General features: G+C 59.6%; 57 protein-coding genes, 2 tRNA genes and 2 pseudogenes (1 of these 61 only partly in view). 36 read left to right on the forward strand and 25 right to left on the reverse strand.

Annotated features, from left to right (window positions below):
• Window positions 1-462, reverse strand: partial view of a translational GTPase TypA gene (typA, locus tag GN234_RS16360; RefSeq protein WP_053117555.1) — the start only. It extends 1,359 nt beyond the left edge of the window; 462 of the gene's 1,821 nt are visible here — the first part of the coding sequence; the start codon lies at window positions 460-462; its stop codon lies beyond the left edge, outside the window.
• Between the two features lie 138 nt (window positions 463-600).
• The gene (gene thiI / locus GN234_RS16365; RefSeq protein WP_163855697.1) at window positions 601-2,055 is read right to left on the reverse strand and encodes a tRNA uracil 4-sulfurtransferase ThiI; all 1,455 of its coding nucleotides are present in this window, start codon (window positions 2,053-2,055) and stop codon (window positions 601-603) included.
• 328 nt (window positions 2,056-2,383) lie between these two features.
• Between thiI and glnA the strand changes: the two genes are divergently transcribed.
• From glnA to ntrC, 6 genes are all read left to right on the forward strand, one after another.
• Window positions 2,384-3,790, forward strand: a complete 1,407-nt coding sequence (gene glnA / locus GN234_RS16370) for a type I glutamate--ammonia ligase (protein ID WP_003196860.1) — start codon at window positions 2,384-2,386, stop codon at window positions 3,788-3,790.
• A 123-nt stretch (window positions 3,791-3,913) separates the two neighbouring features.
• A complete protein-coding gene (locus GN234_RS16375; RefSeq protein WP_176688774.1) occupies window positions 3,914-4,477 on the forward strand; it encodes a chorismate mutase in 564 nt (187 codons plus the stop codon).
• A gap of 319 nt (window positions 4,478-4,796) precedes the next feature.
• Window positions 4,797-5,312 (forward strand): DUF4124 domain-containing protein, encoded by a 516-nt coding sequence (locus GN234_RS16380; RefSeq protein ID WP_109752355.1) that lies wholly within the window; start codon window positions 4,797-4,799, stop codon window positions 5,310-5,312.
• A complete protein-coding gene (locus GN234_RS16385; RefSeq protein WP_116833964.1) occupies window positions 5,309-5,932 on the forward strand; it encodes a DUF4124 domain-containing protein in 624 nt (207 codons plus the stop codon). Before GN234_RS16380 ends, GN234_RS16385 begins: the two co-directional genes overlap by 4 nt.
• A gap of 253 nt (window positions 5,933-6,185) precedes the next feature.
• The gene (glnL, locus tag GN234_RS16390) at window positions 6,186-7,271 is read left to right on the forward strand and encodes a nitrogen regulation protein NR(II) (protein ID WP_053117539.1); all 1,086 of its coding nucleotides are present in this window, start codon (window positions 6,186-6,188) and stop codon (window positions 7,269-7,271) included.
• Window positions 7,268-8,704 (forward strand): nitrogen regulation protein NR(I), encoded by a 1,437-nt coding sequence (gene ntrC / locus GN234_RS16395; RefSeq protein WP_109751990.1) that lies wholly within the window; start codon window positions 7,268-7,270, stop codon window positions 8,702-8,704. Before glnL ends, ntrC begins: the two co-directional genes overlap by 4 nt.
• A 527-nt stretch (window positions 8,705-9,231) precedes the next feature.
• On the opposite strand, the gene GN234_RS16400 is transcribed toward ntrC, so the two are convergent.
• Window positions 9,232-9,672, reverse strand: coding sequence for a hypothetical protein (locus tag GN234_RS16400; protein ID WP_176688775.1), 441 nt, complete (start codon window positions 9,670-9,672; stop codon window positions 9,232-9,234).
• On the opposite strand from GN234_RS16400, the gene trmL reads away from it, so the two are divergent.
• Window positions 9,671-10,126, forward strand: a complete 456-nt coding sequence (trmL, locus tag GN234_RS16405) for a tRNA (uridine(34)/cytosine(34)/5-carboxymethylaminomethyluridine(34)-2'-O)-methyltransferase TrmL (RefSeq protein ID WP_058546236.1) — start codon at window positions 9,671-9,673, stop codon at window positions 10,124-10,126. The genes GN234_RS16400 and trmL overlap by 2 nt on opposite strands.
• Before the next feature lie 185 nt (window positions 10,127-10,311).
• Here the strand turns inward: trmL and secB are convergent, their stop codons facing one another.
• From secB to GN234_RS16420, 3 genes are read right to left on the reverse strand one after another with little or no spacing between them, the layout of a single operon-like run.
• The gene (gene secB, locus GN234_RS16410; RefSeq protein ID WP_109751988.1) at window positions 10,312-10,794 is read right to left on the reverse strand and encodes a protein-export chaperone SecB; all 483 of its coding nucleotides are present in this window, start codon (window positions 10,792-10,794) and stop codon (window positions 10,312-10,314) included.
• 39 nt (window positions 10,795-10,833) lie between these two features.
• The gene (grxC, locus tag GN234_RS16415) at window positions 10,834-11,088 is read right to left on the reverse strand and encodes a glutaredoxin 3 (RefSeq protein WP_109751987.1); all 255 of its coding nucleotides are present in this window, start codon (window positions 11,086-11,088) and stop codon (window positions 10,834-10,836) included.
• A gap of 1 nt (window position 11,089) precedes the next feature.
• Window positions 11,090-11,503, reverse strand: coding sequence for a rhodanese-like domain-containing protein (locus GN234_RS16420; RefSeq protein ID WP_109751986.1), 414 nt, complete (start codon window positions 11,501-11,503; stop codon window positions 11,090-11,092).
• Between the two features lie 152 nt (window positions 11,504-11,655).
• Between GN234_RS16420 and gpmI the strand changes: the two genes are divergently transcribed.
• From gpmI to GN234_RS16440, 4 genes are all read left to right on the forward strand, one after another.
• Window positions 11,656-13,185 carry a 2,3-bisphosphoglycerate-independent phosphoglycerate mutase gene (gene gpmI, locus GN234_RS16425; protein ID WP_176688776.1) on the forward strand — a complete coding sequence of 510 codons (1,530 nt, stop codon included), beginning with the start codon at window positions 11,656-11,658 and terminating at the stop codon, window positions 13,183-13,185.
• Between the two features lie 218 nt (window positions 13,186-13,403).
• Window positions 13,404-14,696 carry a murein hydrolase activator EnvC family protein gene (locus tag GN234_RS16430; RefSeq protein WP_109751984.1) on the forward strand — a complete coding sequence of 431 codons (1,293 nt, stop codon included), beginning with the start codon at window positions 13,404-13,406 and terminating at the stop codon, window positions 14,694-14,696.
• 32 nt (window positions 14,697-14,728) lie between these two features.
• On the forward strand, window positions 14,729-16,045 hold the full coding sequence (locus GN234_RS16435) for a S41 family peptidase (RefSeq protein WP_109751983.1): 1,317 nt from the start codon (window positions 14,729-14,731) through the stop codon (window positions 16,043-16,045).
• A 1-nt stretch (window position 16,046) separates the two neighbouring features.
• A complete protein-coding gene (locus GN234_RS16440) occupies window positions 16,047-16,826 on the forward strand; it encodes a divergent polysaccharide deacetylase family protein (protein WP_116833962.1) in 780 nt (259 codons plus the stop codon).
• A gap of 147 nt (window positions 16,827-16,973) precedes the next feature.
• On the opposite strand, the gene GN234_RS16445 is transcribed toward GN234_RS16440, so the two are convergent.
• The 7 genes from GN234_RS16445 to GN234_RS16475 form a co-directional block, all read right to left on the reverse strand.
• On the reverse strand, window positions 16,974-17,720 hold the full coding sequence (locus GN234_RS16445; RefSeq protein WP_163855703.1) for a substrate-binding periplasmic protein: 747 nt from the start codon (window positions 17,718-17,720) through the stop codon (window positions 16,974-16,976).
• Window positions 17,721-17,783: 63 nt separating this feature from the next.
• Window positions 17,784-18,554 (reverse strand): imidazole glycerol phosphate synthase subunit HisF, encoded by a 771-nt coding sequence (hisF, locus tag GN234_RS16450; protein ID WP_003196830.1) that lies wholly within the window; start codon window positions 18,552-18,554, stop codon window positions 17,784-17,786.
• A gap of 9 nt (window positions 18,555-18,563) precedes the next feature.
• Entirely contained in the window at window positions 18,564-19,301 is a 738-nt protein-coding gene (gene hisA / locus GN234_RS16455; protein WP_060739613.1) for a 1-(5-phosphoribosyl)-5-[(5-phosphoribosylamino)methylideneamino]imidazole-4-carboxamide isomerase, read from the reverse strand.
• A gap of 42 nt (window positions 19,302-19,343) precedes the next feature.
• Window positions 19,344-19,598, reverse strand: coding sequence for a DUF2164 domain-containing protein (locus GN234_RS16460; protein WP_109751980.1), 255 nt, complete (start codon window positions 19,596-19,598; stop codon window positions 19,344-19,346).
• Window positions 19,598-20,236 (reverse strand): imidazole glycerol phosphate synthase subunit HisH, encoded by a 639-nt coding sequence (gene hisH, locus GN234_RS16465; RefSeq protein ID WP_109751979.1) that lies wholly within the window; start codon window positions 20,234-20,236, stop codon window positions 19,598-19,600. Before hisH ends, GN234_RS16460 begins: the two co-directional genes overlap by 1 nt.
• Complete coding sequence (gene hisB / locus GN234_RS16470; RefSeq protein WP_003186751.1) at window positions 20,236-20,829, reverse strand: imidazoleglycerol-phosphate dehydratase HisB; 594 nt, start codon at window positions 20,827-20,829, stop codon at window positions 20,236-20,238. The genes hisH and hisB overlap by 1 nt, the downstream gene beginning before the upstream one ends.
• A 269-nt stretch (window positions 20,830-21,098) precedes the next feature.
• A complete protein-coding gene (locus GN234_RS16475; RefSeq protein ID WP_176688777.1) occupies window positions 21,099-22,760 on the reverse strand; it encodes an OFA family MFS transporter in 1,662 nt (553 codons plus the stop codon).
• Between the two features lie 528 nt (window positions 22,761-23,288).
• Between GN234_RS16475 and GN234_RS16480 the strand changes: the two genes are divergently transcribed.
• The 15 genes and pseudogenes from GN234_RS16480 to GN234_RS16545 all read left to right on the forward strand — a co-directional run bounded on the left by GN234_RS16480 (window position 23,289) and on the right by GN234_RS16545 (window position 37,206).
• Entirely contained in the window at window positions 23,289-25,520 is a 2,232-nt protein-coding gene (locus GN234_RS16480; RefSeq protein WP_176688778.1) for an AsmA family protein, read from the forward strand.
• Window positions 25,517-26,584 carry an A/G-specific adenine glycosylase gene (gene mutY, locus GN234_RS16485; RefSeq protein WP_176688779.1) on the forward strand — a complete coding sequence of 356 codons (1,068 nt, stop codon included), beginning with the start codon at window positions 25,517-25,519 and terminating at the stop codon, window positions 26,582-26,584. The genes GN234_RS16480 and mutY overlap by 4 nt, the downstream gene beginning before the upstream one ends.
• Entirely contained in the window at window positions 26,581-26,853 is a 273-nt protein-coding gene (locus tag GN234_RS16490) for an oxidative damage protection protein (RefSeq protein WP_109751975.1), read from the forward strand. The genes mutY and GN234_RS16490 overlap by 4 nt, the downstream gene beginning before the upstream one ends.
• 102 nt (window positions 26,854-26,955) lie before the next feature.
• Window positions 26,956-27,031 (forward strand) — tRNA-Phe (locus GN234_RS16495).
• A gap of 235 nt (window positions 27,032-27,266) precedes the next feature.
• A pseudogene (locus tag GN234_RS30045) lies at window positions 27,267-27,745 on the forward strand (tyrosine-type recombinase/integrase); the annotation flags it as partial.
• A 193-nt stretch (window positions 27,746-27,938) separates the two neighbouring features.
• A complete protein-coding gene (locus tag GN234_RS16500; RefSeq protein WP_176688780.1) occupies window positions 27,939-28,934 on the forward strand; it encodes a hypothetical protein in 996 nt (331 codons plus the stop codon).
• A 404-nt stretch (window positions 28,935-29,338) separates the two neighbouring features.
• Window positions 29,339-29,812: a Rha family transcriptional regulator gene (locus GN234_RS16505; protein ID WP_176688781.1), complete on the forward strand. Its 474-nt coding sequence runs from the start codon at window positions 29,339-29,341 to the stop codon at window positions 29,810-29,812.
• 712 nt (window positions 29,813-30,524) lie between these two features.
• Window positions 30,525-31,082, forward strand: a complete 558-nt coding sequence (locus GN234_RS16510) for a Panacea domain-containing protein (protein WP_233459473.1) — start codon at window positions 30,525-30,527, stop codon at window positions 31,080-31,082.
• A 71-nt stretch (window positions 31,083-31,153) separates the two neighbouring features.
• Window positions 31,154-31,480: a hypothetical protein gene (locus GN234_RS16515; protein WP_176688782.1), complete on the forward strand. Its 327-nt coding sequence runs from the start codon at window positions 31,154-31,156 to the stop codon at window positions 31,478-31,480.
• 253 nt (window positions 31,481-31,733) lie between these two features.
• Window positions 31,734-32,063, forward strand: a complete 330-nt coding sequence (locus GN234_RS16520; RefSeq protein ID WP_176688783.1) for a DHCW motif cupin fold protein — start codon at window positions 31,734-31,736, stop codon at window positions 32,061-32,063.
• Window positions 32,064-32,124: 61 nt separating this feature from the next.
• On the forward strand, window positions 32,125-32,532 hold the full coding sequence (locus GN234_RS16525; RefSeq protein WP_176688784.1) for a hypothetical protein: 408 nt from the start codon (window positions 32,125-32,127) through the stop codon (window positions 32,530-32,532).
• Between the two features lie 200 nt (window positions 32,533-32,732).
• The gene (locus GN234_RS16530) at window positions 32,733-33,782 is read left to right on the forward strand and encodes a PDDEXK nuclease domain-containing protein (RefSeq protein WP_176688785.1); all 1,050 of its coding nucleotides are present in this window, start codon (window positions 32,733-32,735) and stop codon (window positions 33,780-33,782) included.
• Between the two features lie 100 nt (window positions 33,783-33,882).
• Complete coding sequence (locus tag GN234_RS16535; RefSeq protein ID WP_109751971.1) at window positions 33,883-34,488, forward strand: biliverdin-producing heme oxygenase; 606 nt, start codon at window positions 33,883-33,885, stop codon at window positions 34,486-34,488.
• A complete protein-coding gene (locus GN234_RS16540) occupies window positions 34,485-36,719 on the forward strand; it encodes an ATP-binding protein (protein WP_176688786.1) in 2,235 nt (744 codons plus the stop codon). The genes GN234_RS16535 and GN234_RS16540 overlap by 4 nt, the downstream gene beginning before the upstream one ends.
• Before the next feature lie 40 nt (window positions 36,720-36,759).
• Window positions 36,760-37,206 carry a hypothetical protein gene (locus GN234_RS16545; protein ID WP_109751969.1) on the forward strand — a complete coding sequence of 149 codons (447 nt, stop codon included), beginning with the start codon at window positions 36,760-36,762 and terminating at the stop codon, window positions 37,204-37,206.
• 9 nt (window positions 37,207-37,215) lie between these two features.
• Here the strand turns inward: GN234_RS16545 and GN234_RS16550 are convergent, their stop codons facing one another.
• Window positions 37,216-37,653: a carboxypeptidase regulatory-like domain-containing protein gene (locus tag GN234_RS16550; RefSeq protein ID WP_109751968.1), complete on the reverse strand. Its 438-nt coding sequence runs from the start codon at window positions 37,651-37,653 to the stop codon at window positions 37,216-37,218.
• A 379-nt stretch (window positions 37,654-38,032) separates the two neighbouring features.
• Between GN234_RS16550 and GN234_RS16555 the strand changes: the two genes are divergently transcribed.
• The 7 genes from GN234_RS16555 to GN234_RS16585 all read left to right on the forward strand — a co-directional run bounded on the left by GN234_RS16555 (window position 38,033) and on the right by GN234_RS16585 (window position 43,549).
• A complete protein-coding gene (locus GN234_RS16555; RefSeq protein WP_116833958.1) occupies window positions 38,033-38,806 on the forward strand; it encodes an ABC transporter ATP-binding protein in 774 nt (257 codons plus the stop codon).
• Window positions 38,807-38,819: 13 nt separating this feature from the next.
• Window positions 38,820-39,569, forward strand: coding sequence for an ABC transporter substrate-binding protein (locus tag GN234_RS16560; protein WP_109751967.1), 750 nt, complete (start codon window positions 38,820-38,822; stop codon window positions 39,567-39,569).
• Between the two features lie 78 nt (window positions 39,570-39,647).
• Window positions 39,648-40,343 (forward strand): ABC transporter permease, encoded by a 696-nt coding sequence (locus GN234_RS16565; protein WP_109751966.1) that lies wholly within the window; start codon window positions 39,648-39,650, stop codon window positions 40,341-40,343.
• The gene (locus GN234_RS16570; RefSeq protein ID WP_109751965.1) at window positions 40,340-41,029 is read left to right on the forward strand and encodes an ABC transporter permease; all 690 of its coding nucleotides are present in this window, start codon (window positions 40,340-40,342) and stop codon (window positions 41,027-41,029) included. The genes GN234_RS16565 and GN234_RS16570 overlap by 4 nt, the downstream gene beginning before the upstream one ends.
• Window positions 41,010-42,263 carry a methyltransferase gene (locus tag GN234_RS16575; RefSeq protein WP_176688787.1) on the forward strand — a complete coding sequence of 418 codons (1,254 nt, stop codon included), beginning with the start codon at window positions 41,010-41,012 and terminating at the stop codon, window positions 42,261-42,263. Before GN234_RS16570 ends, GN234_RS16575 begins: the two co-directional genes overlap by 20 nt.
• Window positions 42,264-42,573: 310 nt before the next feature.
• Window positions 42,574-43,419, forward strand: a complete 846-nt coding sequence (locus GN234_RS16580) for an FkbM family methyltransferase (RefSeq protein ID WP_176688788.1) — start codon at window positions 42,574-42,576, stop codon at window positions 43,417-43,419.
• A 54-nt stretch (window positions 43,420-43,473) separates the two neighbouring features.
• Window positions 43,474-43,549: transfer RNA gene (locus tag GN234_RS16585), tRNA-Thr, on the forward strand.
• Between the two features lie 179 nt (window positions 43,550-43,728).
• On the opposite strand, the pseudogene GN234_RS16590 reads toward GN234_RS16585, so the two are convergent.
• Window positions 43,729-44,055 (reverse strand): annotated as a pseudogene (locus GN234_RS16590) (BRCT domain-containing protein); the annotation flags it as partial.
• 479 nt (window positions 44,056-44,534) lie between these two features.
• On the opposite strand from GN234_RS16590, the gene GN234_RS16595 reads away from it, so the two are divergent.
• Together GN234_RS16595 and GN234_RS16600 are read left to right on the forward strand one after the other, a co-directional pair.
• On the forward strand, window positions 44,535-44,813 hold the full coding sequence (locus GN234_RS16595; protein ID WP_163855718.1) for a DUF3077 domain-containing protein: 279 nt from the start codon (window positions 44,535-44,537) through the stop codon (window positions 44,811-44,813).
• A gap of 283 nt (window positions 44,814-45,096) precedes the next feature.
• The gene (locus GN234_RS16600) at window positions 45,097-46,704 is read left to right on the forward strand and encodes a methyl-accepting chemotaxis protein (RefSeq protein WP_116833954.1); all 1,608 of its coding nucleotides are present in this window, start codon (window positions 45,097-45,099) and stop codon (window positions 46,702-46,704) included.
• A 138-nt stretch (window positions 46,705-46,842) separates the two neighbouring features.
• Here GN234_RS16600 and GN234_RS16605 read toward each other — a convergent pair whose 3' ends face one another.
• Window positions 46,843-47,520: an RES family NAD+ phosphorylase gene (locus tag GN234_RS16605; RefSeq protein WP_109751958.1), complete on the reverse strand. Its 678-nt coding sequence runs from the start codon at window positions 47,518-47,520 to the stop codon at window positions 46,843-46,845.
• Complete coding sequence (locus GN234_RS16610) at window positions 47,520-47,930, reverse strand: MbcA/ParS/Xre antitoxin family protein (protein ID WP_109751957.1); 411 nt, start codon at window positions 47,928-47,930, stop codon at window positions 47,520-47,522. Before GN234_RS16610 ends, GN234_RS16605 begins: the two co-directional genes overlap by 1 nt.
• 292 nt (window positions 47,931-48,222) lie before the next feature.
• Between GN234_RS16610 and GN234_RS16615 the strand changes: the two genes are divergently transcribed.
• The gene (locus GN234_RS16615) at window positions 48,223-49,149 is read left to right on the forward strand and encodes a LysR family transcriptional regulator (protein WP_109751956.1); all 927 of its coding nucleotides are present in this window, start codon (window positions 48,223-48,225) and stop codon (window positions 49,147-49,149) included.
• Here GN234_RS16615 and GN234_RS16620 read toward each other — a convergent pair.
• The 8 genes from GN234_RS16620 to aguA form a co-directional block, all read right to left on the reverse strand.
• Window positions 49,066-49,383, reverse strand: a complete 318-nt coding sequence (locus tag GN234_RS16620) for an AzlD domain-containing protein (RefSeq protein ID WP_109751955.1) — start codon at window positions 49,381-49,383, stop codon at window positions 49,066-49,068. The two genes, GN234_RS16615 and GN234_RS16620, sit on opposite strands and share 84 nt — an antisense overlap.
• Entirely contained in the window at window positions 49,362-50,075 is a 714-nt protein-coding gene (locus GN234_RS16625; RefSeq protein WP_109751954.1) for an AzlC family ABC transporter permease, read from the reverse strand. The genes GN234_RS16620 and GN234_RS16625 overlap by 22 nt, the downstream gene beginning before the upstream one ends.
• Complete coding sequence (locus GN234_RS16630; RefSeq protein WP_176688789.1) at window positions 50,072-50,509, reverse strand: GNAT family N-acetyltransferase; 438 nt, start codon at window positions 50,507-50,509, stop codon at window positions 50,072-50,074. Before GN234_RS16630 ends, GN234_RS16625 begins: the two co-directional genes overlap by 4 nt.
• Before the next feature lie 13 nt (window positions 50,510-50,522).
• On the reverse strand, window positions 50,523-51,269 hold the full coding sequence (locus tag GN234_RS16635) for a 2OG-Fe dioxygenase family protein (protein WP_109751953.1): 747 nt from the start codon (window positions 51,267-51,269) through the stop codon (window positions 50,523-50,525).
• A 235-nt stretch (window positions 51,270-51,504) separates the two neighbouring features.
• Entirely contained in the window at window positions 51,505-52,791 is a 1,287-nt protein-coding gene (locus GN234_RS16640) for an OprD family porin (RefSeq protein ID WP_109751952.1), read from the reverse strand.
• A gap of 248 nt (window positions 52,792-53,039) precedes the next feature.
• The gene (locus GN234_RS16645) at window positions 53,040-53,711 is read right to left on the reverse strand and encodes a DsbA family protein (RefSeq protein ID WP_176688790.1); all 672 of its coding nucleotides are present in this window, start codon (window positions 53,709-53,711) and stop codon (window positions 53,040-53,042) included.
• A gap of 217 nt (window positions 53,712-53,928) precedes the next feature.
• Complete coding sequence (locus GN234_RS16650; protein ID WP_109751950.1) at window positions 53,929-54,129, reverse strand: hypothetical protein; 201 nt, start codon at window positions 54,127-54,129, stop codon at window positions 53,929-53,931.
• A 244-nt stretch (window positions 54,130-54,373) separates the two neighbouring features.
• Window positions 54,374-55,480: an agmatine deiminase gene (gene aguA / locus GN234_RS16655; RefSeq protein ID WP_109751949.1), complete on the reverse strand. Its 1,107-nt coding sequence runs from the start codon at window positions 55,478-55,480 to the stop codon at window positions 54,374-54,376.
• Window positions 55,481-55,710 lie beyond the last annotated feature (230 nt).

The raw sequence follows: 55,710 nt of genomic DNA on the forward strand, positions 1-55,710 counted from the left end.
GGTGGCGCCCAGGTTGTCGAACAGGTCGAAGATCTGGTCCAGGACCCAGTCCGGACGCGCGCCTGGACGGTCAACCTTGTTGATGCACACGATCGGACGCAGGCCGGCCTCGAAAGCCTTCTTGGTCACGAAACGGGTTTGCGGCATAGGGCCGTCCTGGGCGTCGACCAGCAGCAGCACGGAGTCGACCATCGACATCACGCGCTCTACTTCACCACCGAAGTCGGCGTGGCCCGGGGTGTCCACGATGTTGATGTGGTAGCCATTCCAGTTGATGGCGGTGTTTTTCGCCAGGATGGTAATACCGCGCTCTTTTTCCTGGTCGTTGGAGTCCATCACGCGCTCGTCGTTGAGCTCGTTGCGCTCCAGGGTGCCGGATTGACGCAAGAGTTTGTCTACCAGGGTGGTCTTACCATGGTCAACGTGAGCAATGATGGCGATGTTGCGTAGATTTTCGATCACTTGTGTATCTCGATCAGAGGATTCGGTGTGCTGACAGGTCGTGGCAGCGATTTACGTTGAGTCCGACAAAGCCGTTACAGCCTGTCGGCGGCGTCGGGGGGCCGGTGACGCAGGCCACAGGCAAACAGCCCCGGGCACTTAGCTCGGTCGATAAACGCGCACATTGGCATGCCCCTCACTGAGCAAATGGTGGGCATGCAGGCGACTCATCACGCCTTTGTCGCAATACAACAGGTACTGGCGAGTAGGGTCCAGTTCCTTGAAACGCGCGTTCACTGCATAGAACGGCATCGTTTTTACCTCGATGCCGGCGACACTCAGCGGGTCGTCTTCAGCGTCGTCCGGATGACGGATGTCGATGATGATCTGACCGGCCAGCGCTTCGCCGACTTCTTCAATCTGTATGTCCTGGCCCAATTCGTCGATGACGCGATCGATCGGTACCAGCCTGGCGTTTTCGAGCGCCCGCTCGAGTATCGCCATGTCGAATTCTTTCTCTTCGTGCTCGACCCGCCCGCGCTTGGCCGCCGTCTTCGGGTTGACCGAGATGACGCCGCAGTACTCCGGCATGTGTCGGGCAAACTCGGCGGTGCCAATGGCATTGGCCTGGTCGATGATGTCCTGCTTGTGGCTGGCAATCAGCGGCCGCAGGACCAGCTTCTCGGTCACGCAGTCGATCACCGACAGGTTCGGCAACGTCTGGCTCGACACCTGGGAGATCGCCTCGCCGGTCACCAGCGCGTCGATTTGCAGGCGGTCGGCAATTCGTGAAGCGGCGCGCAACATCATACGCTTCAAAATGACGCCCATATGACTGTTATCGACTTTGCCGAGAATCTCGCCCAGGACTTCCTCGAACGGCACACTCACAAATAACACGCGCTGGGAGCTGCCGTACTTCTTCCAGATGAAGTGCGCCACTTCCATCACGCCCAGTTCATGGGCACGCCCGCCGAGGTTGAAGAAGCAGAAATGGCTCATCAGGCCGCGACGCATGATCTGGTAGGCCGCCACCGTGGAATCGAAACCGCCGGACATCAGCACCAGGGTCTGCTCCAGCGAGCCCAGCGGATAACCGCCGATGCTGTTGTGCTGGCTGTGGATCACGAACAGCCGCTGGTCGCGAATTTCGATGCGCACTTCGATCTGTGGGTCTTTCAACGAAATACCGGCCGCACCGCACTGTCGGCGCAACTGGCTGCCGACGTACTTTTCCACATCCATCGAACTGAATGGGTGCTTGCCGGCACGCTTGCAACGCACCGAAAAGATCTTGCCGGCCAGGGCATCACCATAATGAAGCATGCACTTGGCAAGGATGTCGTCGAAATCCCCCAGCGGGTACTCATCGACTTGCAGGAAATGCGCGATGCCCGGCATGCAGCTCAGGCGCTCGGTCATTTCCTTCAGGACCTTGGGTTCGCTGACACGGGTTTCCAGCTCGAGGTTGTCCCACACGCCGTTCACCACCACGGCCGGGTCCAGGTCTCGGAGCACGGCGCGGATGTTCTTGGCCAACTGGCGGATGAAACGCATCCGTACCGGGCGGCTCTTGATGGTGATCTCGGGGAAGACTTTTACGATTAGTTTCATGAAAACAGCGCGCGAACGGCCAGCCGAAAAAGGGGGGCGCGGATTATAGCGGAAATTGCTCAAGGTTTAACCAGTTAATGTGCAGATCGTTTTGCATGCACCAAAACAGGTCATTATCGATTGACGACGCCACATTGCAGTGCGTTATTGTCTGACAATCCGCGATTAAGGCCCTCAAAAGCGTGGATTTGGTGCAAAAAACCCATGCTGGGGCACTGGCATGCAATTTGCTCCCTTGTGAGGCAGGTTGCCTTGGCAGAGTATTCGCGCCGGCATCACCCATATCTAAGGGCACTCCACTACCCGCCCGAAGCCACCCGGAGGACATATGTCGAAGTCGGTTCAACTCATCAAAGATCATGACGTCAAGTGGATTGATCTGCGCTTCACTGACACCAAAGGTACTCAACATCACGTGACCATGCCGGCCCGTGATGCGCTGGACGACGAATTCTTTGAAATCGGGAAAATGTTCGACGGCTCCTCCATCTCCGGCTGGAAAGGCATCGAAGCCTCCGACATGATCCTGATGCCGGACGACGAAACCGCCGTCCTGGACCCGTTCACCGAAGAGCCGACCCTGATCCTGGTCTGCGACATCATCGAACCTTCGACCATGCAAGGCTATGACCGCGACCCACGCGCCATTGCCCACCGCGCCGAGGAATACCTGAAGTCCACCGGTATCGGCGACACCGCTTTCTTCGGTCCTGAGCCTGAGTTCTTCATCTTCGACTCGGTCAAGTTCAAGTCCGACATCTCCGGCTCCATGTTCAAGATCTTCTCCGAACAAGGTTCGTGGATGTCCGACCAGGACGTGGAAGGCGGTAACAAAGGCCACCGTCCAGGTATCAAGGGCGGCTACTTCCCGGTTCCACCGTTCGACCACGACCACGAGATCCGTACCTCCATGTGCAACGCACTGGAAGAGATGGGCCAGACCGTCGAAGTTCACCACCACGAAGTGGCGACTGCCGGCCAGAACGAAATCGGCGTGAAGTTCAACACGCTGGTCAAGAAGGCTGACGAAGTCCAGACCCTGAAGTACTGCGTGCACAACGTTGCCGATGCCTATGGCCGCACCGCGACCTTCATGCCGAAGCCTCTGTACGGCGACAACGGTTCGGGCATGCACGTTCACATGTCGATCTCCAAGGACGGCAAGAACACCTTCGCAGGCGAAGGCTATGCCGGCCTGTCGGACACCGCCCTGTACTTCATCGGCGGTATCATCAAGCACGGTAAGGCCCTGAACGGCTTCACCAACCCGTCGACCAACTCCTACAAGCGTCTGGTACCAGGCTTCGAAGCCCCGGTCATGCTGGCCTACTCGGCTCGCAACCGCTCCGCCTCGATCCGTATTCCTTACGTGAACAGCCCGAAAGCCCGCCGTATCGAAGCTCGCTTCCCGGATCCGGCTGCCAACCCATACCTGGCCTTCGCTGCACTGATGATGGCCGGCCTGGACGGTATCCAGAACAAGATCCACCCTGGCGATGCCGCCGACAAAAACCTGTATGACCTGCCGCCTGAAGAGGCCAAGGAAATCCCACAGGTTTGCGGTAGCCTGAAAGAAGCCTTGGAAGAGCTGGACAAGGGCCGTGCGTTCCTGACCAAGGGCGGCGTATTCAGCGATGACTTCATCGACGCTTACATCGCACTGAAAAGCGAAGAAGAAATCAAGGTTCGCACCTTCGTACACCCACTGGAATATGAGCTGTACTACAGCTGCTGATCCGGTAAGCGCCGCCACGCACGGCGTGAATTAAAGAGAGGCCTCCTTCGGGAGGCCTTTTTTATGGGCGCAGGTTGCGTGCATGATGCCTCCCCGCCCCCTCCATAGAAGACGAGACTGCCCATGACTTTGCGCTTCAAGCTCTGCCTTGCCCTGTCTGCCGCGCTGTTGGCCGGCACCGCCGAAGCCGCCTCCACTCCCGCTCCTGACGCCCTTACCCCGCTGCTTAACGCCATTGGCGAACGCCTGGCCCTCGCCGATGATGTGGCGTTGAGCAAATGGGACAGCCATAAACCGGTAGAAGACCGTCAGCGCGAGCGGGAAGTGATTGCCGCTGCCGTCGCCCAGGCGCCGGCCTACAAGCTGAGTGGCGAAACCGTGGAAGCGTTTTTCGCAGCCCAGATAGAAGCCAACAAAATGGTGCAGTACATCGACTTGTCCGACTGGGCCCTGGAAGGCAAGGCCCCGGACCTTCCGCGCCCGGACCTGGTGGGACAGATCCGCCCGCAACTCGACCGACTGCAAAAGCGGCTGCTGCAACAACTGGCCGACTTCGCCCCCTACCGCACCGACCCGCAGTGCCCGCAATGGCTGGCTCGAGCTACCCACCACAACAAGCAGCACCCGGTGCACCGGCTGGCCCTGATCCGGGCAACCGGAGGACTGTGCCTCTCCCCAAAATCCTGAGCCCCCCCCTTCCCCTGTGGGAGCGAGCCTGCTCGCGATGAGGCCTGCACATCCAACACCTCAGCGCCTGACACGCCGCCATCGCGAGCAGGCTCGCTCCCACAGGGATCCAGCGTCGGCCATAAAGGCTGTGAACACCACAGATCCAATGTGGGAGCGGGCTTGCTCGCGAAGGGCCGCCACATCCAACATCTCAGCGACTGACACACCGCTTTCGCGAGCAAGCCCGCTCCCACAAGGGGTGCGATACAACAACTTGGGCCATCCGCGTCGCCTGGCCTATGCTGCACCCATCACTTTTCGTTTTCGGTCGATTTTCATGGGTCGTGGTTTTTCAATCATCCTGTTGTTGCTGGCTCTGCCAGCCGCCGCGCAGATCTACAAGTACACCGATGCCGAGGGCAACACCGCCTATAGCAACCAGCCACCCCAAGGCGTACCGGCTCAGACGGTGGAATTACCGCCGCTCAACAGCATCGAACGCCAATCCCCGGCCAGCCCGGGCGCACCACCAGCCTCCGCGAACAGCGACGAGCCACGCAATGCCTACGAGATACTGGAACTGACGGACATTCCCACCGACGAGGCCCTGCGCGCCAACAACGGCACCTTCACTGTTGGCGTACAGGCTCAACCGCGATTGCGCAGCCCGCATCTGTTCCGGCTGCTACTGGACGGGCACCCCTACGGCCAGCCGACCAACGTGCCACGCCTGCAATTGGTGAATATCGACCGGGGCGAGCACAGCCTGGCGGTCCAGGTGATTGATGGGGAAACCCTCGTGCAACAAAGCGAAACCGTCACCTTCACCGTGCAGCGGGTGCACCGGCCATGATCCGCCGGTTGCTGGCGCTGGGCCTGTTGCTGATCGCTCAGTCAGGCGCGGCCCAGGTCTACACCTACATCGATGCCCAGGGCAATCGCGTGTTCACCGATCAACCGCGCCCCGGCAATGCGAAGAAAGTCCAACTGCCACCCAGCAATCGGATGCCGGCGCCGCCTTCAGGAACGTCCGCGGCGCCTACGGCCGAAGCGCGGCCCGAGCCGCTGTTTCATTACGAAATGCTCCGCCTGCTGATACCCGAGCCGGACGCGACGATACGTAGCACCGCAGGCGAACTGATCGTCAGCGTCACCAGCGAACCCGGCCTGCAAAAAGGCCACCGCTACCGCCTGCTGCTCGACGGCCAGCCCACGGGCGCACCAGGGCCGAGCCCGGTGTTTGCCTTGAGTAACATCGACCGAGGCACCCATCATCTGGCGGTAGAGATCCTCGATGAGCAAGACCGTATCGTCGAACGCACCGCCAATCAGCCCTTCCATATGCAACGCATGTCCCTGGCGCAGAAGCGTCGCATCAAACCCTGCGCCACGACCGATTACGGTCAACGTCCCGAGTGCCCCCTGGCCGAAAAGCCCGAAGAAGAAAAAAGCAGCATCCTGCCGTTCTTTTAACGCTGCTCAGGTTGGCGCACTATCTTGGTGCAATACATTGCACGCTACCCAGATTCCAAACCCATTTTGGTTCGAAAGTACCCGAAAAAGCTGGCAGAACGCCACGCAACCGGGCGAAAAACACCCTTTTGAGGCTCTAAACGCTTCTTTTCGGAGCCTTGGTTTGGTTTTTGCATTTTCCTTGTAACAGCGCATTAATCGCGCGCGCAATTTGGGACCGGCCCCGAGTTGCTACGCTCCAAAAGAGGTCCTGATGACCATTAGCGACGCACTACACCGCTTGCTGCTCGACAACCTCACCACCGCAACCATTCTGCTCGACGCCGAATTGCGCCTCGAGTACATGAACCCGGCGGCGGAGATGCTCCTGGCCGTCAGCGGCCAGCGCAGCCACGGGCAGTTCATCAGCGAGTTATTCACCGAATCCGCCGAGGCGCTCAACTCCCTGCGCCAGGCAGTGGAACAGGCCCATCCGTTCACCAAGCGCGAGGCGATGCTCACCGCACTGACCGGCCAGACCCTTACAGTGGATTATGCGGTCACGCCGATCCTGAACAACGGCGCCACCTTGCTGCTGCTGGAAGTCCACCCCCGTGATCGCCTGCTGCGCATCACCAAGGAAGAGGCCCAGCTATCCAAGCAGGAAACCAGCAAGATGCTGGTGCGTGGCCTGGCCCATGAGATCAAGAACCCCCTCGGCGGGATTCGTGGCGCGGCGCAGTTGCTCGCCCGTGAACTGCCGGAAGAGAGCCTCAAGGACTACACCAACGTCATCATCGAGGAAGCCGACCGCCTGCGGAACCTGGTAGACCGCATGCTCGGCTCGAACAAGCTGCCATCGCTGGCGATGTGCAACGTCCATGAAGTGCTGGAGCGCGTCAGCAGCCTGGTGGAAGCGGAAAGCCAGGGTTGCATCACCTTGGTGCGCGACTATGACCCGAGCATTCCCGATGTCCTGATCGACCGCGAGCAGATGATCCAGGCCGTACTGAACATCGTGCGCAACGCGATGCAAGCCATCAGCAGCCAGAACGAACTGCGCCTGGGCCGTATCAGCCTGCGCACCAGGGCCATGCGCCAGTTCACCATCGGCCACGTGCGCCATCGCCTGGTGACCAAGATCGAGATCATCGACAACGGCCCGGGTATCCCTGCCGAGCTGCAGGAAACCATTTTCTTCCCCATGGTCAGCGGTCGCCCGGACGGTACCGGGCTGGGCCTGGCCATCACCCAGAACATCATCAGTCAGCATCAGGGCTTGATCGAGTGTGAAAGCCACCCCGGCCACACCACCTTCTCGATCTTCCTGCCACTGGAACAAGGAGCCACATCGACATGAGCCGTAGTGAAACCGTGTGGATCGTCGATGACGACCGTTCTATCCGTTGGGTCCTGGAAAAAGCCTTGCAACAGGAAGGCATGACCACCCAGAGCTTCGACAGCGCCGATGGGGTGATGAGTCGCCTGGCGCGTCAGCAACCGGACGTCATCATCTCCGACATCCGCATGCCTGGCGCCAGCGGCCTGGATCTGTTGGCGCGGATTCGCGAGCAGCATCCGCGGCTACCGGTGATCATCATGACCGCCCATTCCGACCTGGACAGCGCCGTGGCGTCCTACCAAGGCGGGGCCTTCGAATACCTGCCCAAGCCATTCGACGTCGATGAAGCGGTGTCGCTGGTCAAGCGCGCCAATCAACACGCCCAGGAACAACAAGGCATGGAAGAGGTGCCGGCCCTGGCCCGCACCCCGGAAATCATCGGCGAAGCGCCGGCGATGCAGGAAGTGTTTCGCGCGATCGGGCGCTTGAGCCACTCCAACATCACCGTGCTGATCAACGGCGAATCCGGCACCGGTAAAGAACTGGTGGCTCACGCCCTGCACCGCCACAGCCCACGGGCGGCGTCGCCGTTCATCGCGTTGAACATGGCGGCGATTCCCAAGGACCTGATGGAGTCCGAGCTGTTCGGCCACGAAAAAGGTGCGTTCACTGGCGCGGCCAACCTGCGGCGCGGGCGCTTCGAGCAAGCCGACGGCGGCACATTGTTCCTCGATGAGATCGGCGACATGCCGGCCGACACCCAGACGCGCTTGCTGCGTGTACTGGCGGACGGCGAGTTCTATCGGGTGGGCGGGCATACGCCGGTCAAGGTCGATGTGCGCATCATCGCCGCGACCCACCAGAACCTGGAAACCCTGGTTCACGCCGGCAAGTTCCGCGAAGACTTGTTCCACCGTCTGAACGTGATCCGCATTCATATCCCGCGCCTGGCGGATCGTCGCGAAGACATCCCGACCCTGGCCCGGCACTTCCTCAGCCGCGCGGCCCAGGAGCTGGCGGTGGAGCCCAAGCTGCTCAAGGGCGAAACCGAGGAATACCTCAAGAACCTGCCGTGGCCCGGTAACGTGCGCCAGCTGGAGAATACCTGCCGCTGGATCACGGTGATGGCTTCGGGTCGCGAAGTGCACATCAGCGACCTGCCGCCGGAGCTGTTGAGCCTGCCACAGGACTCGGCCCCAGTGACCAACTGGGAACAAGCCTTGCGCCAGTGGGCCGACCAGGCCCTGTCCCGCGGCCAGTCGAGCCTGCTGGACAGCGCCGTGCCGAGTTTCGAGCGGATCATGATCGAAACCGCCCTCAAGCACACCGCCGGTCGCCGTCGCGATGCCGCCGTGCTGCTGGGCTGGGGCCGCAATACCTTGACCCGCAAGATCAAGGAATTGGGGATGAAGGTCGATGGTGGGGATGATGATGACGGGGATGAGGGCTGATCGGCCTGTAACCCTTCGCTGAACTTGAAGGCCCAATCGCGAGCAGGCTCGCTCCCACAATGGATTTTCGGTGTTCGCGATATTTGTGAGCACCACCAAACCCTGTGGGAGCGAGCCTGCTCGCGATGCTTTTTAAGGGTGCCATGCACCGCACCAATGCACCATGAACCGCAATTGCGCATGCCTTATGAGCAGGAGCCACTCGATCCTCCTCGGGAAAACCAGCTCAAATAAAAGCCAAAGCCCCGGAATACGGGGCTTCGCGCACCATCAGCAGTTTTTTTGTGACAAGCCATTAAAAACTGGCACGACCCCTGCAATAACTCAATCACTACCCAGTTTCGGGGACCTTGGTACAGGCAGGCCGGGGATTCCCCACTTTTATACCGGGCTCATCGAGCCCACTGTTTTGGGGGCCTTGATACAGGCAGGTCAAGGTTTCCCTTCTTTACACCCAGGGCTATGCGCCGAGCGCCAGCCCTCCCGTTTTGGGGACCTTGGTACAGGCAGGCCGGGGATTCCCTCTTTTATTGCTCCTGGAGACGGACCTCCAACCGCCAGCGGTCATCCACCTCGCTGCCGGTCCACTCTCCCCGCAATGGACGCGCCGCCACCAGTGTCAGCAACAATCCCTTGTCACTCAATCGCACTCGCCAGTTCACGTCCTTGCCATTGAGCTTCAACTGACCGCTCTGCGGTCGACCTTCTGCTTCGAACAACAGCGCTACCGAGCCGTCGATGACTTCCCCGTGTAGCTTGGGTTCGTTGTTGAACCAGACCACCACCCCACCATCAGCCATCTCGACCTGCTGCAATACGCTCGGTTCGGGCGTGGTCAGGCGTCCGATCATCAGTCCGACCATCATGCCGAAAATCGCCAACGAGCCCATCACCCGAGGCATTAGCTTCGAACGTTCATCGGTTTGCGGCGTAGAATGCCGCTCATCTTTGTTTGCGGAGCCGTGCATGTTTCACGTCATCCTTTTTCAACCGGAAATTCCGCCGAATACCGGCAACGTCATCAGGCTGTGCGCCAACAGCGGCTGCCACCTGCATTTGATCGAACCGCTGGGCTTCGAGATGGACGACAAGCGCCTGCGCCGAGCCGGCCTCGACTACCACGAGTATGCCACTTTGCAGCGTCACGCCGACCTTGCCAGTTGTCTGGAAAGCCTCGGGCATCCACGCCTGTTCGCCTTTACCACCAAGGGTTCGCGGCCATTCCATGACGCCAGCTTCGTCGCCGGTGATGCGTTCCTGTTCGGCCCGGAAAGCCGTGGCTTGCCAGCCGAGGTGCTGGACGCCCTGCCCGCCGACCAACGCTTGCGCCTGCCGATGCGCGAAGGCTGCCGCAGCCTGAACCTGTCCAACACCGTGGCGGTGGCGGTTTATGAGGCGTGGCGACAGAACGGTTTCGCCTGAGCCCTTGCTGTCAGCCAGAAACACCTGTGGGAGCGAGCCTGTGGGAGCTGAGCTTGCTCGCGATGAGGTCGACACGGTTCAACTGCAAAACCGCGTCATCGTTCATCGCGAGCAAGCTCAGCTCCCACAGGGCTCGCTCCCACAGGTTTTATGCTCGGCTGACGGACGCTAGCCCGCCCTGCCGCTTACTGAACGGTCGCGCCGCCTTCTTGCTGCATGCGTTGCAGCTCTTGGGCGTACAGGGCGTCGAAGTTCACCGGAGCCAGCATCAGGGCCGGGAACGAACCACGGGTCACCAGGCTGTCCAGGGTTTCGCGAGCGTACGGGAACAGGATGTTCGGACAGAACGCGCCCAGGGTGTGGCTCATAGAAGCGGCATCCAGGTTCTTGATCAGGAAGATCCCGGCCTGCTGCACTTCGGCGATGAACGCCACTTCGTCGCCGTTCTTCACGGTCACCGACAGGGTCAGCACCACTTCGTGGAAGTCTTCTTCCAGGGCTTTCTGACGGGTGTTCAGGTCCAGGCCTACGCTCGGTTCCCACTGCTGGCGAAAAATCGCCGGGCTTTTCGGGGCTTCGAAGGACAGGTCACGGACATAAATGCGCTGCAAGGAGAATTGCGGTGCGGCTTCTTCTTCGCTGGCAGCTGTGTTCTGTTGGTCAGTCATCGCAGATCCTTCTTACTTTCAGGTTCTATTAATGGAAAATCAGGCCTTGAGCATCGCATCGAGCTTGCCGGCGCGCTCCAGGGCATACAGGTCATCACAACCGCCCACGTGGGTGCTGCCGATCCAGATCTGCGGCACGGAGGTGCGCCCGGCTTTCTGGGTCATTTCGGCGCGCAGTTGCGGCTTGCCGTCGACCTTGATCTCTTCGAAAGCCACGCCTTTGTTCTGGAGCAGGAACTTGGCTCGGGAGCAATAGGGGCAGTAATCGCTGGAATAGACAACGACGTGGGTCATCTCACTTCACCAGCGGCAGATTGTCGGCTTTCCAGCTCGCCACACCACCGGACAGCTTGGCGGCAGTGAAACCGGACTTCATCAGCTCGCGAGCATGGGTACCGGCGTGCTGGCCTTGGGCATCCACCAGGATCAGCGTCTTGGCCTTGTGTTTTTCCAGTTCGCCGATACGGGCGATCAGTTTGTCCTGAGGAATGTTCACCGCCCCGACAATGTGGCCTGCGGCGTAATCCTTACTCGGACGGATGTCCACCACCACGCCGGCATCCTTGTTGACCAGCGCGGTCAGCTCGCCGGTGCTCAGGCTGCGACCGCCGCCCTGCATCGTGTGGGCAACCAGCAGCGCCAGCAGCACGACGAAGATACCGACGAGAATGTAGTGGTTAGTGGCAAATTGAATCAGGTGAGCAACCATCGAAGGAGGTTCCAGGGCGTTAAAATGTCGGCCAGTATACACAGCACGCAAGGCCGGCCAAACCCCGCCCGGCGGTGACGCCGTCGGAACTTACCTTTAAACTGCCCGTCCCTTTTCCATCGTCTTCTTTTAACCAGCCACGAGTGGATTCCATGACTACCACGCCTAAACCTTTGGTCCTGATGATTCTCGACGGCTTCGGTCACAGTGACAGCCACGAATCCAACGCCGTGTATTCGGCCAGGAAGCCTGTGCTGGACCGCCTGTGGGCTACCGTGCCCAACGGCCTGATCTCCGGCAGCGGCATGGACGTCGGCCTGCCGGACGGGCAGATGGGCAACTCCGAAGTCGGCCACATGAACCTCGGCGCAGGCCGCGTGGTGTACCAGGACTTCACCCGCGTGACCAAATCGATCCGCGACGGCGAGTTCTTCGAAAACCCGACCATCTGCGCCGCCGTGGACAAAGCCGTGGCCGCCGGCAAGGCCGTGCACTTCATGGGCCTGCTGTCCGACGGTGGCGTGCACAGCCACCAGGACCACCTGATCGCCATGGCCGAACTGGCCTTCAAGCGCGGTGCCGAGAAAATCTACCTGCACGCCTTTCTCGATGGCCGTGACACCCCGCCGAAAAGCGCCGCCTCGTCCATCGAGCTGCTGGATGCGACGTTCCAGGCCCTCGGCAAGGGGCGCATCGCCAGCCTCATCGGCCGCTACTACGCCATGGACCGTGACAACCGTTGGGACCGCGTGGCCCAGGCCTATAACCTGATCGTCGACGGCAGTGCCGAATTCAACGCCGCCACCGCCCAGGAGGGCCTGCAAGCGGCCTACGAGCGCGGCGAAAGCGACGAATTCGTCAAAGCCACCACCATCGGCGAGCCGGTGAAGGTTGAAGACGGCGACGCCGTGGTGTTCATGAACTTCCGTGCCGACCGCGCCCGCGAGCTGACCCGCGTATTTGTCGAAGACGACTTCAAGGAGTTCGAGCGCGCTCGCCAGCCAAAACTGGCCGGTTTCGTCATGCTGACTCAATACGCTGCCAGCATCCCCGCGCCGTCGGCCTTCGCCGCTGGCAGCCTGGAAAACGTGCTGGGCGACTACCTGGCGAAGAACGGCAAGACCCAGCTGCGCATCGCCGAGACCGAAAAGTACGCCCACGTGACGTTCTTTTTCTCCGGCGGCCGTGAAGAACCCTTCCCGGGCGAAGAACGCATCCTGATCCCTTCGCCGAAAGTCGCGACCTACGACCTGCAGCCGGAGATGAGCGCGCCGGAAGTGACCGACCGCATCGTCGACGCCATTGAAAACCAGCGTTACGACGTGATCGTGGTCAACTACGCCAACGGCGACATGGTCGGCCACAGCGGCGTGTTCGACGCGGCAGTCAAGGCCGTGGAATGCCTGGACACCTGCGTTGGCCGTATCGTCGAGGCCCTGGAAAAGGTCGGCGGCGAAGCGTTGATCACGGCTGACCACGGCAACGTCGAGCAGATGTCCGACGAATCCACCGGCCAGGCCCACACCGCCCACACCACCGAGCCGGTGCCGTTCATCTATGTCGGCAAGCGCGACTTCAAGGTTCGCGATGGCGGCGTACTGGCTGACGTGGCACCGACCATGCTGATGTTGTTGGGCATGGAGAAGCCGGCGGAGATGACCGGGACATCGATCCTGGTCTGATTCAACACAAATCCCCCTGTGGGAGCGTGCTTGCTCGCGAATGCGGTCTGCCAGTCGACATTTATGTGTCTGGTCTACCGCATTCGCGAGCAAGCCCGCTCCCACATTGGTTTTTGGTGTTTTTTGGGCCAGTTATCACACAGTCCCAAATGGGCGTTTTTTTTGCAGCGTGGGGCGGGCATACTAGGCCGTCCCTTTCCCTGGTGTCGCCCGCCTCTATGCTTCGCGTCCTGATAGCCCTCGTTCTGACCTGCCTGCTCCAACCGGCCTTTGCCGACGAGCGCGCGCAAACCCAACAGCAGTTGGAAGCCACGCGCCAGGACATTGCCGAGCTGAAAAAGCTGTTGGGCAAGTTGCAGGAAGAGAAATCCAGCGTGCAGAAAGACCTGCGCGGCACCGAGACCGAGATGGGCAAGCTGGAGAAGCAGGTCGACGCCCTGCAAAAAGAGCTGAAGAAAAGCGAATCCGAGCTGCAGCGGCTCGATGGAGAGAAAAAAAAACTCCAGAGCGCGCGCACTGAACAGCAAAAGCTGATCGCCATCCAGGCCCGGGCGGCCTACCAGAACGGTCGCCAGGAATATCTCAAGCTGCTGCTCAACCAGCAGAACCCCGAGAAATTCGCTCGCACCCTCACTTATTACGATTACCTGAGCCAGGCCCGCCTGGAACAGCTCAAGAGCTTCAACGAAACCCTGCGCCAGCTGGCCAATGTCGAAAAAGACATCGAGCTGCAGCAGGCCCAATTGCTGGTGCAAAAGAGCAGCCTCGACACCCAGCGCGAAGAACTCGAGAAAGTTCGCAAGGAGCGCCAGGTGGCCCTGGCCAAGCTCAATGACGACGTGAAGGCTCGCGACAGCAAACTCAAAGCCCGCGAGCAGGACCAGGCCGAACTGGCCAACGTATTGAAAACCATCGAGGAAACCCTGGCCCGCCAGGCCCGAGAGGCGGAAGAGGCGCGCCAGAAAGCGCTGATCGCCCAGCAGGAAGCCGAAAAAAAGCGTTTGCGTGAGGCCCAGGCCGAAGCGGACTCCGGCGACGCTCCGCGCAAACCGGTCAAATCCAGTCCTGGCGCGCTGGTTTCCAGTGATGGCGAAACCTTCGGCGGCGCTTTTGCTTCAGCCCGAGGCAAACTTCCATGGCCGGTCAATGGTCGATTGCTTGCACGCTTCGGTGAAACCCGTGGCGACGATACTCGCACCAAGTGGGATGGCGTGATGATCAGCGCTTCGGCGGGCAGCCAGGTGCATGCTGTTCATGGCGGGCGCGTGGTATTCGCCGACTGGCTGCGCGGTGCCGGCCTGCTGGTGATCCTGGATCACGGCAACGGTTATTTGAGCCTGTACGGCCACAACCAGACGCTGCTCAAGTCGGCGGGGGATGTGGTCAAGGCCGGTGAGTCCATCTCCACGGTCGGTAACAGTGGCGGGCAGGATACGCCAGCACTGTATTTCGCTATTCGTCAGCAGGGTCGCCCCAGTGACCCGGCCCAATGGTGTCGTGCGCAAGGATAAGCGCGCCCATCCTATTAAGGAGTTCGTTCGACATGCTGCATTTGTCCCGCCTTACCTCGCTGGCCCTGGCGATCGCCCTCGTGATCGGTGCGCCCCTGGCTTTTGCCGCCGACCCGGCCCCGTTGGCGCCAGCCAGCACGGCCGCGACCACCAAGGCCCCGCTGCCGCTGGACGAACTGCGCACCTTTGCCGAGGTCATGGACCGGATCAAGGCCGCCTATGTGGAACCGGTGGATGACAAGGTACTGCTGGAGAACGCCATCAAAGGCATGCTCAGCAACCTTGACCCGCATTCGGCCTACCTGGGGCCAGAAGACTTTGCCGAGCTGCAGGAAAGCACCAGCGGCGAGTTCGGTGGCCTGGGTATCGAGGTCGGCAGCGAAGACGGCTTCGTCAAGGTGGTCTCGCCGATCGACGACACCCCTGCATCCAAGGCCGGCATCCAGGCCGGCGACTTCATCGTCAAGATCAACGGCCAGCCGACCCGCGGCCAGAGCATGACCGAAGCCGTGGACAAGATGCGCGGCAAGATCGGCCAGAAGATCACCCTGACCCTGGTGCGCGATGGCGGCACGCCGTTCGACGTGACCCTGACCCGCGCGGTTATCCAGGTCAAGAGCGTGAAGAGCCAGTTGCTGGAGTCGGGCTACGGTTACATCCGCATCACCCAGTTCCAGGTCAAGACCGGCGAAGAAGTCGCCAAGGCCCTGGCCAAGATGCGCAAGGACAACGGCAAGAAGCTCAACGGGCTGGTCCTGGACCTGCGCAACAACCCCGGCGGCGTACTGCAATCGGCGGTGGAAGTGGTCGATCACTTCATCACCAAGGGCCTGATCGTCTACACCAAGGGCCGTATCGCCAATTCCGAGCTGCGCTTCTCGGCCACCGGCAACGACTTGAGCGAAGCCGTGCCACTGGTAGTGCTGATCAACGGCGGCAGCGCCTCGGCCTCGGAAATCGTCGCCGGCGCCCTGCAGGACCAGAAGCGTGGCGTGGTCATGGGCACCACCAGTTTCGGCAAGGGCTCGGTGCAGACCGTGTTGCCACTGAACAACGACCGCGCCCTGAAGATCACCACCGCGCTGTACTTCACGCCCAACGGCCGCTCCATCCAGGCCCAGGGCATCGTCCCGGACATCGAGGTGCGCAAGGCCAAGATCACCAACGAGCAGGACAGCGAATACTTCAAGGAAGCCGACCTGCAAGGTCACCTGGGCAATGGCAACGGTGGCGCCGACAAGCCGACCGGCTCCGGCGCCAAGGCCAAGCCAATGCCCCAGGATGACGACTATCAGTTGGCCCAGGCCCTGAGCCTGCTCAAAGGATTGAACATCACGTCCGGCCGCTGAGATGGGCCTGCGTTTCACCTTCGTCCTGCTGTGCCTGCTGGCAGGGGCCGTTAATGCGGCTCCCGCCACATCCTCCTCGCCGCACAAGGCGTACCTGAGCCTGATCATCGACGACCTGGGGCAAAACCTGCCTCGGGATCGCCGGGTACTGGCCCTCCCCGGCCCCGTCACCGCCGCGATCATGCCGGACACGCCCCACGCCGCCGAATTCGCCCGCGAGGCCCATCGCGCCGGCAAACTGGTCATGCTGCACATGCCCATGGATCCGGCCACAGGGCCGTTCGCCTGGCATCCGGAACTACCCATCGAAGAACTCGGCAAACGCCTGGACGCCGCATTCGCCGCCGTGCCCTACACCAGCGGGATCAACAACCACATGGGCAGCCGCATGACTGCCCAACCCCAGGCCATGGCGTGGTTGATGGCGAATTTGCAACAGCGCCACAAGTTTTTCGTCGACAGCCGCACCAGCGCCCAGACTGTCGCCGCCGCCGAGGCGCAGAAGATCGGCCTCGCCAGTGTCTCGCGGGATGTGTTCCTGGATGACGAGCGTACCGAAGCCGCCATTGCCCACCAGCTTCAGGTGGCCATTGAACTCGCCCGTCGGCAGGGTTCGGCAGTAATGATTGGGCATCCCTACCCGCAGACCCTCGCAGTGCTCGAACGCGAACTACCTCGGCTCAAGGCCGAGGGCATCGAATGGATCGACATCAAGTCGATGATCAGCCTGCGCAGTAATCGCGCGATGGTCGGGCATGGGAAAGATGGGGTTTATCGGTAGCGGCTGAGCGCCATCTCAAACCGCGACACCGCCATCGCGAGCAGGCTCGCTCCCACAGATTTCCGGGCGCCTACAGAAGTCAGTTCCACCGCCAAGCCTGTGGGAGCGAACCTGCCCGCGATGCGGTGGTACGGTCGGGTACAGCGCTCAGAGATACCGCGCCAGGATCGCATCCAGCGCACCTTCCTTACGCAGCTGGTCCAGGGCCGCTTGCAGCCGGGCAACCACGTCGTCAGGCACGTTTTTATTCAACGCCAGGTACAGCTCGGCACTGTTGAATCGCAACACGGTCTTGAGGTCGTTCACCCCTTCCTGACGCGCCAGGTAACGCCCGGCAGGATCTCCGGTGGCCCACAGGTCGATCTGGCCGTTCAGCAGTTTTCTGGCGTTGTCCTGATCGCGCAATACCACAATCGGCTTCAGGCCCTGCTTGGCCAATGTCTCGGCAATCGCGTCGCCCTTGTAGGCGCCAATCCTGTATTGGCGCGCCTGTTCCAGCGAGTCGAGGGCGATCTTGCTGTCAGCCTTGGCGAGCATGATCCAATCATCCGGGCCGATGGGGCCGACCCATTTGAAAAGCTTTTCGCGCTCCGGCAATCGCGCCATGACAAACACGCCATAGCCAGGGTTTTCCAAGGCGAGTTTGTAGATTCGCTCCCAAGGGAAACGTAGCGTCAGGCTATAGGAGATGTCGGCGCGCTTGAATATTTCGCGGACGATGTCCACGGCAATGCCGTTGATGTTCTCGTCCTGGGCGAAGTTCTTGCCGTTCTTGGCCATGTTGTACGGCGGGAAGTTTTCCGTCAGCAATACCAATGACGTATCGGCGGCGCGGGCGGTACCTGCAAGTAGCAACGTGACGCCGGCAAAGGCAAGAACGAGACGTTTGAGCATGTCGGGCTACCGCAATCCATGGTGTGCCCAAGAGTGCCTTGGGCCCGCCATGGTGTCCAGCGATCAGCGAATGCAGATACCGCGATGCGCCATATAGGCCTTGGCTTCCGGCACGGTGTATTCGCCGAAGTGGAAGATGCTCGCCGCCAGTACTGCACTGGCGTGGCCTTCGAGGATGCCGTCAGCCAGGTGTTGCAGGTTGCCGACGCCGCCGGAGGCGATGACCGGGATGCCCAGGGCATCGCTGATGGCGCGGGTGACTCCGAGGTCGAAGCCGTTTTTCATGCCGTCCTGGTCCATGCTGGTCAGCAGGATTTCACCGGCACCCAGGCCTTCCATCTTCTTCGCCCATTCAACGGCGTCGAGGCCCGTGGGTTTACGACCGCCGTGGGTGAAGATTTCCCAGCGCGGAGTTTCGCCCGGGCCGGAGACCTTCTTGGCATCGATGGCCACGACGATGCATTGCGAGCCGAAGTGCTGGGCCGCTTCGCCAACGAATTCCGGGTTGAACACCGCCGCGGTGTTGATGGACACCTTGTCCGCACCGGCGTTGAGCAGGTTGCGGATGTCCTGCACGGTGCGCACGCCACCGCCCACGGTCAGCGGGATGAACACCTGGCTGGCCATGCGCTCGACAGTGTGCAAGGTGGTATCGCGGCCATCGACGCTGGCCGTGATGTCGAGGAAGGTAATCTCGTCCGCACCCTGTTCGTCGTAGCGACGGGCGATTTCCACCGGGTCGCCGGCGTCACGGATGTTCTCGAACTTCACGCCCTTGACCACCCGACCGTTGTCCACGTCCAGGCAAGGGATGATGCGTTTGGCCAGCGCCATGGTGAGTCCTCAGCCTTTGTAGGAATCGCAGAAGGCCTGGGCCTCGGCGACGTCCAGGGTGCCTTCGTAGATCGCACGACCGGTGATCGCGCCGATGATGCCCGGCGCCTTGGCGTCGAGCAGCGCCTTGATGTCGCCCAGGTTATGGATACCGCCGGAGGCGATCACCGGGATCTTCGTGGCGGCGGCCAGGGCGGCAGTGAACGGGACGTTGCAGCCCTGCATCATGCCGTCTTTGGCGATGTCGGTATAAACGATGGCGGACACGCCGTCAGCCTCGAAACGCTTGGCCAGGTCGATCACCTGCACGGTGCTGACTTCAGCCCAACCGTCGGTGGCGACGAAGCCGTCTTTTGCGTCCAGGCCAACGATCACCTTGCCCGGGAAGGCGCGGCAGGCTTCGGCGACAAACTCAGGCTCCTTGACGGCCTTGGTGCCGATGATCACGTAGCTCACGCCAGCCTTGACGTAGTGTTCGATGGTTTCCAGCGAACGAATGCCGCCGCCGATCTGGATCGGCAGGTTCGGGTAGCGCTTGGCGATGGCCGTGACCACTTCACCGTTCACCGGCTGCCCTTCGAAAGCGCCGTTCAGGTCAACCAGATGCAGGCGACGGCAGCCGCCCTCCACCCACTTGGCGGCCATGCTCACCGGGTCATCGGAGAACACCGTGGAGTCTTCCATGCGGCCCTGACGCAGACGTACGCAAGCGCCGTCCTTGAGATCGATAGCGGGGATAATCAGCATCTGGCAAACCTTCAAATACGAATATTCAGCTTGGCTCGAAAATCAATTCTTCTCGAGCGCCCACAAGTCGCTTTCAATGCTTTCGAACCTTTCTTTAAGGTGCGTCTGCACATCGAAAATCGCCCTGTTGTAATAGTGCGGCGCAATTTCGCGGGTAAACAGGTCAAGAATTTCCGCCGCTTCGAACGAACCCAGGTCCAGTTCGAAACGCTCCTCCATGAACCGTTGGATCTTGCGGTTCGCTTCACCCTCCTGCTCGGGCGTGAGGGTGAGGATCGGCGGTTTCTTGCGGGCCATTACCAGCGCCCGTCCCACGCGGCGAAGTTCTGCAGCAGTTGCAGGCCATGGGTATGGCTCTTCTCCGGGTGGAACTGCACGGCGAAGCGCGAACCATCGGCCAGGGCCGCGGCGAAATCGACGCCATAGTGACCGCTGCCCACTACCTGCCGCGCATTGCCGGCCGCGATGTAGTAGCTGTGCACGAAGTAGAAGCGCGCCAGGTCCGGAATGTTGTGCCACAGCGGGTGATCCACTGTCTGCTTCACTTCGTTCCAGCCCATGTGCGGGACTTTCAGGTGTTCGCCGTCTTCATGCAGGCCCTTGCCAAAAAACTTCACCTGGCCTGGGAACATGTTGATGCAATCGACACCGTCGTTCTCTTCGCTGCGTTCGAGCAAGGCTTGCATGCCCACGCAAATACCAAGGAACGGACGGTCCTGGCTGACTTCATGCACCAGCTTGTCGAAGCCCAGGCGACGAATCTCGGCCATGCAATCGCGAATCGCACCGACGCCGGGGAAGACCACCCGGTCGGCTTCGCGAATCACATCGGCATCGCTGGTGATCAGCACCTTGCCGGCCCCCACGTGCTCGAGGGCCTTGGCCACCGAGTGCAGGTTGCCCATGCCATAGTCGATAACCGCGACCGTCTGCATTACAGCACGCCCTTGGTGGAAGGCATCTGGCCGGCCATGCGGTCATCGAGCTCCACGGCCATGCGCAGCGCGCGGCCGAAAGCCTTGAACACGGTTTCGATCTGGTGGTGGGTGTTGTGCCCGCGCAGGTTGTCGATGTGCAGGGTCACGTTGGCGTGGTTGACGAAGCCCTGGAAGAATTCCTGGAACAGGTCAACGTCGAAGCCGCCGACGGTGGCACGGGTATACGGCACATGCATCTGCAGGCCCGGGCGGCCGGAGAAGTCGATGACCACGCGCGACAGCGCTTCATCGAGCGGCACGTAGGCATGGCCGTAGCGACGGATGCCCTTCTTGTCGCCGATGGCCTTGGTAAAGGCCTGGCCCAGGGTGATACCGACGTCTTCCACCGTATGGTGGTCGTCGATATGCAGGTCGCCCTTGCTGACGATGTCCAGGTCGATCAGCCCGTGACGGGCGATCTGGTCCAGCATGTGCTCAAGAAAAGGCACGCCGATATCAAACCGGGCCTTTCCGGTGCCATCCAGGTTGATCGAGGCTTTGATCTGGGTTTCCAGAGTGTCGCGCTCGACAGACGCCTTACGTTCGGCCATCACCAGCTCCGCAAAATCATTGGGCGAAAAAGGCAGCCATTATAGGGGCGCGAGCGGCAAACAGAAACACGGGAGGTGATATCCCTGACGGGTTGTCGGCGATAGACATGTCCATACAAGCTTTCGCCTACACACAAAACAAATGTGGGAGCGAGCCTGCTCGCGATAGCGGTGCATCAGAAGACAATGATGTCGACTGACACGCCCTCATCGCGAGCAGGCTCGCTCCCACATGGGTTGCCCTTACCCAATGGGTCAGGGCAACGGTCTTAGCGGAACAACACCGCCGTCTTCTGCAGGGTCACCCACACACCCCACGCCAACGGAATGCCCACCACCAGCCAGGCAGCGACCGCCAGGGGCTTGGTGCCTGGCGCGGCTTTCCACTCCAGCGAAGTGGTGCTGTCTGCGCCCTTGTCATGGCCCAGCGCCTGTTCGGCGGCCAGTTCGGCGTCGGTCATGAAGTACTTGTCGGCGACCGGACGGACCAGCAGGTTGCACAGGAAGCCCAGCACCAACAGACCGGAGAGGATGTACAAGGTGATGTCATAGGCCGCGGCGCGTTCAACGCCGATGCTCAGTTGATATTCACGCAGGTAGTTCACCAGCACCGGACCCAGCACGCCCGCCGCAGCCCATGCGGTCAACAGACGACCGTGGATCGCGCCGACCATTTGCGTACCGAACAGGTCCGCCAGGTAGGCCGGCACGGTGGCGAAACCGCCGCCGTACATCGACAGGATGATGCAGAACGCCGCCACGAACAGCGCGACGCTGCCCAGGTGCCCCAGGTTCGGGATCAGCGCGTACAGGGCAAAGCCCAGGGCGAAGAACACGAAATAGGTGTTTTTACGACCCAGGTAATCCGAGAAGGATGCCCAGAAGAACCGACCACCAATGTTGAACAGGCTCAACAGACCGGTGAAACCGGCGGCGATAGCCGCGATCTGACCCAGTTGCGTAGCGTCCAACTGGCCGAACGGCAGGTCATTGCCGAGCAACTTGCCGCCGAACACTTCCTGCAGCAGTGGCGAAGCCATGCCGAGGATGCCGATACCGGCGGATACGTTCAGGCACAGCACCAGCCAGACCAGGCGGAACTGCGGGGTTTTCCAGGCAACGTTCACGTGAACGTGGCGATGGGTGATCATCGCGTTCGCGGCTTTCTTCGGTGCCGGGGTCCAGCCTTCAGGCTTCCAGCCAGTCGGCGGAACGCGGTACGACAAGGCGCCACCGATCATGAACACGAAGTAGATCGCGGCCATGACCAGGAAGCTCTGCCATACGCCCACGCCAGTCGGCGAGGCGAAATGGCTCATCAGCGCTGCGGCCAGCGGCGCACCGACCATCGCACCACCGCCGAAGCCCATGATCGCCATGCCGGTGGCCATGCCACGCTTGTCCGGGAACCACTTGATCAGGGTCGATACCGGGGAGATGTAGCCCAGGCCCAGACCGATACCACCGATCACCCCGGAACCGACCCACATCAGCCAGATCTGGTGGGTATAGATGCCCAACGCGGAAATCAGCAGGCCACCGCACCAGCACAATGCCGAGACAACACCGGCCTTGCGCGGCCCGGCGTGTTCCAGCCAGCCGCCCCAGATGGCTGCCGAGCAACCCAGGAAGATGAAGAACAGGGTGTAGATCCAGCCGAGCATCGAGATCGGCCAGTCACATTGGGACGAAAAGACTTGCGAGATGAAGCTCATGTCCGGCGCACAGGCCACAGGCTTGGTGACACCCAAGGCTTTGGACAGTGGCAACCAGAACACCGAAAAGCCGTAGGCCATGCCGATGCACAGGTGAATGGCCAGTGCGGCCGGTGGAACCAGCCACCGGTTGAAACCGGGCTTGGCGATGATGCGTTCCTTGGAGAGGAACGCTGGCTGGTCGGCGATGCCGCCCGCCGTGATGCTCGTGCTCATTGTGTATCCCCCAGTTATTGGAATGGTTCGCCAGCCACGCATCACCCTCAGCCTTCATTGCACGCAGGCATGGCTGTATTTTCTGGTGAAGCTCCATAGTGTGCGACATCAAGTCGCAGAAGGGCGGACGAACGGGCAAAGGTTACCATTTGCTCGCGGCAGAAAAACCAAAGTGATATCACCTTTTTCGTGCCATCTGTCTTATCGCACACTTGCTCGCTTTCTGTAGGGGACTAACGATTTATTTTTTCAGGAGTTGAGCCCCCTCTCTGCGGCGAAGGGATTTAGCGGAACGTCGCACCAGCCCGCTTGGGTGCACGAAGTGGCCTCGAAACCAAACGCTTCGATCCATCAGGTTGTGATTGTCTTTGCTGATATCAGTGTTGCTTCGCAACCCTGCGGGGATAAATCCCCTCGCCACAGGTCTATGTTCGGCAGCCTGGCAGGAGAACGATCCTCCAACGCGCCACCAACTCAGGGCGTTATACTCCCGGCTAAATTTTGAACTCAACCTACAAGGATTCGCCCATGAAAGCGTTCGGCAAAATCCTGGGTCTGGTACTTCTCGGGCTGTTGCTGATCATTGTGGCCCTGGGCTTTGCCCTGACCCACCTGTTCGATCCCAACGACTACAAAGAAGAGATCCGCCAGATAGCCCGCGACAAGGCCCACATCGAGCTGACCCTCAATGGCGACATCGGCTGGAGCCTGTTTCCATGGCTGGGCCTTGAGTTGCACGACGCCAGCGTCGCTACCTTGGCCAGTCCTACCCAACCTTTCGCCGACCTGCAGATGCTCGGTCTTTCGGTACGGGTGATACCGCTGCTGCGCCGGGAAGTACAAATGAGCGATGTGCGGGTCGAAGGCCTGAACCTGCGGCTCAACCGTGACAAGAACGGTCACGGCAACTGGGAAGACATCGGCAAGGTGCCAGCCTCCACGACGACGGCGAACGCCCCGGCACCGGTGCCGACCGAGCAACCGACTTCGCCCGCCAGCCCCCCGGCGGAAAAACCGGCCCAGCCAACCCGCCTGGACATCGACAGCCTGACAGTGAACAACGCTCGCGTCGAATACACCGACGAGCGGACCGGCAAGCTGTTCACGGCCGAGAGCATCCAACTGAGCACCGGCCCGGTCCACGACTCCACCAATATCCCGGTCACTCTGACCGCCTTCCTGTCCAGCAATCAGCCAGCCGTACGTGTACGCACCGAAGTGACGGGTGAACTGCGCTTCGAACGCGCCCTGCAACGCTACAAGTTCGAGGACCTGAAACTGTCCGGCGAAGCCACGGGCGATCCCTTGCAGGGCAAAACCCTGAACTTCGCCGCCCAAGGCCAACTGTTCCTGGACAAGGCGGCAAACGTCGCCGAGTGGACCGGTATCAAACTGTCGCTCAATCAACTGCGCGCCCTGGGTGAACTGAAAGTCAACGACCTCGACAAGACCCCGCAATTGAATGGCGGTGTGTCGATCGCCCAGTTCGATCTGGCGAAGTTCGTCGACAGCGTCGGCCAGACACTCCCGGCCATGGACGAAGGCAGCCTGAGCAAGGTCGAACTGGTCAGCCGCATTGCCGGCACGCCGACCAGCGTCGAACTCAACAACATCAACCTGAAGATCGATGACAGCAGCTTCAACGGTCGCATCGCCGTGGAAGACTTTGCCAAACAGGCCTTGCGCGTACAGCTCAAGGCCGACACGTTCAACGTCGACCGTTACCTGCCGCCAAAGTCCGCCGAAGCCGACAGTTCCAAGGCCGCCCGCGAGGCCGAAGTCAGCAACACCGAGGTCAGCGCCATGGCCGGTGCCGGCAGCACACCGCTGCCGAGCTCTCCGACTCAGGGGGCCTGGAGTAATGATCGGCTGTTCCCGGTGGAACGCCTGAGCAAGCTGGACCTCGATGCCGACCTGACCTTCGGGCAACTGACCCTCGATAAACTGCCGATCCAGAACGCTGCACTCAAGGCCACCGGCCTGGGCGGCCTGCTGACCCTGGAGAACCTGCGCGGCGATCTGTACAGCGGCAACTTCGAAACCAAGGGCACCCTGGACGTGCGCCAGCCTACGCCACAGTTGAGCCTGCAAACACGCATCAACCGGGTCCCTGCCGAGAAGATCATCGAAAGCCAAGGCAAGAATCCGCCGGTCAAAGGCCTGGTCACCGTCAACAGTGCGATCACCGCCAGCGGTAATAGCCAGAAGGCCCTGATCGACAGTCTCAACGGCAACGCCGGGTTCGTCATCAACGATGGCGTACTGCTCAATGCCAACCTCGAACAGCAATTGTGCAAAGGCATCGCCACCCTCAATCGCAAGACCCTCAGCGGCGAACCGCGGGGCAAGGACACGCCGTTCCAGCAACTCAACGGCAATCTCACCTTCAACAATGGCGTTGCCAACAACCCGGACCTGAAAGTCCGCATCCCCGGCATGACCGTCAATGGCAACGGCGATATCGACCTGCGGGTGTTGGGCATGGATTACCGCGTCGGCGTCATCGTCGAGGGCGACAAGAGCGACATGCCCGACCCGGCCTGCCAGGTCAACGAACGCTACGTCGACGTTGAATGGCCATTGCGCTGCCGTGGCCCACTGGAGCTCGGGGCGAAGGCCTGCCGCCTGGACAACGACGGGCTGGGCAAGGTCGCGGCGAAACTGGCCGGCGACCGGCTCGGCGACAAGATCGATGAGAAGCTGGGCGACAAGGTCAGTCCAGAGCTGAAAGACGCACTCAAGGGGCTGTTCAAGCGATGAGAGCCGAGCAGTTTTCCACCGCCGTCCTGGACTGGTTCGACCGCCACGGGCGCCATGATCTGCCCTGGCAGCAGGACATCTCGCCCTATCGGGTGTGGGTCTCGGAAATCATGTTGCAGCAGACCCAGGTCAGTACCGTGCTCAACTACTTCGACCGCTTCATGGCCGCGCTGCCCACCGTCCAAGCCCTGGCCGCCGCGCCGGAGGACGAAGTGCTGCACCTGTGGACCGGGCTGGGCTATTACACCCGCGCGCGCAATTTGCAGAAAACCGCGAAAATCGTTGTCGACCAATACGGTGGGGAGTTTCCCCGGGACGTGGAAAAACTCACCGAGTTGCCGGGCATCGGCCTGTCCACCGCTGGCGCCATCGCCAGTATCAGCATGGGCCTGCGGGCACCGATCCTCGATGGCAACGTCAAACGGGTGCTGGCGCGTTTCACCGCCCAGGAAGGCTATCCGGGCGAGCCCAAGGTAGCGAAACAGCTGTGGGCCACCGCCGAGCGCTTCACGCCACAGGACCGCGTCAACGCCTACACCCAGGCGATGATGGACCTGGGCGCCACCCTTTGTACCCGCAGCAAGCCCAGTTGCCTGCTCTGCCCGCTGAAGCAAGGCTGCGAAGCCCACATGCTGGGCCTGGAAACCCGCTACCCCATTCCCAAGCCACGCAAGGAAGTGCCCAAGAAGCGTACCTTGATGCCAATGCTGGCCAACCACGAGGGCGCGATCCTGCTTTACCGCCGCCCTTCCACAGGGTTGTGGGGCGGGCTGTGGAGCCTGCCGGAACTCGACGATCTCGACGACCTGCAACACCTGGCCCTGCAACACTCGCTGGAATTGGGTAGCCAACAGCAAATGCCAGGCCTGGTGCACACCTTCAGCCACTTCCAGTTGGCGATCGATCCCTGGCTGGTCCGGGTCCGGGAAACCGGCCATCACGTGGCCGAGGCCGACTGGCTCTGGTATAACCTCGCCACCCCGCCGCGCCTGGGCCTTGCCGCCCCGGTCAAAACCTTGCTCGAACGCGCGGCCGCCGTAATGAACGCAGGAGAGTTGCAATGACCCGCACCATCATGTGCCGCAAGTACAAAGAAGAACTCGAAGGCCTGGAGCGCGCGCCGTTCCCGGGAGCCAAGGGCCAGGACATCTTTGACCACGTCTCGGCCAAGGCCTGGGCCGACTGGCAGAAACACCAGACCCTGCTGATCAATGAAAAACGCCTGAACATGATGAACGCTGAAGATCGCAAATACCTTCAAGGCGAGATGGACAAGTACTTTTCCGGTGAAGATTACGCCAAGGCCGAAGGCTACGTGCCGCCGTCCGAATAAGCTGTTCAGCGCGGGGGTGGATCGTAAGCGACGGTAATAATTAAATATTTTTTGATAACGTGCTTGACGCCCCCCCGAAAAACCCGTTTAATGCGCCCCGTTGCCCAGATAGCTCAGTCGGTAGAGCAGGGGATTGAAAATCCCCGTGTCGGCGGTTCGATTCCGTCTCTGGGCACCACCTTTCGTTTTCAGGTGATGCCAAGCACACCTGAAAACATAAAAACCCGCCTAGTGCGGGTTTTTTGCTTTTTACAGCTCCCTAGTGCTCCCTTGTAAACCCAAACGTGAGTAGCGACGTGCCGAAGACAAGCTGTACCGGCTCCTGTGTATCATAGAAGTGAGCCCGACCAGCTCTAAGCTGTGGCGCTATCGTTACCACTTCAACGGCAGCGCGAAAATGCTGCTGGGAGCAAGAACTACTGGCTAAGAGCGAAGCCGCGAATATCCATTTACTTACCTGGCACCATCCGCCTCCTGGCACTGACGCGGTTCGGCCGGGCGAACTTCGCCAGGCGCTCTGGCAGAGTTCGACCTCGATCGCGTCACCTAATATTTCCAGCCGAACGCATGAAAACCCGTCCCCTTACATCCCCCCCCTCCCAGCCCCGCCAGACTGTTGCATCGCGAACTCCAAGAGCTCACCGGGCGCTATGAACTCGTCCCGGCGCCAACTCTGAGCCCCCATGAACGAAAACATAGTCAATAAAGCACTCCGCCTCATGGGACACAAGGACGCCAAACCGGCCACAGGCTCCGCCACTTGCTCAGTTCCGAGTTAAATAGCCGGGTACAACAAAGATTGGATTGAATGCCAGCTTGCCCATAGTGATAGCAACGAGATCCGCGGCACCTACATCACGAGGCCTGTGTCGAACAACGCAGAAAAATGATATAGGTGTGGACTGACTCATTTGACGCGCTATGCAATTGCACTCACGTGGAGAGCATTGAGCTTAGTGTTTCATCTGATAGGCGGGTTTGTTTGGGACTGGTTGGAATTTGCTGTTAACATTCAGCACTGTATATGAATCCAGTCAACTGATGCCCCTGACGAAGAATGGGCATCACAACAAGAATGCCAAAAGATGCTCAAACACTTTGGACGCATTGCGCTAAGCAGCATCGTTAACCGGTGGTCGGATACGCATCCGTCAAACCCCCGCTTCTTTGCGTCCGAGGTGGCAGCCACCATTCGTTCGATGGCAAAGCTGACTCACCCCATTAATCCTCAGTACGCAGGCGTCTACCATGATGGTCAGGCAAGTCGTGACGAAACTGCGGTCATTTCCTATGGCGCCTTGGCTGATTACTTCGATAGTGCTAGTAGTGGAAATCCTGCGACCACGCTCAGCACCAGCTCAGGGGAATTTCCTGCATCCAATATCCTGATCTGGCAGCATTGGCTCGAGCTAATCACCGTCGAAACTGTTCATCGCATGGGGAATGTTGAAACATTGGCAGCGCCAGCCAATATCAGCACGACCGTTGCGTTAGCCTCCAGTGACCCGGCAGCTGCGGTCACTCATGCCTCACCGCCAGCCATACCATCCGGGAGTTCTCCCGGTTATCTAAAAATGTACCAGGCCAAGTTGCGTAAAGAAGGCGAACGCAGTGCTGCCGAGAACTTGGATGCAGAACAAGAAGCGCGTCAGGGGTTGAATCAGGAAGTAATCGAGCTTCGCGCCCAACTAGCAATCAAAGATGCTCAAGTGACGCAGCTTCGCGAGGACGGCGAGCAATTGCGCCGAGACCTCAGCGACGAACGACGGGCCAAACGAGAAGCCGAAGACGAGAGCCTTAACATTGAGGAACGGCTCGAAGACGCCATGGTCTTTGCTGAGTGCCTAAGACCTGACAATCCGCTTTCGCCGCCAGAGCTAATTCTCGCCTTTCAGTGCTGGCGAGAGCTTACCCAAGACGGCATCCACAACCCGGCTGGCACTGGCGGACGTGGAGTTCATCCCTTGGCTAAAGCTTGGCTAGAACGTAACGGCTACCAACTCAACAAATCTGAAATTGAAAGGCTCTGCGCCGTAGTGAGCTGGCGTAAACGAGGATCTGGCGCCATCCGCTCGCAATAAATACCCGGCCTATTTCAAAGGCCCGGAACACTTGGCTTTGCGCTAGTTAGTCACACCTGAAAATATCGAATACCTGAACTATTTCTTGGAATACCTGACCTATTCTGTGGATAAGTCAGCGGTCAGCATAAGCCCATGTTCTCAACGCCACCCAAGGAGGCGCTAGAAACACAAACCACTCTCTTCGCAAGCAAACCGAACAATCCTCACTCCAGACTGAACGGCCTCTTCGCTTCATCAAACTCAGTGACGTCAAGGCTCTGACCATTCTATCCACATCCGAAATTTACCACCGCATTGCAACCGGACGTTTCTCTAAGCAAGTAATGCTGAGGTCGAAGTCCGCCACTAGAGAAAAGGTAGAGGTTAATATCTTGGGCGACTCAGCTAGCGCAGGAGACAGCATGAACATACTTATGGTGGCTCTAATTGGTGGCGAGCCTCGCATGGATAGCCGGCAACTCGCCGAAAAGTTAGGCAAACAACACAAAAACTGCATGGCGTTGATCGAGCGCTACTCTGAAGCATTCCAAGAGTTTGGCTTGCTGGCGTTTAACACAGAGACAAGACCCGTCGGCAAGCTTGGCGGTAGTAATGTGCGTTTTGTCCTACTGAACGAGGATCAAGCATTTTTCCTGCTGACGCTGTCTCGCAATAATGATCGAGCGGTAAAGCTGAGGTCTGATCTGATCAAGACGTTCCGCGAAGCACGGTATGGACATGCCTGCCATACGCTGGAGGCACGCAAAAAGGAGGCTAGTAACAACGGTCGCCTGCTGGCCCGCTGGCGCTATGACAAGTCAAGCGTATACGCGCACGTCGCCTACTTGAGGGAACAGTTGAGGCTGCCGCTCGATCTGGAGGACGCACTCCCATGAAGGGAGCTCCTCATGTTCAGGGATGAAAGGTTGAGAAATTTTCTTGCCAACGATCACTCACCTCGGCACGGTTCGCCAGTCATTGCAAACTCGGTGTGATCAGGCTTGGCCGGTCAAAGAACATTAGGCGCAAATAGCACCCATCACGATTACAGGCGTTTTTTGTACCAAGATTGTGCTGCATAGTGAGTTGCGCGGGGACACCTTGGGGTGCGCCGGGTTCCTAACGTCCCGCTCGGCCAGCCCCACAATCTTCCACCTATTTTTTCGCCTGGCAGCGAGAAGTGCCAGCTCATCAATATTTACGAGCAGCGACGACGCCCCCTATCCATCCCTAAATCGTGTTTGCTCACTCTCGCATGGCCTTCGGCCTCCCTGTAAACCCACCCATTGCCCGCGACCACATCCCCATGGCGATCATCCACACCTAGGAACCGTCAGGTCCGAAATACCCCGTCTGTAATCGCCTTAGGCGCGCTTGAGCCGCTCGCAGCTTGATGAAATTCGCAGGCTGGGTACAAGCGTGCTATAGATGACCAATCTAGGTTGAATTTTTTGCTGTATGGATATACAGTCAATCCTCGTCCAAACGTAGCTGAATGCTGCCGTTTGGCGGAACGGATGGATTATGTTCTTGACTAACATATTATCAAGCCGATAATCCGGCACCATTTTCAACACATCCCTATGGATTGGGGAGAGGGGTTAAACTGTGATCTTCAGCGAACAAAAAGTAGCCCAGATGGCAGCTTACTTTTTGCAAAAACGCGGCGGACGCATGGCCTACATAAAACTCATGAAGCTGCTTTATCTAGCTGACCGTGAGTCAATGGATCGCTATAGCGCCCCTATGTCGCACGACTCGCACGTCTCTATGGCTCAAGGACCTGTTCTTTCTACGACGCTCAACCTCATCACAGGTCAAATTGAGTCACCCGCTTGGCGAAGCTGGGTGACCTCTGAAGCAAAATTTGAGGTGTCGTTGAGTCGAGAGCTTAACGATCTTGAATTGCTGGATGAGCTTTCTGATGCAGATCTTGAAATCATGGATCATGTCTGGGAGCAGTTCGGTCGAATGAAGCGCTGGGAGCTGGTTGATTACACTCATTCGCATCTACCAGAGTGGGTCGATCCGGGTCGTTCATCGACTCCGATTAACCCTCGCGCAGTGTTTAAGGCGCTTGGCAAGGACGAGCAGCAAGCAGAGCTGCTTGCTCGAGAATTGTTCGAGCGAAAAAGTCTAGGAAGGGCTGTTTCTGAGTTGATCTAATGCCAGGAAATATTTTACGGAAAGGAACTCTTCTAATACTCAGCGGCCCAGCCAACCACCTGCATATAGTGATGAATGATCCCGTCTATTCTCACGAACATGGGTATGACGGTGTTTTGGCTGTAAACATTTCGTCGATCAAACCAGGGGTCTACTACGACCCTTCATGCATTTTGACTACGAATTGTCATCCATTTGTTCGGTGGGAAAGCTGGGTGGTCTATAAAGAGGCGGCAGTTTTTGATGCCTCCCGCCTTGATTTGAAAGTGGATGCGGGAGAAATCGTTAGCCACCACCCGGTCAGTGATGACCTTTATAATAGGGTTCGTGCTGGATTTGAAATATCCAGACATCTTCCGAGAAAAATCGGTAGATTTATACGTCAGAATCATTTCTGACACCGCCAGTGATGAGCAGGGGCCTGTTTTTCTAGGGCACCTAAAACGCGTACCAAATTGAGATTCTATCAGCTGGAACTGGAATCTCATGTAGAGCTAGGCCTTACAGACTAGATCTTCAATTCCGTCTCTGGGTACCAAATACCGAAAACCCGATCAAGCAATTGATCGGGTTTTTATTGCCTGGGATTTTCTTCCTGCGCATTGTCGACTCAGCTACATTCATCCGCTCCCCTCTGGCAAACGAGTCGACATGGACATCACCGGCATCCCCTTCGGCACCACCGATTGGTCAACCATCGAACCCACCGAGCACAAAGGCGTCACCGGAGTCGCCTATTGGCGCACGCGGCAATTCGGGAATATTCGGGTACGGATGGTGGAATACACGGCCGGGTATCTGGCCGACCATTGGTGCACCAAGGGCCACATCCTGTTTTGCCTCAAGGGCGAGCTCCATACTGAACTCGAAGACGGTCGGCAATTTTTGCTCAAACCCGGCATGAGCTACCAGGTCGCCGACCAGGCCGAGCCCCATCGATCCTCAACCTCATCGGGGGCTACGCTTTTCATAGTGGATTGAGATTCGAAGCGTGCGCGCCGAAGCTGTAGGATAGATGGCCTTATCCATCAGGAATCCGACCATGTCATCGGCGAACAAACAGCACAAGCGCAGCCAGCGCGCGAAGGCGAAAGCCAAGCAGAACCGCATGCAACGTACTGCTGCGCCGAACGATTTCCTGGACCCGAACGACGAGCGCATCGATCTGGAAACCGTGGACCTGACGGAGCTGTTCCAACTCATGAGTGCCGCCGAAAAAGTCAGCCAGAAGGCAATGTGCGAAGCGTTCCTGGCCCATCCCCTGCTGGCGCTGGTGCTGGAACAGGAAGGTGAGGAAGAAGCGACTGACTTCATCATTACCGCATTGATCGAATACCGCCGTCTGACCACGGGCGTGGATGAGCAGACCGCACTGGATTGGGTGGAAAGCAAGCAATTCCAGGCCGATTATGTGGCCGCCTCCCAGGCGCTGACGCAAGGCGAGGACTGACTGTCTGGCCGGGACCGCGGTGGATGACGCCCTCCGGGCATAATTCCCACAATCCAAGGTCAACCAACATGGGGTGGCGTCATACCCGTCCTGCGTCAATCCGATATTTTTCCTCCCAGACAATCAGCCTCGTCCGGCATCATCGAAACGACGCCCGGAGCATCCTTGCGGTCCGCCCCTCTCAATGGCTGGACACTTCGATGACGCCACTGCTGCCCCAAGATGACCCTCAGCTCGCCCCCTTGATCAACGAACTCGGCGAGCTGATTCGCCAGGCACGCCAGAAGGTTCTGCGAGCCGTCGATACGCTCCAGGTACAAACCTGCTGGCAGATCGGCCGGCATATCATCGAGTTCGAACAGGGTGGCGCCGAACGGGCGGCTTACGGGGCACGGTTGTTGCCATCGCTGGCTAAAGTGCTGACGGCACGGTTCGGGAAGGGATTCGATGAACGCAACCTACGACACATGCGAGATTTTTATCAAAAGTTCCCAATTTGGAACGCAGTGCGTACCGAATTGAGCTGGACCCATTACCGCACGCTTCTGCGCGTAGAACACGACACCGCCCGTCATTGGTACATGAACGAAGTGGCCATCCAAAACTGGTCCACCCGCGCGCTGGAACGTCAGATCGGCACGTTCTATTACGAACGTCTCCTGGCAAGCCGCGACCGGCCTGCGGTAGAGCAGGAAGCGGCCGCCAATCTTGAGAAACTGGATTTCGGTCCCAGAGACATCGTCAGAGATCCGGTGGTCCTTGAGTTCCTGGGATTGCCCAATACCGGCATGCTGCTGGAAACCGACCTCGAACAGGCCTTGATCGACCAGCTACAGGGTTTCCTTCTCGAACTGGGCAAGGGCTTCGCCTTCATCGCCCGTCAGCAACGCATCAGCACCGAAAGCAAAGACTTCTACCTCGACCTGGTCTTCTATAACTACCTGCTCAAGTGCTTCGTGATCGTCGACCTCAAGCGTGGCGAACTGAGCCATCAGGACATTGGGCAGATGGACATGTACGTGCGCCTCTACGACGAGCTGAAACGCGGTCCTGATGACAAACCCACCGTCGGCATCATTCTCTGTTCCCGGAAAGACGAATCAGTGGTGCGTTACTCCGTATTGCAAGGCAATGAACAACTGTTCGCCAGCCAATACCAACTGGTGCTCCCCACGGAAGAAGAGCTGCGCAAAGAGCTGGATCGCGAGCGAGCGCGACTCGAGGAGGGGCAATCGGGCACAACGACTTGAAGAAATGAGAGCCGATCTGATGGACGCGCACTCAAAAAACCCATGTAAGATTGGTGCGCTTTTTTTCCAGCAACGCTTCAATCAAAGAGCGTCATCCTGCATGTCATCGGCCCCGCCCCACCCTTCTCTGATTCAGGCATTGCGGACCGAAACCGCTGAACTGCACGTCGCCCTGGAAAAACGCCTGCCGTTTTTCTCGCAACAGCTGGACCTGGATCTGTACCGACGCCTGATGGCGGCTTACTACGGTTTTTATCAGCCGCTGGAGCAACAGCTTCATGTGCTGGCGCTGATTCCAACCGGGCTGGACCAATCCCTGCGCATCAAACTGCCGGTATTGCGAGCCGACCTCAAGGCACTGGGCCTGGATGAAGCCGCTATCGAGGCATTGCCCACCTGCCAGGCGCTGCCACGAATCGACTCCCGAGCCGCCGCCCTCGGCGTTTCCTACGTGCTGGAAGGTGCGACCCTCGGCGGGCAGATCCTGCGGCGCAGGGTTGCCGAGCAGCTCGGCCTTGATGCCTCCAGCGGCGCGGCCTTTCTCAATGTGTATGGCGAACTCACCGGTCGACGCTGGAAGGATTTCCTTCAATACCTGGACGACAGGAACCTTGGCGAGGCCCAGGTGTTCGAAGTCACACGCGCCGCCAAGGCGACGTTCTCTCATTTTGAACACTGGCTGGACAGCCAAAAGGTACTGTTATGACCCCGGAAAACCAGGAAGCCTTCGACGAACTGCTGGCCAATTGCGCAGACGAACCGATTCGCTTTCCTGGGGCCATCCAGCCTCACGGCGTGTTGTTGATGCTGTCCGAGCCCGATTTCGTGATCCGTGAGGTCAGCGCCAACGCGTTGCAGTTGATGGGGCAAGATCCCCACAGGCTGTTGGGCCAGACACTCGACGCACTGCTGGGGCTGGAACAGGCCGAGGCGATCCTCATCGCCTGTCGCGCCGCCCCGGAAAGCGACAGCGTGCCCGTGGCCATTGTCGTGAACCAGCAGCGTTTTGATGCCCTGGTACATCGCCACCAGGGCGCCCTGATCGTCGAACTGGAACAGCACCTGAGCGACTATCGCCCCGAAGGCGTCAGCGGCGAGGCGAACATGGGGCGTATGCTGCAACGTCTGCAAAGTGCGAAGACCCTTCAGGCACTGTACGAAATCAGCGTGCGGGAAATCCAGGCCATGACCGGTTACGACCGGGTGCTGATCTACCGCTTCGAGGAAGAAGGCCACGGTCAGGTGATTGCCGAGGCCAGCGCGCCGTCGATGGAACTCTACAAAGGCCTGTTTTTCCCGGCGTCGGATATTCCCGAACAGGCCCGCGAGCTGTATCGCACCAACTGGCTGCGGATCATTCCCAATGCCGACTACGCGCCGGTACCGCTGGTCCCGGAACTGCGGCCCGACACCCAGGCGCCGCTGGACCTGAGTTTTGCCACGTTGCGCAGCGTCTCGCCGATCCACCGCCAATACATGAAAAACATGGGCGTGCTGTCCTCCATGAGCATCTCGCTGATGGAAGGCGAGCGCCTGTGGGGGCTGATCAGTTGCGGCAATCGCCAACCGCTGCTTGTTCCCCATGAAATGCGCATGGCCTGCCAGACCATCGGCCAGGTGCTGTCGTTGCAGATCAGCGCCATGCAGGCCCTGGAGCTGACCCGGCAGAGGGACGCCAAGCTGGAAGACCTCAAGGTCCTCGCCGCGGTCATGGCCGAGTCCAGCGATAACGTGTTCGACGGCCTGTCCAATGAGCCACAACGCCTCATGGACCTGACCGGGGCCAGCGGCGTCGCGATTTTCGAAGACAACAAGCTGCACCGCCACGGCCAATGCCCGGAACCGGAGCAGATCCGCGAGCTGCACAAATGGATTCTGGAAACCGACAAGCCGGTGTTCTCCCACCACAACCTGAGCAGCGTCTTCGCGCCTGCCCAGGCTTATCAGGACGTAGCGAGCGGGGTGCTGGCGATCCACCTGCCCAAGCCGGTGGAAAACGGTGTGCTGTGGTTCCGTCCCGAGGTGAAGCAAACCCTGCAATGGAGCGGTGACCCGCAAAAGCCCCTGGACCTGGAAAACAGCGAGACCGGCCTGCGCCTGCGACCCCGGACGTCTTTCGAGATCTGGAAAGTCGAAATGGCCGGCATCAGCACCAAATGGACCCATGGCGAGCTGTTCGCCGCCAACGACCTGCGGCGCTCGGCCCTGGAAAACGACCTGGCCCGCCAGGTACGCAAGGAGCGCCAAGCCGTGCAGGCGCGCGACGAACTGGTGGCCGTGGTGTCCCATGACCTGCGCAGCCCGATGACGGTCATTTCCATGCTCTGCGGCATGATGCAAAAGGCCTTCAGCTCCGACGGCTCCCACAGTTCCAAGCGAATTTCTTCCGCCATCGACACCATGCAACAGGCCACCAGCCGCATGAACACGCTGCTGGAAGACCTGCTCGACACCTCGCGCATCGACGCCGGACGCTACACCATCAATCCCCAGCCGATGGATGTCAGTCAGATCTTCGACGACGCCTGCTCGCTGCTGACGCCGCTGGCCACTGCCAAGGCCATCGACATGTCCTTCCATGCCGAACCCAACCTGAGGATCAGCGCCGATCCCGAGCGGTTGTTCCAGGTGCTGTCCAACCTGATTGGCAATGCCATCAAGTTCACACCACAACAGGGCTCCGTGGGCATCAGCGCGATGTCCGTTGGCAACGAGATTGTATTCAGCGTGCGCGACACCGGTGAAGGTATTGCGCCAGAACAGCTGCCTCATGTTTTCGAGCGCTACTGGACGACCAAGGAAGGCAACCCCAACGGCACCGGATTGGGGTTGTACATTTCCAAGGGGATTGTCCTGGCCCATGGCGGTAAACTGCACGCCGAAAGCCAGCCAGGCCAGGGCAGCGAATTTCGCTTTACCGTGCCAAAAATCGACTGAACCGGGCGCCGCCCCCTAATGAATTGGAAACCGAAGCCCAATGGCCTCACTGAACAAACAGCAGAAACGCGCCAAGCGCGCCAAAGACAAAGCCAAGCAGATCCGCATGACCGGGCGCAAATCGATCCCGATGTATGGCGACCCGGCACACGCCACCGCCCAACCACCGGTCTACGTGCTGGAACTGTTCGCCAAGCTGCGCGAAGCCGAAGCCGTCAGCCGCAGTGAAATGCTCGATACGCTGCTCACGTCCCTGAGCGTAATGATCATCGAACGCCCAGGCCTGCTCGACCTGAAAAACGCCGAAAACGAAAGCATGGCAGCCACCAACCTGGCCGCCGACATGCTGGTGGACTACCGCATGTGGGTCGATGACATGGATCGCGAGACGGCCCAGCGCTGGCTCAGCACCCCGGAGTTCATCGAGGATTTCAGCCAAGCGCTGGACCGTTATCGCCAGTCCATGGAAGAGCCCGCCAGCGAGTAAGCCGGCTGGCTATTCGTCACCGTTCCAATGGAACACCAGGCTGCGTGGGGCGCCACTGCCTACCTGGGCGGTGTCGTGCCGCGCCTCGCCGTTGCGCGTCGCCACCACCGTGTACTTGCCCGGCGGCAACTGCACGTAAACCAGCGGTCCCGCGTCATCCAGCGTCAGCAGCGTTTGCCCCGACGCGTTCTGGACGGTGACATCCACATCCGGGATGTATTTGTTTTCCACGCCAATCGCGAATGTCATGTGCAGGTTATAGCCCTGGGCCTGGCCGATGGCGTGGGCTTCATCCTCGCCGATACCGCCGGATAGATAGGTGATGCCGTTCTGCTGTAACGGTTGGACTTGCACGCCTGCGCTGTCTATTGGAGCCAGGTTGGTGGCGTTGGGCGTGATGGGAAATAGCAGTGCACCGATGGCGATAAGACAGTAAAGGAATTTCATGGCGGCAACTCCTGGTTCTGGGAAAGCCATCTCATTTGATGGATTCAGGACCATTCCGGTTTAGATCGATTGGAAGTTGGGCCGACTGCGGATTGGAATAGCACGCTCATCCGGTTAACCCTTCCAACCCCCGCCCAAAGCTGGCACCATCGCGCCTTTTTTTACGCGACTCCCCGGACTTTTCACCGGTAAACAAGGTTCAAACGGCCGTTCGGTTGTTGATGGCGCGACAGACTGCTGTGCCGATGCGACAACCTGCCGCACATCACCGGTTTACCGCCCGTAGCGCTGTTGGCTGCCATTCGGACGCATGCTAGCTTGGCCGCCTCGCCAAGGAAGGCCGCCAACAGCAAGGGAGCACACATCATGAGGACCGCACATGGCCCAGGCCACGCCCGCGCTTGAAATCCGCAACCTGCACAAACGCTACGGACAGCTGGAGGTGCTCAAGGGCGTCTCGCTGACCGCCCGCGACGGCGACGTGATCTCGATCCTGGGTTCCTCCGGATCCGGCAAGTCCACGTTCCTGCGCTGCATCAATCTGCTGGAAAACCCCAACCAGGGCCAGATTCTGGTGGCCGGCGAAGAGCTCAAGCTCAAGGCCGCGAAAAACGGTGAACTGATGGCCGCCGACGGCAAGCAGATCAACCGCATGCGTAGCGAGATCGGGTTTGTGTTTCAAAACTTTAACCTTTGGCCGCACATGAGCGTGCTCGATAACATCATCGAAGCCCCGCGCCGAGTGCTTGGCCAAAGCAAGGCCGAAGCCGTCGAAGTCGCCGAAGCCCTGCTGGCCAAGGTTGGCATCGCCGACAAGCGCCATGCCTACCCGGCCGAACTGTCCGGCGGCCAGCAACAACGAGCGGCCATCGCCCGCACCTTGGCCATGCAGCCCAAGGTGATTCTGTTCGACGAACCCACTTCCGCCCTTGACCCGGAAATGGTCCAGGAAGTACTTAGTGTGATCCGCGCCTTGGCCGAAGAAGGCCGCACCATGCTGTTGGTGACCCACGAAATGGGGTTCGCCCGTCAGGTTTCCAGCGAAGTCGTGTTCCTTCATCAAGGCCTGGTCGAAGAGCAAGGATCGCCACAGCAGGTCTTCGAGAACCCGCTTTCGGCGCGCTGCAAACAATTCATGTCCAGCAACCGCTAACGGAGCAGTACACATGCAGACCTACAAGAAATTCCTCCTGGCCGCAGCGGCCAGCCTGGTTTTCTCGGCCAGCGCCATGGCGGCCGACAAACTGAAGATGGGCATCGAGGCGGCCTATCCGCCGTTCAACAACAAGGACGCCAGCGGCCAGGTCGTGGGGTTCGATAAAGACATCGGCGACGCCCTGTGCGCCAAGATGAAAGTCGAGTGCGAAGTAATCACTTCCGACTGGGACGGCATCATCCCGGCCCTGAACGCCAAGAAGTTCGACTTCCTGATTTCTTCACTGTCAGTCAACGAAGAACGCAAGCAGGCCGTGGACTTCACCGACCCGTACTACTCCAACAAACTGCAATTCATCGCACCGAAAAACGTCGATTTCAAAATCGATAAAGCGTCTCTCCAAGGTAAGGTCATCGGGGCACAGCGCTCCACGCTCGCCGGCACCTGGATGGAAGACAACATGGAAGGCGTCGAGCTGAAACTCTACGACACCCAGGAAAACGCCTACCTGGACCTGACCTCCGGCCGTCTCGACGGGATCCTGGCAGACAAATACGTGAACTACGACTGGCTGAAAACCGACGCTGGCCGTGCCTACGAATTCAAAGGTGACCCGGTGGTAGAGGGCGACAAGATCGCCATCGCCGTGCGCAAGGGCGATCCACTGCGTGACCGACTGAACGCAGCACTGAAAGAAATTGTTGCTGACGGCACCTATAAAAAGATCAACGACAAGTACTTCCCGTTCAGCATCTATTGATGCCGACGCGCCTGGCCGACGCTGCTCCTGGCAGCGCCGGCCCTCAGCCAAAGCCTGCCGCGATATGAATTCTTACCCATGATGATCGATCTCTACGGATTCGGCCCGGCGCTCGCCGCTGGCGCGCTGATGACCGTCAAGTTGGCGCTCACGGCCCTCTGCCTGGGGCTGGTGCTCGGCTTGCTCGGTGCCCTGGCCAAGACCTCGCCATACAAGCCGCTGCAATGGCTTGGTGGCACTTATTCAACACTGGTTCGCGGCATCCCGGAATTACTCTGGGTGCTATTGATCTATTTCGGCACCGTTAACCTGATGCGTGCCTTGGGTGAGTACTTCGGCAATCCCGACCTTGCCCTCAACGCCTTCGCCGCCGGGGTCATTGCCCTGGGCCTGTGCTTTGGCGCCTACGCCACGGAAGTGTTTCGCGGCGCGATCCTGGCGATTCCCAAGGGCCACCGCGAGGCCGGCGTCGCCCTGGGCCTGTCGAAGTGGCGGATCTTCACCCGGTTGATCATGCCGCAGATGTGGCGCATCGCCCTGCCCGGCCTGGGCAACCTGTTCATGATCCTGATGAAGGACACCGCGCTGGTCTCGGTGATCGGCCTGGAAGAAATCATGCGTCATGCGCAAATCGGCGTGACCGTGTCCAAGCAACCGTTCACCTTCTATATGGTCGCAGCCTTCATGTACCTGGGCCTGACGGTGTTCGCCATGATCGGCATGCACTTGCTGGAACGACGCGCCGCCCGTGGCTTTACCAGGAGCACCCAATGAACTGGGACGTCATCATCAAGTGGCTGCCGAAGCTGGCCCAGGGCGCCACGTTGACCCTGGAGCTGGTAGCCATCGCCGTGATCGCCGGGCTGCTGCTGGCGATTCCACTGGGCATCGCCCGCTCTTCGCGCCTGTGGTACGTACGGGCGTTGCCCTACGCCTACATCTTCTTTTTCCGTGGCACGCCGCTGTTGGTCCAGCTGTTTTTGGTCTACTACGGCCTGGCACAGTTCGATGCCGTGCGCAGCAGCGCGCTGTGGCCGTACCTGCGGGATCCGTTCTGGTGCGCCACGGTCACCATGACCCTGCACACCGCCGCCTACATCGCCGAAATCCTGCGCGGCGCCATCCAGGCCATCCCAAAGGGCGAGATCGAAGCCGCGCGGGCCCTGGGCATGTCCCGACCCAAGGCGTTGTTCTACATCATGCTGCCCCGTGCTGCGCGCATCGGCCTGCCGGCCTACAGCAACGAAGTGATCCTGATGCTCAAGGCCAGCGCCCTGGCGAGTACCGTGACCCTGCTGGAACTCACCGGCATGGCCCGCACCATCATTGCCCGGACCTACCTGCCGGTGGAGATTTTTTTCGCCGCCGGCATGTTCTACCTGCTGATGTCCTTTTTCCTGGTGCAAGGCTTCAAGCAGCTGGAGCGCTGGTTGCGCGTCGATGCCTGCCAGGGGCGCTGACAGCGGCGTGCTGACGGGCGAGGCATTGCTCGCCCGCTTCACGGCGCTGGACGCTTTTCTCACGGCGCACCAAGTGCTGTGGAAGCCGCGTCCGTTCACCTATCTGCAACTGCCTTGGGAAACGTCCCACCCGGAATTGGCCCGATGGCTACGCCAACGTTCGCTGGAAGCTGCGGAAAACGACCATCATCAGCCGTGGTTGATGGAAGGCGCACCAGCGCCCTTCCCGGAATTGGCCGCAATCTCCCGCACATTGAGCGCTGTCGCAGAATTGCCCGCCAGCACGCTCGAAGCGCCAAGCCATCGCCTGAACGTCGACGTGCCCGGGCGCAAATGGCAGCAGATCGAAGCCTTCGCCAGCCGTCTGCACTTCACCACCCAGCCGACCCACTGGCTGGATTGGTGCGCCGGCAAAGGCCATCTCGGTCGACGCCTGCTGCACGACAAACAGCAACTGACCTGCCTGGAATACGACCCTGCACTGGTCGCCAGCGGCCAACAACTGAGCCTGCGCCATCGCCTGCCCGCCACGCACCTGCAACAAGACGTGCTAGCGGCGGACGCCACCCAGGCGCTCCACCCCGAACACACCCCCGTGGCCCTGCACGCCTGCGGAGACCTGCATGTTCGCTTGATGCACCTGGCCAGCGCCGTTGGCTGTGCACAACTGGCTATCGCGCCGTGCTGTTACAACCGCATCAACACCGAACGCTATCAAGCGCTATCCGACGCCGCCAAGGGCTCTGCCCTACAGCTGTCGCTCGACGATCTCAGCCTGCCCCTGACCGAAACCGTCACCGCTGGCGCACGCGTCAGAAGACAACGGGACCACTCCATGGCCTGGCGCCTGGGCTTCGATTTGCTGCAACGGCAAATCAGAGGATGCGACGACTATCTGCCCACGCCGTCACTGCCCACCGTTTGGTTGGAAAAGTCTTTCGCCCAATACTGCATCGATCTGGCATCCCTGAAAGACTTATCCACAGTCGGCACGCCTGACTGGGTCGCCTTGGAAGCAGCGGGCCATCAGCGCTTGGCCGAAGTGCGCAATCTGGAGTTGCTGCGTGGCCTGTTCCGGCGACCACTGGAGCTTTGGCTGGTGCTGGACCGAGCGCTTTTCCTTACCCAAGAAGGCTACGACGTGCGCCTTGGCACCTTCTGCGATACGCCGCTGACGCCACGCAATCTGATGTTGTTGGCAGAACGTTACGACGCCGAAACAGCCTGTGGATAACTCTGTTGATGAAATAAACCTGGATCCAAGAAATCCGCGATTTCCTGACCGAATCAAGGCTGGTCATTTTTTGTTCACATGGATAAAAAACCATGAAAACAGGCATTTGCGACGAAACGCGAAAGCGGTCACAAAATCGCAAGATGCCCTTCGCCTCCTCCTGCCCGTTGTGCATAAGCGCCCAAGCAAAACGACATAACCGCCGAATTCAGTGCTGCCCCGCGCCAGTAATTGCGTCCACCGCGCCCGTGCTATACAACAGTCCAACGTATCGTGATTGACACAATGCCGACACACTCAAGGACTGGCCGTGACGTTCATTTCCTACGCACAAAACTTCGAAGACATACGCCTGTGGCGCGCCCTTCAATCGGTGGAAAACGGCTTTTACCTCGACGTCGGCGCCAATCACCCGACCGATGATTCGGTCACCCGAGCGTTTTACGACCGCGGCTGGCGCGGCATCAACATCGAACCGGTACCGGCCTACTACGACGCCCTCTGCCAACAACGCCCCCACGACATCAACCTGCAATGCGTGGCCGGTGAAAACGCCGAAAGCCTGACCTTCTACACCATCGCCGACACCGGCTTATCCACAGTGGAAGCCAGCGTCGCCCAGCAACACCGCGACGCCGGCATGGACGTGCGCAACCAGACCGTCCAGTCCCGCACATTGGCCTCCATCTGCGAGCAATACGCCCAGGACCGCCCCATCCACTTCCTGAAAATCGACGTCGAAGGCCACGAAGAAACCGTGCTGCGCGGCATGGACTTCAGCCGCTGGCGCCCCTGGATCATCCTCATCGAAACCCCATGGGCCCGCGACCAGACCTGGGAAAACCTGGTGACCGACGCCGGCTACCAATCCATCCTGTTCGACGGCATCAACACTTACTACCTCGCCGAAGAACACCTGGCCCTCAAGCCCGCCTTCGACATCCCCCCGTGCAACCTCGACGGCTTCCAACTCTGCAAAGGCCACAAATTCAGCCACCCCCTCAGCGATACCGACCAACAACTCAGCGCCGCCCTACAACGCGCCGAACAGGCCGAAGCCCAGCTCCACGCCATCCAAAACAGCCGCACCTGGCGAGCCCTGAACAAACTGCGCACGCTGCTGCACCGCGCCCAAGCCGGACCTGCGCAAAAATAGTCAGAATTCAGGGGTTTACAGAACGCACCCAATCGCTATAATCGTCGCCCACACGCCGGTATAGCTCAGTTGGTAGAGCAACTGACTTGTAATCAGTAGGTCCCGGGTTCGACTCCTGGTGCCGGCACCATACAAAACGAAGCCCTCGCAGAAATGCGAGGGCTTTGTTGTTTCTGGAACGTCCACTTTTCATCCACACGCTGAAACCTGTGGGAGCGAGCCTGCTCGCGATGAGGCCGTCAAACCCACCGACAATCCACCGGCCGGACGAAGGGTTGCCTTTCTTAGAACACAACGAACGAAGCGACCTCAACCAAACAGCATCTTTTGCCAGTGGTCCTCACCCACAATGGCAATCGAAGCGCCCGCCTCCCGCAGCTCCACTGCCTTCATGATCTTCGTTCCGTACGTGCTGTGGCGCCACTGCTCATTACCCACGCTGCCGACCACCAAGTAATGCACCTTCTTACTCACACCGCCCCCAATTAAACCACCCCGCTCCTCGACCAATGCCTGACAATCTTTGCGCGGCCCAAAGGCCATGACACCCGTAAACACAAACATCCGACCACCCCACACCAAATCAGGGGCCGGCGAGTTGAATGGAAGATCTGTAGGCGCAACGGCACCAGCACCACCGACCTTTGGCCTCTCGATGTCCATTCCAGAAAAGCCCTCTGTCCGACCTTACTTCGTACCGGTGGTCACAGGTGCGTTAATCCCGCACACACAATTTCTAACCCCGCCAGCATCGCGCCACGATTGCGCCCCCCCAATCGCCCGCTACTCTCCAACTGTCGCTGCCAATTCAGCGACCGGGCCTGAGAACCCGAGTAAGATGCAGGCGCCACAGCGCCCGAACCACGTTTGCGGCGTTTTTTTATGTCCGCATTCCGTGCAATGGCAGCTGTGCGTGGGAGACCTTCGGGTCTGCCGGGTTCCTGTATCTCCGGTTTCTCAGCCTGCGCACAACTGCCACCCATTCGCCTGAGAACGAACGTGGCAGCTCTCATTTGATATGGGAGTTTATCGATGCACGCCATGGATCTGCTGCTGTCTCGCTTTATCGCTTTGCTAGTCGCCGTCCGCCGCCAATTGGCAAGAGGAGGTGCGCAATGACCCATCCCAAAGACCTCAAAACCCCAGGCCTAACCCCCTTCTCCTACCACTCCGACCGCCCGCTATTCCGCGTCAACAGCGGCATCCCCATCGGCGAAGCCCTGTCCCATGCCTCCGACCTGCTCCACGTCGCCAAGGTTCTGGCCGAGGACGCGGCGATGATTCGCGGCACGGATCGGTATGCCTGGGCGTCGTGTTATTTGCAGGATATGAGCAAAGCCGTCATCGATGATGTGGTGAAGGTGCTGGAGGCGCCGGGGAGTAATCCGGCTTAACCGTCGTTGGCGCCATGCTGCTCACGGAGGTGGGCAGCATTGGGTTTTGATCTGTCGCAGCGCCGCGAGAACGGGGCGCAGGTTACAAGGAGGGCGGCTTCGCAGCCATCGGGGATAATTCTCTCGTCACAGGTTCACTGTCCCTGGCCCAAACAATTTGAAGCATATTCATCAAATCATTCCCCCCGCCGATAGCCTCAGATAAGAGCATCGCCTGACCCAAGGCTCGGCCGGCACTCGACTACACTTTCCCAGAATTCCTCCGCTCCAGGAGCAGTAAGCGATGAAGATCCGCACCAAGGTCATAGGCTCGGGGTTGGTCAGTCTTTCTTTTGCGCTGTTGCTTGGCGGTATCGGGCTGTGGGGTTATCACTCCATGACCGAGGCCCTGGTGCAGAACGAGACCAGTATTTCGGCCATGCGCAAGCACATGGAGGCGGACATGATGCATGACGCCATTCGGGCCGATGTGTTGGCCGCTTTGCTGGTGACACAGGGGGATGCCCAGGCGGCCAAGGAGGTGACGGAGGCATTCGATGAGCATACGCAGCGCATGCGCAAGGTCATCGCCGAAAACGCCGAGGCCAAGTTGCCGGCGGATGTCGCCAAGGCGATTGCCGAGCTCAAGCCACAAGTCGAAACCTACATCGACAAAGCCAAGCAAATCATTGGCAAGGCACTCAGTGGTGCCCAGGACGGCCATGCGCTGCGGGCGGAGTTCGACGGGGCGTTTTCGGCTCTGGAAGAGCGCAACGAGGCGGTGAGCGAGCTGATCGAAAACCAGGCGCAGACATCCCGCGAGCATCAGGACGGCAGCATTCAAAGCTCGGAGCGCTGGCTGATCGCGACCTTGCTGGCCACTTGCGTGGCGCTGGCGCTGTTGTCGTGGAGCCTGCTCAAGGCCGTGCTCACACCGCTGAACAAGATCATCCTCAACACCCAGGCAATTTCCCAGGGGGATTTGCAGCGCTCCATGGGCGCGCAAAGCAAGGATGAGCTGGGCCAGTTGCAAGGTGTGATCGAGCAGATGCAGACTAATCTGCGGCAGATGATCGCCACGATTCGCGGCCAGAGCGATGAGTTACACGGCACCTCCCGCAATCTGGGCGATACGGCGCGGCAGATCGTGTCCAGTGCCGATCAACAGGCCCAGAGCGCGACCAGCATGGCGGCCAGCATGGAGCAGATGATGGCGAACATCAGTCAGATCCATCAGCACGCCGACAGCGCCCGGACGATTTCGGCGCAGTCCGAACAACTGGCGAGCAGCGGTGGCCAGGTGATTCTCGGGGTGGTGGAAGGCATGAACCGGATCGCCGAGGTGGTCAACCAGTCATCCAGCAAAATCACGGCGCTGGATGCATCGTCCGAGGACATTCACTCCATCATCCAAGTGATCAAGAGCATCGCCGAGCAGACCAACTTGCTGGCCCTCAACGCCGCCATCGAAGCCGCCCGCGCCGGTGAGGCGGGCCGTGGTTTCGCGGTGGTGGCCGATGAAGTACGTAACCTGGCGGCGCGCACGACCCAGTCGACCCAGGAAATCACCGCGATGATCGAGCGCATCCAGTCCAGCGCCCGGGATGCGGTGGCGAACATGCAGGCTTGCGTCAGCCGCGTGGACGAAGGCGTCAACCTGGCCCAGCAGGCCGGGGTGTCCATCAGCGAAATCCGCACTGGCGCCCGGCATGCCGCCGAAGTGGTGGAGGAAATTTCCCAGACCATTGCCGAGCAATCCAAGGCCAGTGACGAGATGGCCCAGCGGGTAGAGTCGATTGCCGAGCAGTCCCGCGAGAACACCCGCTCGATTCACACCCTGACGCAAACGGCGGATCAATTGAACCATGCGGCGGGATCGATGCAGGCTTCGGTGCAGCAGTTCAAGATCTGATCAATCGACACTGTTGTGGCGAGAGTGCTTGCTCCCGCGGGCGGCACAACATCCTCTGCTTTCAATAATCGCGAATTATTGAAAATTATGGCTGGGCAATAATGATTGCCCAGCCATAAACACTGCAAAACCCCTGGCTCACACCTGACTCACCTCAAACACAAACGAAATCTCCCGCTTCTGGGCACTCCAGACGTACCGAATATGCTTGCCCTGCACCGGAATCGATACCGCCGGTGGGCGAAACGCCGCCACGCATTCGTGGCCGGGCAGGCGCACGCTGTTGTACAGCAGCCCCCACGACAAGGTTTCCCGCAGTTGCCGGGCGAACACTTGGGACGGGCCGTAGGCAGTAGGGTCCGGGTCGTGAAGGTGGGGGTAGTCGTGGCGGATGTCGTGCAAGGGTTTGACGACCTTGTTGACGTAGGTACGCATGGTCAACTCCAGGTCTGGCTCGTTGGTCGCGCCGAGGAATCGTGCCTGGTGGTAGCAGGTTTCAGCGATGGCGGCTTCCTGGCTGCTGGCGGCGTAGTAGACACCGAAGGTGCCGTCGCTGAAGCGGCTGCTTTTGCCGATGTGGGTAAACGCCGCCATCACCGGCGAGGAACCGGGCCCCGAAACGCGGTCCTCGGGGCGGACCCGGGACAGCACGCCAGCCTGTTCCATCAGCCGGTCATTGGTCAGCGCCTCCAGAGCGTAGGCCGTGGGCAGGTCTTCAGGGTCGAGTACGTCTTCAAACAGCGAAATCGGTGGGAAGCTGCTGTTGACGATCCGATAGGCCCGTTTCCATTGCGGGTCCGCCAAGGGTGGCATCATCAACCGCGCACTCCGTCGAGATATCGCCGCACATCGGCGATGTCCACCACCCGCCCGGTCAGCATGTAGGACAGCGCCGACTGGCCGTTGAACGGTGCCGCGGTATTCGGGCTGCTGACCCACTGATAGGCACGGTCCCGGCTATTGCTGAAGATGATGCTCAGCGCCTTGTGAATACCCATGAGGTAAGAGATACGCTCCAGCGTATCGCGAGGCAGCTTCACGTTTTCCGGCAACTGTTTGTATTTGTAGAAGGTCGTGTTTCCCACCTTGCCCAGCAATATGCGCTGCTGCTCGACACTGCAGCCCCAGAGCTCCATGAGGTTGAAGAAAAACTTCAACGCGACTCGACCCGCGCCCGGGGAGTCCAGTTGTTGCTGTGCATTGAGGTTGATGGAGGGAGTCGCCATGGGTCTAGGCTCCTTTGTCGCGGGGTGGTGCTTAGAGGATAGTACAGATATGGATTATTTTTAAGTTTTTATTCGCAAGTGAATTAAAGCGTTCCCCGCCGACCGATCCTGCCAGCATCGACTGGGCAAAATCCCTAAATCCCGCATAAGCTCCAACCATCGCTTGCCGGCGCTTTTCGGCACAAAATCGCGACAAGCGTGGCAAGGTGCTTGATGATAGCCAGCATGCACTGCCTGGCCCGGACCAGGTGCACAACAATAGCGAGCCCACTTAAGCAGAGGGCATTACCTCATGGATAGCAGAACCCTACGCAACCTCATGCGCATCGTGCAGACCGGCTCCTTGTCGGCAGCGGCCGAACATTCGTGCCTCACGGTGCAGGCGTTGGCGGCGCAGTTGAACAAGGTCGAGGAACAGTTCGGTTTCCGGTTGTTCCGGCGCTCGAACAAAGGCCTGACCTTGACGAGCCAGGGCTCGGAACTGACCCCCTTCATGGATCAGGTGCTGGTTGCCACCCGACAGTTGGAGGAGAAAGTCGCGGCGCTCAAGACACCGCGACAGCGCACGCTCAGAGTGGCACTCAATACCACCCTGCCAGCGGAATTCAACCGGCGGATGATCGACCGGTTGATCGCTGTGTTTCCCCAGTATCAGCTGGAATTCAGCTATGCCGAGTCGATGGAGAACCTGAGCAAGCTCAGGAATGAAGATTTTGACCTGGCGATCCTGATCGGGCAGCAACAGGGCGGTTTTTCCAGCATCACCATGCCGGATGTGCAGGTGCAGGTGGTCGGCGCCCATTGCGGCGACGAAGACGACTCCCTTGGCTTGCTCGGTGACAAGTTTCAGGTGCGTCCGGCAGAAGAATGCCCGTATTCCCAAAGCTTCCTGCGTTTTCTCGACGCAGGCCTGGGTGAGTACGGGTCGAGCCAGCGAATGGTGTACTCCTGCAGTGAAACACTGACGTTGTCGTTGATCACCCAGCTCGACGGCCTGGGGCTGGTGTCCCGGGAAGCGGCGCTGCGCAATGGCTTGGCGATTTTCCCGGACTTCGAGGATTTCCTTGAAGTCCGCCTGGCGGTGAACAATCCGGAGTTGTCGGGCCAGGCGCTGCACGATGTGGTGGACCTGACGCTACAGGAACGAACCGAGCGCGATGTACGCCGCCGTGCCCACCGCCACGCTGAGAAACAGGTTGCGGCTGAAATACGCACATAACAACGTCGGAATCGCTGCATAAAACTCAGGGCGGTCGAGTTGTATCTGCTGATCCTTGATCAACAAGGGGGTCAGGCTGATGGCAGCGACGATCGCCACTGGCAGGTATTCCAAGGCTCGGGCAACGAAGGGCGGCCAGTGCTCGGTATTGACCTGCAGTGGCAAGGCGCGTGGCAGGAAAGTCACGGCCATCATCAGGGCCACGACCAGGATCAGGAACGTTTGGTCAGGCATACGCCCACCCCGCAGCCAACGAACGTGGCAATGAAGACGTTGAATGGCGAGCTGCCCAGCAGGCTCAGCCCTCCCATGCAGACGACAGCCGCCAGGGCCGCGATCAGTTTGTTGCGGGTGTTGCACAACGAAACCAGCACGTAGAGCATCATCGCGGTCAGGGCATAGTCGAGCTTGTACTTGATGAGGTGCGCCGCGTACTGCGCGCAAACGGCCCCCAGCAAGCCGCCGAGCACCCAGGAGGTGTGGCAGAACAGGTTGAAGCCGACCAGGTAGCGCACGCTGACCGGTGCCCCACTGCCAAGCTTGACGCTATGGAACGCGAACGACTCGTCCGTCAGCCCAGCCGCGTAACACCAGCGCTCGAAACGGCTGAGCCCCAATGCACGCAGGGCCTTGGCCATGTAGACCGACATCAACATGTGCCGGGCATTGATCAGGAACGTGGTAAGCACGATGGTGGTCAGCGACGCACCGCTGGAAATCAACGCCAGCGCGGCGAATTGCGAAGCGCCCGCGTAAACGAACAGGCACATCGCTACTGGCAACCACAGGGGCAGCCCGGCGTTGACCGCCATCAGACCGAACACAAACGAAACCGTGAAATAACCCGCTACCACCGGACTGGCTTCAGCGAAGGTACGCGAGGCTTGTGGTTCGACCGCCAGCGGCTGGCTGGAAGTCTTGTTCATAAATCCCTCTCGAAGGTGATTTCACCCCGAGGCTCACAGAACCCCTGGGCAGCCCAGAAGCGCTTGCCGGCCAGATTAGCATCGTCGACGAAAAGGAACATGCGCAGCACGCCGACCCGTTTCATGTCGGCCGAGGCCGCTTCCACCAGGCGCTGGCCCAGGCCTCGGGTACGATGTGCCGGACTGACGGCCAGGTGATTGATCGTGCCGCGGGTGCCGAGCATGCCCCCAATCACAGCACCGACCACTTCACCACTGGCATCGACCGCCAGGTAGGCGGTGGTGGTGTCCTGCAACAACACCCCCCGCAAAAATCGAGCATCCTGCCATTCGCAGAACGACACTTCGTTGAATCCGCGAAAAAACTGCTCCAGTCGTTCCGCGTCCCTGACCTGGGCCCGGCGCAACAGGACCTGCTGCACCGAATCGTCCATGGGTTCGAGCCGTTCAGCGAACAATGTCGAAAGCGGTCCCGGGCCGCGAGAAGGAAATGGCCAGGATTTGCCGGAACGCCATTTCATGGGCGTGAACATTGCGGGCCGGCGTCACGTAATGGCGCATATCGCGATCGAGGAAGAACGTGGTGTCGAGGATGTCCTCGTAGGTAATCGCCGCCAGTTGTTCTTCCTGGGCCGTGTACAAACGGCTTTCGGCGCCCGCCACATTATGGCGGCCCCAGAAGTGCACGCCGCTGAACGGATACCCGTCGCAGTGGATTCCTTCGGGTGTGATTTCCAGCTGTTTACCTGGCTTGATCTCGATGCGGATCTGGTGGATCTGGCACTGCCAGATTTCATCGTGCAGTTCCTGCGGCAGGACGTTCTTGTAGACCTCGAAGTCCGTGTCGATCAGGCTGCGCATCACCGGCGAGTTGATCACTTCGTTGGAAAAGTCCTGGAAGTGCCGCTCCAGGCCGCCGACATAGCTGTTGTTAGCCTTGGACTGGATGTAGGCCCGGTGTTCGAGCTGCGTGAGCTCACGAGTCGTCGGGTTGTATTCGAAGTCGCTGTAGCGGCGAAAACGCATGCCTGACTCGGCCTGGCCGTAGTAGCTGTCGGGTTCCATGTTTTCCCAGCTTTTGGTCAGCCGGACAAAATCGCCGAAATGACCGTAGAGGTTGAAGTCCCCACCGCGAACGTTGACGTATTTGTCACGTCTTAGCGCTTCGCCCACTTCCCTGTTCAGAACGATCATTTTTCATAGGTCTCCACTGCATTGAGCGGCCTAATCTAGTAGGTGCAGGATTTACGTCCATGAGAAAGTATTTGAGGCACTTCAAGCCGTGCTTGAAACGGCGGTTGAAGTTTCATTAGTACGACTTTTCCTCGGGGAAACGCGCGTTTTTTGCGACTTTTCTGGCGTCAAAAGGTAAAAAACCCCCGAGTTGACGTCGGGGGTTTCTATCAGGCGCTTGTCACGCAATCAGGCATCAGAAGACATTGATCGGGTAATCCACGAACACTCGCAGCTCGTTGCCGCTGACGTTGTACTCGCTCGACTTCTGCGACACACGCAGCACGGAACTGCGCAACCTGACGCTCAAGTCCTTGGCCGGACCACCTTGGACCACGTACTTGAACTGGTTGAAGATCTCGCGCTCGGTGCCGCCTTCGCTGGTGGAGGTGGTGATGTTATCGCCACGCACGTAAGCGACGTTATAGGTCAGGCCCGGTACGCCGAAGGTGGTGAAATCCAGGCCATAGCCCAACTGCCAGCTGCGCTCGTCTTCAGCGTTGAAGTCGGACCAGTAGGAGTTGGCCAGGTAGATCGTGTTACCACCATCACCCACGCGATTCTGCCCGCGCTGATAACCGCCGTAGGCGTAACCCAGGTTGCTGTCGCCGGTGCTGCGCTGGTGGGCGAGGGTGAAGCTGTGCGGGCCCGTGGCAAAGGTGGCAGCCAGGCTCCAGATCTTGTTGTCGTCACCGGTGACGTTGTTTTCGCGAACGTAGCTGTTGTCCAGCTTGGTGCGATAACCGTTGAAGTCCAGGGTCAGGGACTGATCCTTGGCCAGCGGGAACACATAGTTGGCGTTCACGTATTGCTTCTTCAATACGTCCTCGACATCCGAGGCGTAGAGCGAAGCCTTGAACTGCTCGGTGAACTGATAGCTGCCACCCAATACGTTGATCGACTTCAGGCCACCGCTGTCACGGCCTTCGGCGCTCTTGCGCGATTCGGCGGTAAAACGGCCGGCATTCAGTTCCAGGCCTTTGATCTCCTTGGAAGTGATCAGCGTGCCGGTGTAGCTTTCCGGCAGCAGGCGCGAATTGTCATAGCTCAGCACCGGCAGGGCCGGCATCTGGTCACCGTAGGCCAGCACGGTATTGGAGACGCGGAACTTGACCGCTGCACCGAACTTGGAGAGGTCATCGGCGGCGTTGCCGCTGTCGCCTTGCTTGAAGAAGTCGATGCCTTGGGCACCGCTACGCCCCTTGCCGCCGTCCAGACGCAACGCGTACAGGCCGAAGGCATCTACACCCACGCCCACCGTGCCCTGGGTGAAACCGGACGAGAAGGTACCGATGGCCGCCTGGCCCCACTCGGCCTTGTCCTCGTTGCCATCTTTGTAGTCGCGATTGATATAAGCGTTGCGCAACAGCACTTTCAAGCTGCTGTCTTCAACGAACCCCTTGGACTCAGCCTGGTCATTGGCCATGGCGTGTGTCGTGCTCAAGATCCCCAGTGCGATCAAACTAATGCGCTTGTTCAACATGATTATTTTCCTTGTACGGGTTGATACGCACTGCGGCGGGCAGCCGAAATGGCGCTTTTTGCGCTCTTTTTCGGACTCTTGCTCCTGAAATAATGAAAAGGCCCGCCCACGAGTGATCGTGTCGGGCCTTTTTATTATTTAAGAGTCATGGCTGTTAGCCACAGGCGTGGGCGAATCCTAGTCGCGCGCTCAACGGTGTGTCAATTTCGTGAATCGTCTGTAATTAGGCGAAAAACGTCTAAGAACGATCAGAACGAACAGCCGTCCAGACCGCACGCCGCGGACGGTGTGGAGGGCTGCGCCGGTAGGGTTTGCGCCAGCCACTGGGCGAATGCCTCGGGCTTGCCGAGCCAGGGGCCGATGTCGATCAGCGTGAACTGACCGTCCTGCTCCAAGGCCAAGGTTGGGAAACCCTGGCCACCGACCTGGGCCAGCAAGGTGCGACTGGCCTTGATGTGCCCTTGCACATCAACCGTGCTGAACGCGGCCAGGAACGCCTGGGCCGGCAGGCCAACGGATTGAGCGAGCTCCAGCAGAACGGCTTCGTCAGCGATGCGCCGACCTTCGACGTAGTGTGCGGTTTGCAGGCGCCCGAGCAATTCCAGGCCATGGCCGTCGAGTTGTTCGGCGGCGAGGATGGCGGCGGTCGGTGGCGTCGAATCGAACACGGCGCTGTGGTCTCGCAGCAAACCTTCGAAATAGGCCTCGCCAAATGGCTGCCCGGAATATTCGGCGATGCGCCGGTCGTGGGGCATCACGTAATTGCGCAGCTGCGGCGAGACCTGTTGGCGATTGGCACCGGTCATCATGCCGCCACCATGGACGATCACCGGCAGCACCGCCCGGGCAGCCTGCACCAGCGGTTTGGCGCCGTAGCACCAGCCACACAGCGGGTCGTAGATGTAATGAAGGGTGGTCATGGGAACTCCGCTAGCCATGTAGATTGGTTGGCGGCAGGTTAATCCCGTGGGCGTTGCAGAAAAACGCCGGAATGGCTTTCAGTGTGTTTCGTGGATCGGTCGAATCCCCCGCCTGAATGAACTCTGATCCTGTGGGATTTTGTGTGAGCTCGAAAACCAGCGGACACAAAAAAAGCGCTGCCATCCCGGCCAGCGCTTTTTATCAATCCGTCGAATTCTATCCTTGCATCACATCCCACAACGCTTCCAGCTCCGCCTCGCTGAACAGGCCAGCGGGGTAGCGTTCAACGATCACCCGGCGCGGATCAGGTTCTCTGATCTGACGCGTTCCGTTGGACTTCAACCACTGCGCCAAGGCTTGAAGCGACTCACCATTAACGGCCAAGGGATGGCATGTGCGCTCGCTTATCATATTCATTCCAGCGCCCTCTCCTGGTTGATGAGCGGCCAATTTATCCAAGGTTTATGACAAAACAACGCAGTCCCGCTCCCCGAAACTGCCGAGATGCTGATACAAGAGCTATGCCAATGTATCCCCGACAACCATAAAACAGACACAAAAAAAACCGCGACCCAATCGGGCCGCGGGCTTGCCAGGATGGATCCAAAAACGCCGACCTAGAGCGGGCGCCATTGATATCACCAAGCTGTTACATCGCCACTCATTTTGTGCGCGGCGCGGGTTGCTGTTGGGTAAGGCAATGGATATTGCCGCCCCCCAGTAACAGTTCACGCCCAGGCACCATGACCACTTCGTGCTCCGGGAACAGGCTCTGCAGGATGTCTTTGGCCGGGCCATCGAGCGGATCGTCAAAACTTGGCGCAATGATGCCGCCGTTGACGATCAGGAAGTTCACATAAGAGCCGGCCAGCCGCACAGTTGGGTTGCGCTCCTGGGAACCTTCTACTGCGTCCACGCCTGCACATTCCTCTTCGGTGGCATACAACGGCCCCGGAATCGGCATTTTGTGCACTGTGAACGGGCGTCCCTTGGCGTCAGTGCTGTTTTGCAGCACGTTTATCGCCGCGTGGCAGCGAGTGTAGTTCGGGTCTTGCGGGTCGTCGGTCCAGGCAAGCAGCACTTCACCAGGCCGCACGTAACAACAAAAGTTATCCACATGGCCGTCGGTTTCGTCGTTGAACAGACCATCCGGCAGCCAGATGACCTTGTCCACCGCCAACTGCGCACTGAGCACCGCCTCGATCGCTTCACGGCTCAAGTGCGGGTTGCGATTGCGGTTGAGCAGGCATTCCTCGGTGGTGATCAGGGTACCTTCGCCATCCACGTGGATCGATCCGCCCTCGAGCACAAAACCTTCGGTGCGGTAGCGCGGGCTGCGTTCGATCTCGAGAATCTTGCCAGCCACTTGCGAATCACGGTTCCATGGCGCGTACAGGCCACCGTCGAAACCGCCCCAGGCATTAAAGTCCCAGTCGACGCCACGCACCTCGCCGCTGTCATTGATCACGAACGTAGGGCCCGTGTCACGGACCCAGGCGTCGTCGCTGGACATTTCCACCAGGCGGATATTCGGCACGTCGAGACGCGCCCGGGCATTTTCGTATTGGGCCGCGGACACCGCGACGGTCACCGGTTCAAAACGGGCGATAGCCTTGGCGACCGCCACGTGGGCAGCCTGCGCGGGCTTGCCACCCAGGCGCCAGTTGTCCGGGCGCTCGGGCCAGACCATCCAGACCTGGGTCTGAGCCGCCCATTCGGCAGGCATGTGAAAACCATCCGCGCGGGGAGTGCTGTGCAACGTTGTCATGGGTCATCTCCTGGGCGATGGGCAATGTCGACTTTATAGACGATAAATATCGACTAATAAAGTCTAAAAATCTAATAACCACCAGATACAAGCTAAAAATATCGACAAAAATCGATTTTAAAACGCTAAACCCCTATGCGAGCGAGCTTGCTCGCGATAGCGGGAAGCCAGCCACATTAATGTTGGCTTGGACACCGTCATCGCGAGCAAGCTCGCTCCCACAGGGGAAC

This window comes from Pseudomonas bijieensis (assembly GCF_013347965.1).
Classification (GTDB): Bacteria; Pseudomonadota; Gammaproteobacteria; order Pseudomonadales; family Pseudomonadaceae; genus Aquipseudomonas; species Aquipseudomonas bijieensis.

Bases quoted from the DNA above. Each gene is read 5' to 3' on its own strand.
- thiI (WP_163855697.1), bottom strand. From the start codon at position 2,055: ATGAAACTAATCGTAAAAGTCTTCCCCGAGATCACCATCAAGAGCCGC.
- glnA (WP_003196860.1), top strand. From the start codon at position 2,384: ATGTCGAAGTCGGTTCAACTCATCAAAGATCATGACGTCAAGTGGATT.
- GN234_RS16375 (WP_176688774.1), top strand. From the start codon at position 3,914: ATGACTTTGCGCTTCAAGCTCTGCCTTGCCCTGTCTGCCGCGCTGTTG.
- GN234_RS16380 (WP_109752355.1), top strand. From the start codon at position 4,797: ATGGGTCGTGGTTTTTCAATCATCCTGTTGTTGCTGGCTCTGCCAGCC.
- GN234_RS16385 (WP_116833964.1), top strand. From the start codon at position 5,309: ATGATCCGCCGGTTGCTGGCGCTGGGCCTGTTGCTGATCGCTCAGTCA.
- glnL (WP_053117539.1), top strand. From the start codon at position 6,186: ATGACCATTAGCGACGCACTACACCGCTTGCTGCTCGACAACCTCACC.
- ntrC (WP_109751990.1), top strand. From the start codon at position 7,268: ATGAGCCGTAGTGAAACCGTGTGGATCGTCGATGACGACCGTTCTATC.
- trmL (WP_058546236.1), top strand. From the start codon at position 9,671: ATGTTTCACGTCATCCTTTTTCAACCGGAAATTCCGCCGAATACCGGC.
- GN234_RS16400 (WP_176688775.1), bottom strand. From the start codon at position 9,672: ATGCACGGCTCCGCAAACAAAGATGAGCGGCATTCTACGCCGCAAACC.
- secB (WP_109751988.1), bottom strand. From the start codon at position 10,794: ATGACTGACCAACAGAACACAGCTGCCAGCGAAGAAGAAGCCGCACCG.
- grxC (WP_109751987.1), bottom strand. From the start codon at position 11,088: ATGACCCACGTCGTTGTCTATTCCAGCGATTACTGCCCCTATTGCTCC.
- GN234_RS16420 (WP_109751986.1), bottom strand. From the start codon at position 11,503: ATGGTTGCTCACCTGATTCAATTTGCCACTAACCACTACATTCTCGTC.
- gpmI (WP_176688776.1), top strand. From the start codon at position 11,656: ATGACTACCACGCCTAAACCTTTGGTCCTGATGATTCTCGACGGCTTC.
- GN234_RS16430 (WP_109751984.1), top strand. From the start codon at position 13,404: ATGCTTCGCGTCCTGATAGCCCTCGTTCTGACCTGCCTGCTCCAACCG.
- GN234_RS16435 (WP_109751983.1), top strand. From the start codon at position 14,729: ATGCTGCATTTGTCCCGCCTTACCTCGCTGGCCCTGGCGATCGCCCTC.
- GN234_RS16440 (WP_116833962.1), top strand. From the start codon at position 16,047: ATGGGCCTGCGTTTCACCTTCGTCCTGCTGTGCCTGCTGGCAGGGGCC.
- GN234_RS16445 (WP_163855703.1), bottom strand. From the start codon at position 17,720: ATGCTCAAACGTCTCGTTCTTGCCTTTGCCGGCGTCACGTTGCTACTT.
- hisF (WP_003196830.1), bottom strand. From the start codon at position 18,554: ATGGCGCTGGCCAAACGCATCATCCCTTGCCTGGACGTGGACAACGGT.
- hisA (WP_060739613.1), bottom strand. From the start codon at position 19,301: ATGCTGATTATCCCCGCTATCGATCTCAAGGACGGCGCTTGCGTACGT.
- GN234_RS16460 (WP_109751980.1), bottom strand. From the start codon at position 19,598: ATGGCCCGCAAGAAACCGCCGATCCTCACCCTCACGCCCGAGCAGGAG.
- hisH (WP_109751979.1), bottom strand. From the start codon at position 20,236: ATGCAGACGGTCGCGGTTATCGACTATGGCATGGGCAACCTGCACTCG.
- hisB (WP_003186751.1), bottom strand. From the start codon at position 20,829: ATGGCCGAACGTAAGGCGTCTGTCGAGCGCGACACTCTGGAAACCCAG.
- GN234_RS16475 (WP_176688777.1), bottom strand. From the start codon at position 22,760: ATGAGCACGAGCATCACGGCGGGCGGCATCGCCGACCAGCCAGCGTTC.
- GN234_RS16480 (WP_176688778.1), top strand. From the start codon at position 23,289: ATGAAAGCGTTCGGCAAAATCCTGGGTCTGGTACTTCTCGGGCTGTTG.
- mutY (WP_176688779.1), top strand. From the start codon at position 25,517: ATGAGAGCCGAGCAGTTTTCCACCGCCGTCCTGGACTGGTTCGACCGC.
- GN234_RS16490 (WP_109751975.1), top strand. From the start codon at position 26,581: ATGACCCGCACCATCATGTGCCGCAAGTACAAAGAAGAACTCGAAGGC.
- GN234_RS16500 (WP_176688780.1), top strand. From the start codon at position 27,939: ATGCTCAAACACTTTGGACGCATTGCGCTAAGCAGCATCGTTAACCGG.
- GN234_RS16505 (WP_176688781.1), top strand. From the start codon at position 29,339: ATGAACATACTTATGGTGGCTCTAATTGGTGGCGAGCCTCGCATGGAT.
- GN234_RS16515 (WP_176688782.1), top strand. From the start codon at position 31,154: ATGAATGATCCCGTCTATTCTCACGAACATGGGTATGACGGTGTTTTG.
- GN234_RS16520 (WP_176688783.1), top strand. From the start codon at position 31,734: ATGGACATCACCGGCATCCCCTTCGGCACCACCGATTGGTCAACCATC.
- GN234_RS16525 (WP_176688784.1), top strand. From the start codon at position 32,125: ATGTCATCGGCGAACAAACAGCACAAGCGCAGCCAGCGCGCGAAGGCG.
- GN234_RS16530 (WP_176688785.1), top strand. From the start codon at position 32,733: ATGACGCCACTGCTGCCCCAAGATGACCCTCAGCTCGCCCCCTTGATC.
- GN234_RS16535 (WP_109751971.1), top strand. From the start codon at position 33,883: ATGTCATCGGCCCCGCCCCACCCTTCTCTGATTCAGGCATTGCGGACC.
- GN234_RS16540 (WP_176688786.1), top strand. From the start codon at position 34,485: ATGACCCCGGAAAACCAGGAAGCCTTCGACGAACTGCTGGCCAATTGC.
- GN234_RS16545 (WP_109751969.1), top strand. From the start codon at position 36,760: ATGGCCTCACTGAACAAACAGCAGAAACGCGCCAAGCGCGCCAAAGAC.
- GN234_RS16550 (WP_109751968.1), bottom strand. From the start codon at position 37,653: ATGAAATTCCTTTACTGTCTTATCGCCATCGGTGCACTGCTATTTCCC.
- GN234_RS16555 (WP_116833958.1), top strand. From the start codon at position 38,033: ATGGCCCAGGCCACGCCCGCGCTTGAAATCCGCAACCTGCACAAACGC.
- GN234_RS16560 (WP_109751967.1), top strand. From the start codon at position 38,820: ATGCAGACCTACAAGAAATTCCTCCTGGCCGCAGCGGCCAGCCTGGTT.
- GN234_RS16565 (WP_109751966.1), top strand. From the start codon at position 39,648: ATGATGATCGATCTCTACGGATTCGGCCCGGCGCTCGCCGCTGGCGCG.
- GN234_RS16570 (WP_109751965.1), top strand. From the start codon at position 40,340: ATGAACTGGGACGTCATCATCAAGTGGCTGCCGAAGCTGGCCCAGGGC.
- GN234_RS16575 (WP_176688787.1), top strand. From the start codon at position 41,010: ATGCCTGCCAGGGGCGCTGACAGCGGCGTGCTGACGGGCGAGGCATTG.
- GN234_RS16595 (WP_163855718.1), top strand. From the start codon at position 44,535: ATGACCCATCCCAAAGACCTCAAAACCCCAGGCCTAACCCCCTTCTCC.
- GN234_RS16600 (WP_116833954.1), top strand. From the start codon at position 45,097: ATGAAGATCCGCACCAAGGTCATAGGCTCGGGGTTGGTCAGTCTTTCT.
- GN234_RS16605 (WP_109751958.1), bottom strand. From the start codon at position 47,520: ATGATGCCACCCTTGGCGGACCCGCAATGGAAACGGGCCTATCGGATC.
- GN234_RS16610 (WP_109751957.1), bottom strand. From the start codon at position 47,930: ATGGCGACTCCCTCCATCAACCTCAATGCACAGCAACAACTGGACTCC.
- GN234_RS16615 (WP_109751956.1), top strand. From the start codon at position 48,223: ATGGATAGCAGAACCCTACGCAACCTCATGCGCATCGTGCAGACCGGC.
- GN234_RS16620 (WP_109751955.1), bottom strand. From the start codon at position 49,383: ATGCCTGACCAAACGTTCCTGATCCTGGTCGTGGCCCTGATGATGGCC.
- GN234_RS16625 (WP_109751954.1), bottom strand. From the start codon at position 50,075: ATGAACAAGACTTCCAGCCAGCCGCTGGCGGTCGAACCACAAGCCTCG.
- GN234_RS16630 (WP_176688789.1), bottom strand. From the start codon at position 50,509: ATGGACGATTCGGTGCAGCAGGTCCTGTTGCGCCGGGCCCAGGTCAGG.
- GN234_RS16635 (WP_109751953.1), bottom strand. From the start codon at position 51,269: ATGATCGTTCTGAACAGGGAAGTGGGCGAAGCGCTAAGACGTGACAAA.
- GN234_RS16640 (WP_109751952.1), bottom strand. From the start codon at position 52,791: ATGTTGAACAAGCGCATTAGTTTGATCGCACTGGGGATCTTGAGCACG.
- GN234_RS16645 (WP_176688790.1), bottom strand. From the start codon at position 53,711: ATGACCACCCTTCATTACATCTACGACCCGCTGTGTGGCTGGTGCTAC.
- GN234_RS16650 (WP_109751950.1), bottom strand. From the start codon at position 54,129: ATGAATATGATAAGCGAGCGCACATGCCATCCCTTGGCCGTTAATGGT.
- aguA (WP_109751949.1), bottom strand. From the start codon at position 55,480: ATGACAACGTTGCACAGCACTCCCCGCGCGGATGGTTTTCACATGCCT.